This is a genomic window from Massilia rubra (assembly GCF_011682065.1).
Lineage (GTDB): Bacteria > Pseudomonadota > Gammaproteobacteria > Burkholderiales > Burkholderiaceae_D > Telluria_A > Telluria_A rubra.
In genome coordinates this window covers 1-57177 of the sequence record NZ_VUYU01000023.1, presented here as the reverse complement: position 1 = coordinate 57177, position 57177 = coordinate 1, and the positions used below count along the sequence as shown (strand labels likewise).

The 57177-nt window shown below is 64.9% G+C and carries 52 protein-coding genes (1 of these 52 only partly in view); 17 read left to right on the top strand and 35 right to left on the bottom strand.

Annotated elements, in window-relative coordinates; all coding sequences use genetic code 11:
• The 10 genes from F0185_RS26035 to F0185_RS25990 all read right to left on the bottom strand — a co-directional run.
• A protein-coding gene (locus F0185_RS26035; RefSeq protein ID WP_229477191.1) for a Crp/Fnr family transcriptional regulator crosses the window boundary here: on the bottom strand, window positions 1–300 show its beginning. Its footprint begins 519 nt before the window's first position; 300 of the gene's 819 nt are visible here — the first part of the coding sequence; the start codon lies at window positions 298–300; its stop codon lies off the left edge, out of view.
• Window positions 301–491: 191 nt separating this feature from the next.
• Entirely contained in the window at window positions 492–1103 is a 612-nt protein-coding gene (locus tag F0185_RS26030) for a hypothetical protein (RefSeq protein WP_167229429.1), read from the bottom strand.
• A gap of 92 nt (window positions 1104–1195) precedes the next feature.
• Complete coding sequence (locus F0185_RS26025) at window positions 1196–1660, bottom strand: hemerythrin domain-containing protein (protein ID WP_167229426.1); 465 nt, start codon at window positions 1658–1660, stop codon at window positions 1196–1198.
• A gap of 125 nt (window positions 1661–1785) precedes the next feature.
• On the bottom strand, window positions 1786–2805 hold the full coding sequence (locus F0185_RS26020; protein ID WP_167229424.1) for an AAA family ATPase: 1020 nt from the start codon (window positions 2803–2805) through the stop codon (window positions 1786–1788).
• Complete coding sequence (gene pnuC, locus F0185_RS26015; protein WP_167229422.1) at window positions 2802–3365, bottom strand: nicotinamide riboside transporter PnuC; 564 nt, start codon at window positions 3363–3365, stop codon at window positions 2802–2804. Before pnuC ends, F0185_RS26020 begins: the two co-directional genes overlap by 4 nt.
• Window positions 3362–4288 carry an ADP-ribosylglycohydrolase family protein gene (locus F0185_RS26010; protein ID WP_167229420.1) on the bottom strand — a complete coding sequence of 309 codons (927 nt, stop codon included), beginning with the start codon at window positions 4286–4288 and terminating at the stop codon, window positions 3362–3364. The genes pnuC and F0185_RS26010 overlap by 4 nt, the downstream gene beginning before the upstream one ends.
• Window positions 4285–5343, bottom strand: a complete 1059-nt coding sequence (locus F0185_RS26005) for a bifunctional nicotinamide-nucleotide adenylyltransferase/Nudix hydroxylase (RefSeq protein ID WP_167229418.1) — start codon at window positions 5341–5343, stop codon at window positions 4285–4287. The genes F0185_RS26010 and F0185_RS26005 overlap by 4 nt, the downstream gene beginning before the upstream one ends.
• 5 nt (window positions 5344–5348) lie before the next feature.
• On the bottom strand, window positions 5349–7046 hold the full coding sequence (locus F0185_RS26000; protein ID WP_167229416.1) for an NAD+ synthase: 1698 nt from the start codon (window positions 7044–7046) through the stop codon (window positions 5349–5351).
• Window positions 7047–7070: 24 nt separating this feature from the next.
• Window positions 7071–8261 (bottom strand): nicotinate phosphoribosyltransferase, encoded by a 1191-nt coding sequence (pncB, locus tag F0185_RS25995; protein ID WP_167229414.1) that lies wholly within the window; start codon window positions 8259–8261, stop codon window positions 7071–7073.
• Between the two features lie 43 nt (window positions 8262–8304).
• The gene (locus F0185_RS25990; protein WP_167229412.1) at window positions 8305–9195 is read right to left on the bottom strand and encodes a cysteine hydrolase family protein; all 891 of its coding nucleotides are present in this window, start codon (window positions 9193–9195) and stop codon (window positions 8305–8307) included.
• 164 nt (window positions 9196–9359) lie between these two features.
• Between F0185_RS25990 and F0185_RS25985 the strand changes: the two genes are divergently transcribed.
• The 3 genes from F0185_RS25985 to F0185_RS25975 all read left to right on the top strand — a co-directional run bounded on the left by F0185_RS25985 (window position 9360) and on the right by F0185_RS25975 (window position 12626).
• Window positions 9360–10025 (top strand): NUDIX hydrolase, encoded by a 666-nt coding sequence (locus tag F0185_RS25985; protein WP_167229410.1) that lies wholly within the window; start codon window positions 9360–9362, stop codon window positions 10023–10025.
• 135 nt (window positions 10026–10160) lie between these two features.
• Complete coding sequence (locus tag F0185_RS25980; protein ID WP_167229408.1) at window positions 10161–10712, top strand: RNA 2'-phosphotransferase; 552 nt, start codon at window positions 10161–10163, stop codon at window positions 10710–10712.
• Window positions 10713–11033: 321 nt separating this feature from the next.
• On the top strand, window positions 11034–12626 hold the full coding sequence (locus F0185_RS25975) for a GGDEF domain-containing protein (protein ID WP_167229406.1): 1593 nt from the start codon (window positions 11034–11036) through the stop codon (window positions 12624–12626).
• A gap of 70 nt (window positions 12627–12696) precedes the next feature.
• On the opposite strand, the gene ribB is transcribed toward F0185_RS25975, so the two are convergent.
• Both ribB and F0185_RS25965 read right to left on the bottom strand, forming a co-directional pair.
• Window positions 12697–13341: a 3,4-dihydroxy-2-butanone-4-phosphate synthase gene (gene ribB, locus F0185_RS25970; RefSeq protein WP_167229404.1), complete on the bottom strand. Its 645-nt coding sequence runs from the start codon at window positions 13339–13341 to the stop codon at window positions 12697–12699.
• Window positions 13342–13377: 36 nt separating this feature from the next.
• A complete protein-coding gene (locus F0185_RS25965; RefSeq protein WP_229477190.1) occupies window positions 13378–14565 on the bottom strand; it encodes an arabinose transporter in 1188 nt (395 codons plus the stop codon).
• Between the two features lie 93 nt (window positions 14566–14658).
• Between F0185_RS25965 and F0185_RS25960 the strand changes: the two genes are divergently transcribed.
• Together F0185_RS25960 and F0185_RS25955 are read left to right on the top strand one after the other, a co-directional pair.
• On the top strand, window positions 14659–15300 hold the full coding sequence (locus F0185_RS25960) for a TetR/AcrR family transcriptional regulator (RefSeq protein ID WP_167229400.1): 642 nt from the start codon (window positions 14659–14661) through the stop codon (window positions 15298–15300).
• The gene (locus F0185_RS25955) at window positions 15297–15824 is read left to right on the top strand and encodes a hypothetical protein (RefSeq protein WP_167229398.1); all 528 of its coding nucleotides are present in this window, start codon (window positions 15297–15299) and stop codon (window positions 15822–15824) included. Before F0185_RS25960 ends, F0185_RS25955 begins: the two co-directional genes overlap by 4 nt.
• A 7-nt stretch (window positions 15825–15831) precedes the next feature.
• On the opposite strand, the gene F0185_RS25950 is transcribed toward F0185_RS25955, so the two are convergent.
• Complete coding sequence (locus F0185_RS25950) at window positions 15832–17091, bottom strand: DUF2268 domain-containing protein (RefSeq protein ID WP_167229396.1); 1260 nt, start codon at window positions 17089–17091, stop codon at window positions 15832–15834.
• Window positions 17092–17212: 121 nt separating this feature from the next.
• Entirely contained in the window at window positions 17213–17743 is a 531-nt protein-coding gene (locus F0185_RS25945; RefSeq protein ID WP_167229394.1) for a hypothetical protein, read from the bottom strand.
• A 341-nt stretch (window positions 17744–18084) separates the two neighbouring features.
• Between F0185_RS25945 and F0185_RS25940 the strand changes: the two genes are divergently transcribed.
• From F0185_RS25940 to cphA, 4 genes are read left to right on the top strand one after another with little or no spacing between them, the layout of a single operon-like run.
• A complete protein-coding gene (locus F0185_RS25940) occupies window positions 18085–19563 on the top strand; it encodes an iron-containing redox enzyme family protein (RefSeq protein ID WP_229477189.1) in 1479 nt (492 codons plus the stop codon).
• A 23-nt stretch (window positions 19564–19586) separates the two neighbouring features.
• Window positions 19587–20597: a methyltransferase gene (locus F0185_RS25935; protein WP_167229392.1), complete on the top strand. Its 1011-nt coding sequence runs from the start codon at window positions 19587–19589 to the stop codon at window positions 20595–20597.
• Entirely contained in the window at window positions 20594–21448 is an 855-nt protein-coding gene (locus F0185_RS25930; RefSeq protein WP_167229390.1) for a cyanophycinase, read from the top strand. Before F0185_RS25935 ends, F0185_RS25930 begins: the two co-directional genes overlap by 4 nt.
• Window positions 21449–21452: 4 nt before the next feature.
• On the top strand, window positions 21453–24050 hold the full coding sequence (gene cphA / locus F0185_RS25925) for a cyanophycin synthetase (RefSeq protein WP_167229388.1): 2598 nt from the start codon (window positions 21453–21455) through the stop codon (window positions 24048–24050).
• On the opposite strand, the gene F0185_RS25920 is transcribed toward cphA, so the two are convergent.
• Complete coding sequence (locus F0185_RS25920) at window positions 24018–25130, bottom strand: ABC transporter substrate-binding protein (RefSeq protein ID WP_370664067.1); 1113 nt, start codon at window positions 25128–25130, stop codon at window positions 24018–24020. The two genes, cphA and F0185_RS25920, sit on opposite strands and share 33 nt — an antisense overlap.
• Before the next feature lie 221 nt (window positions 25131–25351).
• Between F0185_RS25920 and F0185_RS25915 the strand changes: the two genes are divergently transcribed.
• Both F0185_RS25915 and F0185_RS25910 read left to right on the top strand, forming a co-directional pair.
• On the top strand, window positions 25352–26779 hold the full coding sequence (locus tag F0185_RS25915) for an RtcB family protein (RefSeq protein WP_167229386.1): 1428 nt from the start codon (window positions 25352–25354) through the stop codon (window positions 26777–26779).
• Window positions 26780–26897: 118 nt separating this feature from the next.
• Window positions 26898–27215, top strand: a complete 318-nt coding sequence (locus F0185_RS25910) for a hypothetical protein (protein ID WP_167229384.1) — start codon at window positions 26898–26900, stop codon at window positions 27213–27215.
• Between the two features lie 33 nt (window positions 27216–27248).
• Here F0185_RS25910 and F0185_RS25905 read toward each other — a convergent pair whose 3' ends face one another.
• The 6 genes from F0185_RS25905 to F0185_RS25880 all read right to left on the bottom strand — a co-directional run bounded on the left by F0185_RS25905 (window position 27249) and on the right by F0185_RS25880 (window position 33088).
• On the bottom strand, window positions 27249–27692 hold the full coding sequence (locus F0185_RS25905; protein WP_167229382.1) for an Hsp20/alpha crystallin family protein: 444 nt from the start codon (window positions 27690–27692) through the stop codon (window positions 27249–27251).
• Between the two features lie 196 nt (window positions 27693–27888).
• Window positions 27889–28734 (bottom strand): universal stress protein, encoded by an 846-nt coding sequence (locus F0185_RS25900; protein ID WP_167229380.1) that lies wholly within the window; start codon window positions 28732–28734, stop codon window positions 27889–27891.
• A gap of 121 nt (window positions 28735–28855) precedes the next feature.
• The gene (locus F0185_RS25895; RefSeq protein WP_370664066.1) at window positions 28856–31150 is read right to left on the bottom strand and encodes a xanthine dehydrogenase family protein molybdopterin-binding subunit; all 2295 of its coding nucleotides are present in this window, start codon (window positions 31148–31150) and stop codon (window positions 28856–28858) included.
• Window positions 31147–32175, bottom strand: a complete 1029-nt coding sequence (locus F0185_RS25890) for an FAD binding domain-containing protein (protein ID WP_167229378.1) — start codon at window positions 32173–32175, stop codon at window positions 31147–31149. Before F0185_RS25890 ends, F0185_RS25895 begins: the two co-directional genes overlap by 4 nt.
• Window positions 32172–32726 (bottom strand): (2Fe-2S)-binding protein, encoded by a 555-nt coding sequence (locus tag F0185_RS25885; protein ID WP_167229376.1) that lies wholly within the window; start codon window positions 32724–32726, stop codon window positions 32172–32174. The genes F0185_RS25890 and F0185_RS25885 overlap by 4 nt, the downstream gene beginning before the upstream one ends.
• Window positions 32727–32857: 131 nt before the next feature.
• Entirely contained in the window at window positions 32858–33088 is a 231-nt protein-coding gene (locus tag F0185_RS25880; RefSeq protein ID WP_167229374.1) for a hypothetical protein, read from the bottom strand.
• 247 nt (window positions 33089–33335) lie between these two features.
• Here F0185_RS25880 and F0185_RS25875 point away from each other — a divergent pair, with 247 nt between their 5' ends.
• A complete protein-coding gene (locus tag F0185_RS25875; protein WP_167229372.1) occupies window positions 33336–33677 on the top strand; it encodes a hypothetical protein in 342 nt (113 codons plus the stop codon).
• Window positions 33678–33700: 23 nt separating this feature from the next.
• Here F0185_RS25875 and F0185_RS25870 read toward each other — a convergent pair whose 3' ends face one another.
• The 7 genes from F0185_RS25870 to F0185_RS25840 all read right to left on the bottom strand — a co-directional run bounded on the left by F0185_RS25870 (window position 33701) and on the right by F0185_RS25840 (window position 42721).
• Window positions 33701–36988: an amidohydrolase family protein gene (locus tag F0185_RS25870; RefSeq protein WP_167229370.1), complete on the bottom strand. Its 3288-nt coding sequence runs from the start codon at window positions 36986–36988 to the stop codon at window positions 33701–33703.
• 205 nt (window positions 36989–37193) lie between these two features.
• The gene (locus F0185_RS25865; RefSeq protein ID WP_167229368.1) at window positions 37194–37625 is read right to left on the bottom strand and encodes a hypothetical protein; all 432 of its coding nucleotides are present in this window, start codon (window positions 37623–37625) and stop codon (window positions 37194–37196) included.
• Between the two features lie 228 nt (window positions 37626–37853).
• On the bottom strand, window positions 37854–38309 hold the full coding sequence (locus F0185_RS25860) for an SMI1/KNR4 family protein (protein ID WP_167229366.1): 456 nt from the start codon (window positions 38307–38309) through the stop codon (window positions 37854–37856).
• Window positions 38310–38369: 60 nt separating this feature from the next.
• Window positions 38370–40508, bottom strand: a complete 2139-nt coding sequence (locus F0185_RS25855; protein WP_167229364.1) for a TonB-dependent receptor — start codon at window positions 40506–40508, stop codon at window positions 38370–38372.
• Entirely contained in the window at window positions 40508–42160 is a 1653-nt protein-coding gene (locus tag F0185_RS25850; RefSeq protein WP_167229362.1) for a PepSY-associated TM helix domain-containing protein, read from the bottom strand. The genes F0185_RS25855 and F0185_RS25850 overlap by 1 nt, the downstream gene beginning before the upstream one ends.
• Window positions 42157–42462, bottom strand: a complete 306-nt coding sequence (locus F0185_RS25845; protein ID WP_167229360.1) for a hypothetical protein — start codon at window positions 42460–42462, stop codon at window positions 42157–42159. The genes F0185_RS25850 and F0185_RS25845 overlap by 4 nt, the downstream gene beginning before the upstream one ends.
• Window positions 42455–42721, bottom strand: coding sequence for a hypothetical protein (locus tag F0185_RS25840; RefSeq protein WP_167229358.1), 267 nt, complete (start codon window positions 42719–42721; stop codon window positions 42455–42457). Before F0185_RS25840 ends, F0185_RS25845 begins: the two co-directional genes overlap by 8 nt.
• A gap of 281 nt (window positions 42722–43002) precedes the next feature.
• Here F0185_RS25840 and F0185_RS25835 point away from each other — a divergent pair, with 281 nt between their 5' ends.
• Window positions 43003–45675: a sensor domain-containing diguanylate cyclase gene (locus tag F0185_RS25835; RefSeq protein ID WP_167229356.1), complete on the top strand. Its 2673-nt coding sequence runs from the start codon at window positions 43003–43005 to the stop codon at window positions 45673–45675.
• On the opposite strand, the gene F0185_RS25830 is transcribed toward F0185_RS25835, so the two are convergent.
• From F0185_RS25830 to F0185_RS25810, 5 genes are all read right to left on the bottom strand, one after another.
• Window positions 45645–46019 (bottom strand): hypothetical protein, encoded by a 375-nt coding sequence (locus F0185_RS25830; RefSeq protein WP_167229354.1) that lies wholly within the window; start codon window positions 46017–46019, stop codon window positions 45645–45647. The two genes, F0185_RS25835 and F0185_RS25830, sit on opposite strands and share 31 nt — an antisense overlap.
• A 34-nt stretch (window positions 46020–46053) precedes the next feature.
• Window positions 46054–46425 (bottom strand): hypothetical protein, encoded by a 372-nt coding sequence (locus F0185_RS25825; protein WP_167229352.1) that lies wholly within the window; start codon window positions 46423–46425, stop codon window positions 46054–46056.
• Between the two features lie 204 nt (window positions 46426–46629).
• Entirely contained in the window at window positions 46630–48090 is a 1461-nt protein-coding gene (gene adeC / locus F0185_RS25820; RefSeq protein ID WP_370664065.1) for an AdeC/AdeK/OprM family multidrug efflux complex outer membrane factor, read from the bottom strand.
• Window position 48091: 1 nt separating this feature from the next.
• Entirely contained in the window at window positions 48092–51238 is a 3147-nt protein-coding gene (locus tag F0185_RS25815; RefSeq protein ID WP_167229350.1) for an efflux RND transporter permease subunit, read from the bottom strand.
• A 2-nt stretch (window positions 51239–51240) separates the two neighbouring features.
• Window positions 51241–52458, bottom strand: a complete 1218-nt coding sequence (locus F0185_RS25810) for an efflux RND transporter periplasmic adaptor subunit (RefSeq protein ID WP_167229348.1) — start codon at window positions 52456–52458, stop codon at window positions 51241–51243.
• Window positions 52459–52724: 266 nt separating this feature from the next.
• Between F0185_RS25810 and F0185_RS35220 the strand changes: the two genes are divergently transcribed.
• Window positions 52725–53366 carry a CerR family C-terminal domain-containing protein gene (locus F0185_RS35220; protein WP_267876026.1) on the top strand — a complete coding sequence of 214 codons (642 nt, stop codon included), beginning with the start codon at window positions 52725–52727 and terminating at the stop codon, window positions 53364–53366.
• Window positions 53367–53388: 22 nt separating this feature from the next.
• Complete coding sequence (locus F0185_RS25800) at window positions 53389–53868, top strand: TetR family transcriptional regulator (protein ID WP_167229344.1); 480 nt, start codon at window positions 53389–53391, stop codon at window positions 53866–53868.
• A gap of 223 nt (window positions 53869–54091) precedes the next feature.
• Here the strand turns inward: F0185_RS25800 and F0185_RS25795 are convergent, their stop codons facing one another.
• Window positions 54092–55300, bottom strand: coding sequence for a hypothetical protein (locus F0185_RS25795; RefSeq protein ID WP_167229342.1), 1209 nt, complete (start codon window positions 55298–55300; stop codon window positions 54092–54094).
• A gap of 158 nt (window positions 55301–55458) precedes the next feature.
• A complete protein-coding gene (locus tag F0185_RS25790) occupies window positions 55459–55737 on the bottom strand; it encodes a hypothetical protein (protein WP_167229340.1) in 279 nt (92 codons plus the stop codon).
• Between the two features lie 84 nt (window positions 55738–55821).
• On the opposite strand from F0185_RS25790, the gene istA reads away from it, so the two are divergent.
• Window positions 55822–56907, top strand: coding sequence for an IS21 family transposase (istA, locus tag F0185_RS25785; RefSeq protein WP_167229338.1), 1086 nt, complete (start codon window positions 55822–55824; stop codon window positions 56905–56907).
• On the top strand, window positions 56904–57177 hold a 274-nt coding region (locus F0185_RS25780; RefSeq protein WP_223164580.1), incomplete at its 3' end, for an ATP-binding protein. The genes istA and F0185_RS25780, both read left to right, overlap by 4 nt.

The following is a 57177-nucleotide window of genomic DNA, read 5'->3' as shown; positions in this document are numbered from 1 at the left end:
GGCGCCGTCTTCCATGACGTACAGCAGCGAGACGATGGCGTTGGTCGGAAAGTAAGCGTAGTCGAACTTGCTGCCGAAGTCATACAGATGCTTGCCTGCTACCATGGGTACCAGTTCCAGGTGCGGGAACAGGGCTTCCAGGTCGGTGCGGGACAAGGCACGCAGCAATTCGTTTTGCTGTGCGCCGGCGACGCTGATCATCGGCTTGACGGCGGCCGGCTTGGCGGCGCCCCCCAGGGCGATGGTGCGGATAGCGTTGCTGGCGTTGCTGTTCAAGTCGATATTTTGCGTGCGGTACATGGTAGGCCTCGGTGTTTGTCAGGTTCAACTCATCAATGACTCTACTGTAATGGTCGGTCACAAAAGCAACCATCGGACCAGTGGATGACACTCTGTAGGTATGAACAATGACGCTTTGTCATCTAAGTCCTACGCGACGTCAGACAGATACGCGGCCCGGGCCAGCATCCGGCACCGGCGCCATGTATTGCTCACAACGCGGCGGCAGGGCTGGCAAGCGGCGCGGCGGGAGCACGCCGCACGGCGTCGATGCGGATCATCAGCGGGTGAAAATACCCGCGCACGATCATCGGCTCGCGCTCGCGCAAGGGCGGCTGTACTTCATCGACGCAGAGCGATGTCGTGCTCGTTTCAAAGCGCAGGATCGTCTTCGCCTCGCGCTTGCACATGTGGCATTTCGGCCCTGTGCATTCACGGATCGCCTGCGCCTGGAACGTGCGCTCTTCCACGGGCGGCGCGCCCAGCATCGCGCACAGCCATAGCGCGCTCATCATCCAGCCAAAAAATACCAGCCCCACCAACACGTGCAAGGTCAGGCGCTCGTGCCACGGAAAACGCCCACCCGGCCTGACGGTGCCGTGCATGCCCCTGTCGATATCTCGTTGCGCCCTGCGCGTGAGCCCCGGTCCCAGCATGATGTTGGCGACAAAGGCCGCGCCCAGTCCCGCCCATAGCGACACCGGCATGAAAAAGACCCGCCAGAAACCGACGATGTAAATCAGTCCCGGCAAGATCGCCAGAACGATGACGATGCCGCCAAAGGGCGTATCCGGAGTCGCGGTGAGTCTTGCTGGCTTGTACATGGAGAGATGATTGTTGTAAAAACTACATTCTACCGTGCGCCGACCGATGCCCTTCCATGTCCGGGGTGTGAGGATGGCAGTGCGGGTGACTGTTAACCTGTCGTGCCGGAGGCATCCAACGTCTGGCGGTACGCCGTCATGCGCGCGCCGAGCGCCACCAGGTCCAGCTTGCTCTTGCGCAGGCGCGGGAACATCTTCTCTTCTTCTTCGCGCGCGTGGCGCGTCACCTGGTCCCACAGCACTTTAACCGTGGCGTCGTACAGTTCGTTCTCCGGCTCCATGGCGCGGATGCGGTCGATCAGTTCGCGCGCGCTGGAATGCTCGACGATGGCCTGGGCGATCATTTCCCCATCCTTGAGCACGCTCATTGCCGCCGGGTACAAGATCTCCTGCTCCAGCAGCGCATGCACGGTCAGGGCGTCGCAGATGTCGGTCGCGATGCGTTTCTTGCTCTCCGTCGAGCGCGAACTCAGGCCGCGAAACTGTTCGAACAGCGCGGTAACCTCTTCGTGCTCGACGATGAGTATCTCGATGGCGTCGTCTTGCATGCTTTCCATGTTGGTTCCAGTAACACTGAGTAGTTAAAAAATGATACCAAAAGTATGAGCGCGTGCCGAGCGGAATCCGCCAGGCCGTGGCGCAATCGCCAAAAAGAAATGAAAAGGCAGCCCAGCGGGACGATTTATGCGGTAGCGAGCACGTCCAGCGCCTGGCGCACGCGTTGCGCGAGCGGGCCGTGCACGATGGTGAAAGGCAGCGCGCGCCGCGTCAGTTCGGCGACGTACCACGCGTGCTGGCGCTGGCGAAAGAGCGCGTCCTGGCGCGTGCCGTCCTGGACGAAATCGAAGTCGGGTGCGCACAGCAGCGTCACGTCGTACCCTTGCGTGGCCAGCGTGGCCAGGGCCGGATCGGCCCGGCCGAACATCGCCCCACTATAGAACAGGGTGGTCAGCGGGCTGGTATCGCACACCAGCCAGCGCGTGGCGCGCGCCAGCAAGGCCTGCTCGCGCGCCAACTGGGCCTGCCCGATCGCCAGCATGTCGTCGAACACCAGCGCGCCATCCTTCCCGATCCACAGTTCACGGCCGAATTCCGGCGCCCAGACGCTGCCCAAGGCCTGCGCCAGCGCGGCGGCAAGCGTGGTCTTGCCGCTCGACTCGCCGCCGAGCAGGCACACCTTGCGCACAAAACTGGCGTACACCAGCGGATGCAAAAACGCGCGCATGGCGTGCGGATCGGCGCGGATCGCCGTCCCGGACACCGGAACCAGCGCGCGCGCACGGTCCACCGAGACATGTGCTACCTGTGCGCCAGGCCCGCGCCGCGCATCGAAAAAGGCGCTCAGCGAGCGGGCGAAGCCGTCGCCGTAGTCTTCGCTGGTAAAGACGGCATCGACCGTTACGCCCAGCACGTCCAGGCACAGCGAGGCGCAGAAATCGCGCTGCACCGCGTCGGGCGCGTCGTTGTCGGGCACGCGGTCGTCGCCTAACACCAGCAAGCGCACCTGCGGGTACAGCGCGCGCAGCCACGCCTCGCGCAGCGCCGCGCCGCAACCGGCGAATTCCGGCTTGGTGTAGCTGATCACGACCACCTCGTCGCAGGCGGCCAGCGCGCTGTCGATCACCAGCATGTGGCCACGGTGCAGCGGGCAGAATTTGCCGACCACGAGGCCGCGCCGCCACTGCCCGGCAGGCCCGCTCATGGCGCCTTGCGCGCCAGGCGGCGCCACCACAGCCACGACACGATCGCGTTGACCCAATAGCAGGCGTACAGGAACGCGGTCAGGTACAGGCCACGACTGGCGTACAAGGGTACGGCGACCGTGTTCACCAGAATCCAGAACGCCCAGTTCTCCACCTTGCGCCGCATCAGCAGCAACTGCGCCACGACGCTGAACACCAGCACCGCCGAATCGATGAACGGCGCGTAGGCATTGGTAAAGTAGTGCAGCAGCGCCCCGTAGGCGGCGGTCGCGCCCACGCCGGCCGGAACGAGCCAGGCCAGCGACCTGACGCTGGCGTGGGTGATCGGCAGTTCACTGCCCTGCTCCCCGCGCCGCCACTGCATCCATCCGACGATGCTCGATACGATGAAGAAGCCTTGCAGCGCCACGTCGGCATACAAATTGGACTGGTAGAACAAGACGCCGAACAAGGCGCAGCCGATGATGCCGGTCCACCAGGTGTGCACGCTGTTGCGCCCGGCCAGCAGGATGGCGGCGCTGGCCCCCACGTTGGCCGCGATTTCAAGCGCGCCGATCACGCCATGCTTTCGCAATTCACAGGGTGAAAACGGTCGAACAGGCGGCAGGCCATGTCGTCGATCTCGGCGCGCATGCTGATCTGGTCGAGCCAGCGCGCCGGGATGCCCTGCACGCCGTAGAAGGCGCCTGCAAGCTGGCCGCTGATGGCGGCCGTGGTGTCAGCGTCGTCGCCCAGGTTGGTCGCACGCAGGACCGCGGCTTCGTAACTGTCGGTATGGAAGAAGCACCACAGCGCCGCTTCCAGCGAATCGACCGCATAGCCGGTGCCCTGGATATCGCTGTCGGCCTTGTCGAGAAAGGCGCCCGTCGCCATGGCCGCCAGTGTCGGCTCGGTCGGCGCAAAGCCGGCGTTGGCCAGCAGCGCTTCCTTGGGCTGGCCGTCCAGCGCCGCGCTCAGGATGCCGGCGAACAGCTGGCAGGCCTGTACCGCTTCCGGCGCGCCGTGCGTGGTGCGCGAACTGTCGGCGGCATGCTGCGACACGCGCGCGCGGTCGGGATACGCGAACAGCACCGCGGGAACGAGCCGCATCAGCGAGCCGTTGCCGGCGCTGCGCGGATTGGTCGAGCCGCTGTACGGATTGCCGCTGACCGAAAAACGCGACAAGGCATCCTGCACCGTCATGCCGATGTCGAAACAGGTCCCGGTCGAGCTCAGGTAACCCCACTGGCACCAGTTGCGGTAGCGGTTGATCTGGTCCAGCGGGTCGAATTCGCCCTTGGTCAGGAAGCTCTCGGCCAGGCACAGCGCCATCGACGTATCGTCGGTCCACTGGCCCGCCTTGAGCCTGAACGGTCCGCCGCCCGTCATGTCGGTCACCGGGGCGAACGAGCCGCGCGGCGAAAACTCCACGGTGGTGCCGACGGCGTCGCCGCAGGCCAGTCCCAGCAAGCTGCCCCGATAGCGGTCGCGCGTACTGCTCATGCCAGTTCCTCGCTCAGCGACAGGAACGAGTCGAGAATGTGGAAGTGGTCCTCGAAGAACTGGTCTTCCATGCCGGCCAGCTCCACGATGGGAATCCAGGCCGCGTGCGAGGCGTCGTCCGACGCTTCCACCGGCGGCAGGTTCTCGGTTTGCAGGTCGAAAAAATGGGCGTGGGTGATGGTGCGGCCACGCTGGCTGCGGTCGGGATGGTCGAACACCTTGACGTCGACCAGCATGCCTTCCAATGTGGTGCCGAGCAGCGCCAGCTTGGTTTCCTCGGCCAGTTCGCGAATGGCGGCGTGCAGCAGGCGTTCGCGCTGTTCCACAAAGCCGCCGGGAACGGCCCACTGCCCTTTTCCCGGAAAACCGCCACGGCGGATCAGGAGCACATTGCCGCCACTGACCACCACCGCGTCGGCGGTGGTGAAGATGGGCGGGTACGGCGCGCTTTTCCAGGCCGTTTTGTAGGCCACGATGCGGCGGTGTTCTTCCACCAGCGCCGGGTAATGCGGCAGCAGCGCCCAGGCTTTCAGGTACTGGCGCACCGCGTGCGGCACCATGTCGTCGAGCACGCTGAGCGAGATGTCGAGGTCTTCGGCTTCGAAGAACACGCGTCGTACGCAGGTGGCGTCGATGGCGCGTTCCGATTCGACGACGATGTTTTCCCATTTCGGGAAGTGATTCAGGTAGTAGCTCGACGCATCCTTGAAGTGGCCCACCAGGGCCACGTGCGCGGCACTTGGTGCACTTTGGGCGACCGCCTTGCGCACCGCCGCCGACCACAGGGAATCGTCGTAGTAGTCGCGCACGGCCACGAAACTGACGCGCGCCCGGTCTTGCTCGGTCAGGGTGGCGCCGATCATCGCGGCGCGCTCCTCCCACGTAAACGGATTTTTCGCATTGCGCGCCTGGAACGAGGAGCCCAGCACCAGCACCACATGCGGCGCGCTCACCAGCGCGCGCTGGAGCAGGACGACGTGCCCTCGGTGGAAAGGCTGGAAGCGGCCGATCAGGACGGCGACGTCGGTGGAGGTTTGGTTGGTTTGTGTGTTCATGGGGTTCAATAGTAAGCGGCAATCGGCAATTGACGGCCGCTGCCAAAGGCGCGCGAACGCACCCGGATAATCGGAGGCGCCTGGCGCCGTTTGTATTCGTTACGCGCGACCATGCCGTGGATGCGCCTGACCAGCGCCGCGCCGGTGGCGCCGGCCACAAGACCGGCGACAAACTGCTCGGCCAGCGCCGCTTCGGCCACCGGCAGGCGGCGTCCTTCGATGTGCCACTTGAGGATCTCGTCGAGCACCTCGTACTCGGGCAGGCTGTCGGTATCCTGCTGGCCGGGCGCCAGTTCGGCCGACGGCGGCTTGCTCAGCACCGCCTCGGGAATGAGCTCGCGCCCGGCGCGCTGGTTCACATGGCGCGACAAGGCGTACACCTCGGTTTTGTACAGGTCGCCGATCAGGCCGAGGCCGCCGTTGGTGTCGCCATACAAGGTGCAGTAGCCGACCGAGATTTCGCTCTTGTTGCCGGTCGTGAGCAGCAAGGCGCCGGACGCATTCGAGTACGCCATCAGGATGGTGCCGCGCACGCGCGCCTGCAGGTTTTCGAGCGGCAGGCCTTGCAAGGGCTGGTCGAAGGCACGGTCGAAACCGGCGCCGTACTGCTCGACCAGGTCCAGGATCGGGTGCGTGTACAAGGTAATGCCAAGGTTGGCGCACAGCGCCACCGAGTCGCTGACCGAGCCTTCGCTCGAAAACGCCGACGGCATGGTCACCGCGATCACGTTTTCCGGCCCCAGCGCATCGACCGCCAGCGCCAGGGTCAGGGCCGAGTCGATGCCGCCCGACGAGCCCACCACCACCTTGGCAAAGCCGCAGCGGCGCGCATAATCCTGCAAGCCGAGCACGATCTGGCGGCGCGCGAATTCGGCCACCGGCAAGCCCCCGGCACTTGGCGCGGCCAGCGCAAAGCCGTCAAATGCGCTGAAGCGGCCCTGCGCGAAGCCGATCACCTGGAAGTCTTCGCAAAAGCGCTGCGCTTCGAACACGATGCCCTGCGAGGGCGATACCGCGAACGAGGCGCCGTCGTACACCAGCTGGTCCTGCCCGCCGACCTGGTTCACATACAAAATCGGCAGTTCGTTGTGGACCGAGGCCGTGCGAAACAGCGCGTGGCGCAGTTCGCGCTTGCCGATATCGGACGGGCTGGCGTTGATGCTCACCACCAGGTCGGGCCGCGCCTCGCGCAGCGCGGTGAAGGGATTGACCTTGTAATCGCGCCCTTCGTGGTTCCAGCCGTCTTCGCAGATCAAGAAGCCGACGCGGTGCGCGCCGACCTGCAGCACGCAGGCGCCTTCCGGCCCCGGTTCGAAGTGGCGGCGGTCGTCGAACACGCCGTATGTCGGCAATAGCTGCTTGTAGTATTCGGCGACGATGACGCCGTCGCGGATGGCCAGCAAGGCGTTAAACAGCGGTTTGCCGGGGCCGTCGTTGGCGCGCACGGCGCCGACCACCGAGACCAGTCCGGGCAAGGCGCGCGATGCGTCCAGCACGCGCTCCAGGCCAGCGGCCATGCGGGCCAGGAAGGCCGGTTCTTCCAGCAGGTCGCCCGGATAGTAGCCGCACAGGACCAGCTCGGTGAAAACGGCCAGGTCGGCGCCCTGCCCCGCCGCGCGCCGCATGGCCGCGATGATGGCGCCGCTGTTGCCGTCGATATCCCCGACGGTCGGGTTCAATTGGGCGATGGCGATTTTGAGCATCGGGTACTTTCGATTGCCCGCTTGTCAGGCGGAAGGGTGATTGAACACCTGGCGCAGGTAAGCCAGGAAGGTCTCGTCCTTGCACAGCGTTTTGCCCTTGGAGTCGGACAGCTTGGCCACCGGCTGGCCGTTGCAGCTCATGAGCTTCATGACGATATTGAGCGGCGTGATGCCGACGTCGTTCGACAGGTTGGTGCCGATGCCGAAGCCGGTCATGGTGCGGTCGGCGAAGTGGCGGTACAGCGAAAACGCGGTCGGCAGGTCGAGACCGTCGGAGAACACCAAGCGCCGCGTATGCGCGTCCAGGCGCAGCTTGGCGTAATGCGCCAGCGCTTTTTCGCCCCACACCACCGGATCGCCCGAATCGTGGCGCAAGCCGTCGAAGAGCTTGGCGAAATACAGGTCGAAGTCGCCCAAGAACGCATCCATGCCCACCACGTCGGTCAGCGCGGTACCGAGGTCGCCGCGATACTCCTGCACCCAGTCTTCCAGCGCGGCCTTCTGGAAGTCGCGCAGGCGCACGCCGAACGACTGGAAGCTTTGCAGGTATTCGTGCGCCATGGTCCCGATCGGCACCAGCTTGTACTTCATCGCAAAATACACGTTCGAGGTGCCCTTGAAGTAGACCGGCACTTCGCGCGCCAGGGTGGCGACGACTTCCTCATGCCAGGCGCCGGAAAAACGGCGGCGCACGCCGAAGTCGAAAAACTCGAACGGATGGCGCCTGGCCGGCTCGCTGGCCAGGCCGCGCAGCAGGGCGATCTTCGCTTGCAGGCGCTTGCGCCCTTCGGCCAGCGCCGCCTCCTGGTCGAAACGGCGGAAATACAGCTCGTTGACGATGTACAGGACATAGATTTCGAAGCCCATCACGTGCACCTGCGGCCCGGTGGCGCGAATCTGCAGTTCCTCGCCATCGGTTTCCACGCTCAGGAAATGGCGCTGGAAGCGGAACACGGTGAGGAAATCGGCAAAGTCGCTCTTGATGAAGCGCAGGCCGCGCAGGTAGGCGATTTCTTCCGGCTTGAACGAGAGCGAACACAGATGATCGAGTTCGCGCTCGACGTCGGCCTTCAGTTCGGCCAGCGGATAGGCCGGCACGTTGCGGCAGGTGAAGGCATATTCGGCCTGGGCGGCCGGGTGGCGGTGCAACAGGGCCTGCCACATCGTGAATTTATACAGGTCGGTTTCGAGCAGGCTATGGACAATCGGGGTCATATGGTTCGCGTCGGCGCGCGTCAGAAGAAAAAGGGATAAGAGCTTAGCGGCGCGCGTTGGCAAGCAGCTCGGGCACGATATCGGCGGCCTGCGCAATCCGCAGGCCGCGCGCACGCATGTCGCGCACAAAGTCGTCGTACTGCGCGTCGAAGCCGGTCACGGGGCTCATGCAGTCGGTCAGCAGCACCAGTTGCGACAACTGGCGCGGGTCCCAGTTGGCGACGATATGCTCGGTGGTGGCGCGCACGCAGTGGCTGCCCGCTTCACCGGTGATATATACCTGGTCGGACCCGCGCAGCAGCGCCAGGAAGGCCTGGTTGACCTGGGTGCTGTCGTCGTCGGCGTCGGGCACTTCGGCCTGCACCGCCGAATAGTGCTCGGTCCAGGGATTGCTGCCCTTGCTGATCTTGTTCACCATGCCCAGCGTGCGCTCTTCCCACGCGTTATAGGCCGCGCGCACGTCGGCATGCACGTTGTGGCCCCAGGAGCCGATCTCGCAGTGCACCGGCCAGGCCATCAGGGTGTAGCGCCCGGCCGCCTCCAGCGCGTCAAGATAAGCCAGCACGCGCGGCAGGGCACTGGCTTTGCGCGGCAGGTACTTGCCCTGGCGCACGTCCGCCGCCGTGATCTGCGTGAACGGGGTGACCGCGCCCTGCCCCGCATCCATCCAGAACGAACTGTGGGCGATGTCGAAGCGGTGGTGCGAATCGAGCGTGATGCTGATCGCGGACAGCCCATCCCGACCCTGGCGAATCAGCTCGGCCACGCGCAGCATGTCGGCATGCGCGCCGGAGACCGGCAGTGCAGGCAGCACCGGCAGCGCTGGCACTGCCGGCGCTGCCTTGACGCCCACCGGCGACGGCAGATAGTCAGCCGGCAAATCGCAGAAATCGTTTTGCGGATCGATCACGAGCAGGTGCAGCTTGCGTTTCATTTGCTTGTCCTTGTGAGTACAGTACGACAAGCATAAGCTACTTAATTTACTTTTGCAACTAACTATGCAATAATTTGTTCAGCCGCCAGCCGGCTTGACCAGATGAAGGAGAAAGCCATGTCGGCGATGTTAATTTTGAGCAACTCCCAGTTGACGCGGTCAGCATGAGCGCGGTCATCTGCACCGTCGATGTCGTGCTGCTCACGCTGCTGGGCGAGGAACTGGCGGCGGTGCTGTTGCGGCGCGAGCATGAGCCATTCCAGGGTGCGCTGGCCATTCCCGGCGGCTATGTGCATCCGCAAGACGACCTGTGCGCCCACGACGCGGCCATGCGTGTCATCAAGAACAAAACCGGCATCGTCGCACCCTACCTGGAGCAACTGGCCACGTTCTCGGGCGCGACGCGCGATCCGCGCGGCTGGTCCTTGTCGGTGGCGCACTACGCACTGGTGCCGTACCCGCTGCTGGCGGCGCGCAAGGACGCGGCGGTGCATGTGGTGCCCGTGTCGCAGCTGGGCACGCTGCCGTTCGACCACAGGGCGATGATCGACACCGCGCTCGAACGCCTGCGCAACAAAAGCCAGTATTCCTCGCTGCCCTGCTTCCTGGCCGGCGACACCTTCACCCTGCCGCAATTGCAGCGGCTCTATGAGCTGCTGCTCGGAGAAACCCTGAACAAGGTCAGTTTTCGACGTAAAATGAGCGAGATGGACATACTCGACCCGGTCGACGGCCAGTTCGAAGCGGCCGGCGCCCACCGCCCGGCCCAGCTGTACCGCTTGAAAGCGGCAGTCAGGAAAACCCTCACCGTGCTCGAACGCGGCCTGTGAACCCCGTCCACGCAGTCCAATTTGCGTTTCATGCAACACGCATGCGCTTATTATCTTGCTATCCTTGCATTGCCGTCACGTATAATGACGGCGCATGAACAACCATAAAAACAGAAAAGATCCATCGATAAATTGATGATAGATTCCAACCAAACTGTCAAAGTCAGTAAATTCCTGTCCCTGATCCTGCGCCACAGCCCTGCCACCATCAAGCTCAAGCTCGATGAAAACGGTTGGGCCGACATCGACGAACTGCTCGCCGGCGCCGCCAAGCATGGCACCAAAATCAACCGCAAACTGCTCGAAGCAGTCGTTGCCGACAACGATAAAAAGCGCTTCACCATCAGCGACGACGGCAAGCGCATCCGCGCCAACCAAGGCCATTCGGTCAAAGGCGTCGACCTCGAACTGGCGCCCGTCACGCCGCCGGACGTGCTGTACCATGGCACCGCCTCGCGCTTTACCGCCTCGATCCGCGACCAAGGCCTCATTCCCGGCACCCGTCACCATGTGCACCTGTCGGCCGATACCGCCACCGCCGTCAGCGTCGGCCGGCGCCACGGCGTGCCGGTGGTGCTGACGATCAACGCCCTTGCCCTGCATGAGCAAGGCCAGCTGTTTTTTCTTTCGGCCAACGGTGTGTGGCTGACCGGGCCGGTGGACAAGCGCTTTATCGCCTTCCCTTGATTTTCCTCTGAGGAAACTTACCGCGCAGCCCTGAGAATGGGCAAGGCATCCCTGGGATTCGCTTTGTGAAACAACAGACAAGCATTCTTCTAATAAATATTTGATTCCAGTTCGCATGGGCTAAGGTAGAATGGCCGCTCTATTATTCAATCACCGCATGCATCCGGCCACCCAAGGCCACCTTGCCTTGCGCAGGCAACGACGATGTGAGTACAGGCGCCATGTTGCGATTCAATCCACCCGTACCACCTTCGTGCGGATCCCTGCACTAACCCGGGCCAGCGCGCCCCCAGATTCTTTTCGAACGCGACCTCCACCGCCATGAAAGCTGAAAAGCAGTTATCGCCCGTTGCAGAACTTGATGGCAAAAAGCGGCCGCTGATCGCCATTGCCGCCTCGTTCCTGTTCGTCGTCTGCATTTCGCTGGTGGCGGTGCAAGGCTGGAGCATTTACAGCGCGCGCGAAACCCAGCTGGCGCAGAGCGCCGCGGCCACGGCCAACACGGCGCGCGCCCTGGCCGATCACGCCGACAGCACCATCGAGCTGGTCGACACCATCCTGGCCGGCGTAGTCGAAAGCGTGCAGCATGACGGCATCACCCACTACGGCGAGCGGCTGCACCTGCAACTGATCGACCATGCCAGCCGCACGCCTTCGCTGCAGGGCATGTATATTTACAACGCCAAGGGCGACTGGGCGCTGCACTCGCTGCGCGCCCCGGTACCGGCGCTCAACAACGCCGACCGCGAATACTTCATCTATCACCAGACGCACAAGGACAAGCTGGCGCACGTCGGCCCGCCCGTGCGCAGCCGTTCCACCGATACCTGGGTGCTGCCGGTGTCGCGCCGCCTGGAAAACCCGGACGGCAGTTTTGCCGGCGTGGCCCTGGCCACGGTTCAACTGGGTTTTTTCCGCACGTTTTACGACAGTTTCGACATTGGCGCGCATGGCAACATCACCCTCGCCACCGACCAGGGCGCGCTGGTCATGCGCCGCCCCTACCTGCAAGAGCAGATCGGCGGCTCGATCGCGAGCGAACCCTTGTTCAAGCAGTGGCGCGAGCGCCGCACGATCGGAGCGGTCGCCATCCCGGTCGACATGGACGCGGCCGACCGCATGTACAGCTTGCGCCAGCTGCGGCGCTATCCGCTGTTCGTGGCGGTGGGCCTGTCGACCGACGAAACGCTGTCGAACTGGTGGGCCAACGCCTACCTCTCGACGGCGTGGGTGGTGATCCTGCTGCTGATCCTGTGCTGGATGGGCGTGCGCCTGTTCCGCCAAGTGACCTTGCGCGACGAGCTCGAAGAACAACTGCGCAACGCCCAGCTGGCGCTGGTGACCAAGAACCGCTCGCTCAAGCTGCTGGCGCGTAACGATGGCCTGACCGGGATCGCCAACCGGCGCCTGTTCGACGCCCGCCTCGACGCCGAATTCAACCGCGCCGTGCGCGACGGCACCTCGCTGGCGCTGGTGCTGCTCGATGTCGATTTCTTCAAGAAGTACAACGATCACTACGGCCACCCGGCCGGCGACGCCTGCCTGCAGTTCATCGGCCAGTGCATCCGTACCGGACGGCGCCGCGCCGGCAACCTGGCGGCGCGCGTGGGCGGCGAAGAGTTTGCGATCCTGCTGCCCAATACCGACTTGTACGGCGCCATCGTGGTGGCCGAAGCGGTGCGCCGCTCGATCGCGACGGCCGGGCGCGAGCACGCGGCCAATCCGGCCGGCATCGTCACCATCAGCTGCGGCGTGCACGCGCTGGTGCCGACCAAGGACATGGACAGCAAGCAGTTGGTCGAAGCGGCCGACAAAGCCCTGTACCTGGCCAAGTCGACCGGGCGCAACCGGGTCTGCCCGGACGCGCCGGCGGCGTCGTCGCGGCGCGAACGCGCGTCCGTGCTGGGCGACTGAGACAGGCCGGAGCGAGCGGCGGCAGTAGCCCGATCCGATTGACCGCCCTCGCTGGCAGGCGGGAAAACCCTTACGCCACGCCGCCGCGCCACGCCGCGATATCGGCCACCGACAACACCGGCATCCCCCGGTCCGCCGCGAAGCGTTCGATCTGCGCGCCGCGCATCATGCTGCCATCGGCATTCATCAACTCGCACAGCACGGCGGCCGGGCGCAGGCCCGCCAGCACCGCCAGGTCGACCGAGCCTTCGGTGTGGCCGCGCCGCGCCAGCACCCCGCCGGCCCGCGCCGCCAGCGGGAACACATGGCCCGGACTGACGATGTCGCCGGCCCGCGCGCCCGGCGCAATCGCCGCCCGGATCGTCGCCACCCGATCAAACGCCGACACGCCCGTCGTCACGCCCTCCTTCGCTTCGATCGACACGGTGAAGGCCGTGCCGTGGCGGCTGCCGTTGCGCGCGCTCATGGGCGCCAGCGCCAGCGCGCTCACCGTTTCCGGCGGCAGGCACAGGCAAACGATGCCGCTGCATTCGCGGATCATCAGCGCCATGGTCTCCACCGTCAGGCGCTCGGCGGCGACGATCAGGTCGGCCTCGTTTTCGCGGTCGTGATCGTCCATCAAAATCACGGGCACGCCGGCGCGCATGGCCTCGAGTGCGGCGTGGATGCGGTTGGCCAGGGCGCTGGCGGGCAAGTTATCGATATGGTCCAACATAAGTCATGGCTCCGTTACAGTGAAAAAAATGAATAGTCAGGCGGGACGGGTCAGCATCAGGCGCAGCGCCACCAGGGCCGATGACGCCACCACCAGCGCGCCGGCCAGGTACACGCTGCCCACGTCCCAGCGCATGGCAAGCAGGCCGGCCAGCGGCCCGCAGACGGCCAGCGAGATATCGAGGAAGGCGACGTAAGCTCCCATGGCCGAGGCGCGGCTTTGCGGCGGCGCGCGGCGCACCGCTTCCACGCCGAAGCCGGGAAACGCGAGCGAATAGCCAAATCCGGTAATGGCCGCGCCAAGGCAGGCCAGCAAGGCCGTCGGCGCACTCCACATCAGCAACTGGCCGGCCGCTTCGATCAGCACGCACACCAGCGCCACCCTGGCGCCGCCAAGCGTATCGGGCAGGTGCCCGAACAGCAGGCGCGCACCGATGAAGGCGACGCCGAAGGAGGTGAACGCCAGCGCCGCGTCGCCCCATCCGCGGCTGGAGAACAGCAGCGCCACGAAGGCGGTGATGGCGCAAAAGCCCATGCTCGAGAGCGCCAGCCCGAGGCCCGGCAGCCACACCGCGCGCAGCACTTTATAGAACGGCACCCGCGCCTTGTGCGACGGCGCCAGCGCGGGCACGCGCGCCACGATGGCCAGCGCCAGCAAGGGAATGATCACGCTGGCCAGCGCAATGCCGGCAAAGCCGAAACGGCCGTACACGAACACGCCCAGCGGTGCGCCGGCGGCATACGCGCCATAAATGGCGATGCCGACCCAGGCCATGACCTTGCCGGCATTGTTCGGTCCGGCCAGGCCCACGCCCCAACCGAGCGCGCCGGTGACCACCAGGCTTTCGGCGCAGCCGAGCAGCAGGCGCGCGCCGATCAGGACGGCCACCGCGCCATAGCCGGCCGGCGCGCCCAGCGACGCGAGGTAGGCCAGGCCGGAACAGGCGCCCAGGGCCAGGCCGATGACCACGGCGCGCTTGGCGCCGCGCGTGTCGACCATGCTGCCGGCCCAGGCGCGCGTAAGGAGCGCGGCGGCAAACTGGCTGGCGATGACGGTCCCGATGACCAGCGGGCTCATTTTTAACGCGGACTGCAGGTGCAGCGGCAGCACCGGCAGCGCCAGCCCCAGCGTGAGGAAACCGACGAACACCGTCAGGGTTATCGGGAGTAATTCAAGAAACAGGCTGCGCGGCGAAGCGGCCGCGACATTCGAAGGGGATTGCATGGAGATGCCTCGCATAAAAGACGAGCAAATGCTCGCGATGTGAGAGAATACGAGCAATTACTCATATTGAAAACTCGCATTCCAAGGAACCGCATGCGCCCTCTTCCCACGCCCCGCAAAGCGCCGCGCCAGGCACGTTCCCAGCACATGGTCGAGCAAATTTTGCAGGCCACGGCTCGCATTCTGGAAGAACGCGGTTACGCCGGCATGAACACCAACGCGGTGGCCGCGCGCGCCGGCGTGAGCGTGGGCTCGGTGTACCAGTATTTTCCGAACAAGGATTCACTGATCACGGCGCTGCACGAGCGCCATGGCGCGCAGATGTACGCGGCCATCGATGCGGAGCTGGCCAACGCCGGTGCGCGCACCCTGCGCGAACATCTGGCGGCCATGGTGCACGCCTGGCTGGTGGCGCACCAGGTCGAGCCGGAGTTGCACAAGGTGCTGGAAAAGGAATTTCCGTTTTTCGACACCCCGGCCCAGGACAGCGCGGCCGACAACAACTCGTTCCAGCGCATCCTGGACATGCTCGGCAGGCACCGCGACGAGATCGGCCAGCCCGACCTCGACCTGGCCACCTGGGTCCTGCTGCGCATGATGGAGTCGCTGGTGCACGCGGCCGTGATGGACGCGCCGGTGCGCTTCGCGCCAGCCGACATCGAACGCTGCATCGTCGATGCCCTGGACGGCTACCTGCGTGCCGGGCCGGGTCATGCGATGGGACCGAACAAATGAATAACAAAAATCTGCTGATAAAAATCGTCCAGAATGCCCAGCGCCGGCATGTCAAGCAGTTGCTTGCGCAAGAGAGCGGCGGCGCGCCAGGAGCATCGATCGTCAAGGCGATCTATTTTCCGGACTCAAGTGACATTCTTCAAAAAATCATTGCCATGCTCGGCGATGAAAGAATGAAAAAAGAGACTTTTTACGCGCAGAGTGACCATTTGATCGACGAGAAAGCGCTGTCGGCAATCGCCAGCCTTCCCGACCTGCCTGCGTTACATTGTTTCTTTCCGAATTACCACGCCAACCAGGAGTACATCAGTTCCGATCTACCCGTCATGGAAATACAGCGGGCCAGCGCCGCGCAATGGTATCGATTCAACGCACTGAGCAGGGAGCGGATCAGCTTTTTCTTTTGCGCCGCACCTGACTTCTCTTGCGGCATGGTGATGGATGTCTGCGCGGGAGATCCAGCGATTTCGGGCTCCGACGACCCGATTTATGATCTGTACAGCTGGGATTTCGGCCAACCCTGATTGCGCCTCAAGGCTGGCCGGCATACCCGCTCTCAAGCAGGAAGCGCTTGAAATCGGTGATGTGCAACATGTCGACGATGGCCTGGCGCTTGTCCCTGGCCTGCTTGTAATACGCCTCGGTGATCCGGAACCCCATGAAGTAGCCCAGGTCGGCCGGGCGATCGCCTTCCGGCGCGCCGCTGTACAGCCAGCGCTTGAGGTCGGCGCCATCCATGGCCGCCAGGAACTCCTTTTTCAGCTGCGCCTCGTTGGCATAGCCATAGCGGTAAATCGCTTCGTTGAACTTGCCCTTGGTCACCAACGAAGCGAGGAAATCGCACGACCCTTCCTTGATCGCATGGCCGAGCAGGGTTTGCGGATCGAGCCGCTGCTGGAAATGCATCAGCTCGTGCGTGACGATCGCCGGCAAGGTGTCGATAGTCGACGTGCCCGCCTGCAACCAGGCGTCCAGCTCGCCCGTCGGCACGTCCGGGCCGCGTCCGTACATCTCGGTGCCGATCAACAGGCCGTCGGTGGAGGCGGTGCCGCCGGCGCTCAGGCGTCCGATCACAAAGTAAATATCCGGGAACATCGCCTGCGGATACAGCGCCTTGAAGCGCCGCATGTCCGCGCGGATCAGCGGTTCGAACGAGGCTGCGCGCAAGGTATTGGCGCGGATGGCGCGGTAATATTGCGCGTGCTTGCTGATGCGGCGGTACAGGCTGGCGCCATTGTTGATGCGCATGTGGACAAAACCGTGCAAGCCGACGCTGCCGCCGTCCAGGTATTCGCGCTCGAGCAAGGCGCCCGGATCGGCAGCGCCGTCCAGCTTGTCATACACGGTCCAGAACCGCGCGATATCGCTGCTAATGACGCGGAACTCTTCCGGGCTGGCATGGGCGGCGCGGTAGGCGCGCTCGTTCGCGCTGGCGCTCGCGACAATGCTGGCCCAGCGCGGATCGACGCGCAGCGCGGCAAAATCGTCCTCCTGCGCCAACTCGTCGAGCAAGCGGAACTGGCGACTGGCGACGGCCTGCCCGAGGATGCCGAGCGCCTGCTCCGTGCGCCCGAGCCGGGCGGCGGTGGCCGCATATTTATAGTCCATCACCATGCTGGCGTAACCGCTTTGCGCCGCCTTCCGGTAAGCCTCGAGCGCGGCCTGCGGCTTGTTCTCGTCGCGCGCCACCTCGGCCGCGCTGGCCCAGGCGCGCCCCGAACCCTGGCCGTGCGCAGGGCCGGCCAGCGCCGAGGCAAGCACGATGGCATGAAGGAGCGCGATTTTTTTCATGAAGGAGCCTTGATGTAAAAAGGCGTCCAGTATGACAGCGCCGCGCGCGCGCCGGGAGGGCCGTGCGACAGGCTGCGGGAAGGAAGGAGCGGCTTGCTTAAACGATGCGTTAGACGACGCGTTAGACGACGCGCCCGTCCCGGTCGGGACCGATATCGTTAAGGCGGATGGTGCTGGCCAATCCACGACTCAGGTCGGCGAGGGTATCGGCGTCGTCGCGGTTGAAGTGGATATCCATATCGTCATGGCTCATCACCCAGATGGTGCCGTAGAACGCGCCGAACTGGCCGATCAGGGGCGTCACCAGCGCTTCGTTGATGTGGACGTTGTTCTCGGCCATCCAATGGAAATACTGATGCGGCCGGACAAACAACTGAGTACTCCGGTACGAAAAGCACAGCCCGCACGGACTGTTCGAGCGCGGAAAGCGGCGCCCTTCGTACGGCGCCAGCGCGCCGGCGGTGGCGGCCCAGGTCAGTTCGTCGAGGTCGTTGTTATCGAAAATACTGATGCCCGCCGACTGGGCCGAACAGCGCAACAGCGCTTCCTCGCAACGTGCGCGCAAAGCGTCGCGCAAGGTCACGCCATCCTGAGGAACCACGCGCGGCATGCTGCGGATGGCGGGATTGCCGGCATGTTTTCGTGGGCGCAACTCAAGTTGATGAGTCGCAATAATTTCGGACACTGACATTGAGCACTCCGGTAAGAGGCCGCAAAGCGGCCATGTGAAACAGTCTACGCCGAGTCTGGTGCGTTGTCTGTTCGCAAGGATACACAAGAGGTCGAATTCGACGACTAACCAACAGTGTAAGTGGGGCGCGCAATGCGGGCTGGATGCGGCGCCGCACAGCAGCCGCGCGTGCCATGATTTTCCAGGCCGGGGCCGGCCCCGCGTAATCGTTGTCCTACCCAAGCACAGCTTGGTCACCGATACGAGGCGCGCCGGGCCACGGCGATAATGAGGCCTCTCTCGAAAACTGATCGCCCGCACCCATGACCAGCATGCAAAGCACCGTGTTCGTCCCGCCGCACTTCGACGCCCCGCGCCCCGGCGCGCCCGCCGCCGCCAGCTGCCGCGCACTGTACGATACGCTCTCCCAGGCCGACCTGCCCGCCGGCGCCGAGGCCGACGCCCAGGCTTACCTGGTCGGCCAACTGGCGCGCGCCGCCGCGCACCCGTGCGACCTGCCCGACACCCCGGCCGGCCTGGATGGCTGGATCGCGCCGCGCGGCGCGGCCATCGGGGCCGAGTACCAGCACTACCTGGCCGGCCGCCGCGACGGCGCTCCGCGCCGCTTCTTCACCAACAAGTCGCACGCGCTGTACTTCCTGCGCTGCGTGGCCCCGACCAAACTGGTGGACGGCGCCTGGCTGTACGGCACCCTGCAACGCTGGCAAGAGAACGACTTCCGCCCGCTGGTCAAGACCTATGTCGAAGAACTCGGGGACGGCCTGCCGGACAAGAACCACGTCACGCTGTACCAGCGCCTGCTCGACAACCATGGTTGCGCCGAGTGGGATGACCTTGACGGCGCCCACTTCACCCAGGGCGCGCTGCAACTGGCGCTGGCCTATGCGGGCGACGCCTTCTTGCCCGAGATGATCGGCTATAACCTCGGCTACGAACAGCTGCCGCTGCACCTGCTCATCACCGCCTACGAATTGAACGAACTGGGCATCGACCCCTACTACTTCACCCTGCATATCACGGTCGACAATGGCTCGACCGGGCACGCGCGCGACGCCGTCGAGGCATTGCAACGCGTGATCGCGCGCGCCGCCAACCCGGCCGAATTCTATCGCCGCGTGCGCGAAGGCTACAAGCTCAATGAACTGGGCGAACATACCGCTTCCGTGATCGCCTCCTTCGACCTGGAAGAAGAACTGGTGCGCATCCTCGCGGCCAAGGCCGTGGTCGGACAAAACATGCACAGCGATTACTGCCGCGTGGCCGGCAAGACCATCAACGCCTGGCTGGCCGATCCGCAGCAAATCCCCACCTTGCTGCGCGCGTTTCAAACCACCGGCTGGATCAAGCGCGGCGCCGCCCCGAACGAAAGCCGTTTCTGGGGCCTGCTGCAAGGCGACCATGCCGAGATGTTCGGCGTGTTCTCGAGCTACGAATTGCAGGTGCTGGCCGACTGGATCGCCAGCCCCGCGCAGGACGGCGACAGCGCCAGCCCCGCGCCGCGCGTGGCCTCGTTCCGCGCGCGCCAGCGCGCCCAGGCCCCGGCCCGCAACGCGGCGCCCAAGGTCCATGGCGCGCGTGCCCTGATCCGCTACCCGTACGCCGGCCAGGCCGGCGAGCACGAAGCCGAAAACGACCAGTTGCGCAAGCTCGAACAAGCCGTCGCGCTGGCGCCGTCGACCAGCGCCGCCATGAAGCTGTTGACCGCGCATATGTCGCCGGCCCGCCACCACACTCCCACCGGCCTGATGGCAACGCGCATGTTCGTGCGCTTGCTCGGATGACCGGCTTGACCGACAGGACCCGTATGAGCGCCTCCATTATCTCCATCGACGGCCACCGGCTCGACCAGGCGCCGCCGATCGGCATCGCCGGCGACGAGCGCCGCGCCGCGCTGTATGCGCTCGGCTGCGGCCTGAAGCAGCACGGCTACGTATTTACCACCGTCACCCCGCTCACCCACAGCCGCGTCAACGCGCGCCTGGCTAATGGCTGGGCGCACGACCTGGCCGGCATTTTCGGCTGGAGCCGCCCCTTCAAGCCGGCCGTGGTCAACCCCACCCTGATGGAACTGCTGCACCAGGGCGAGGTACTCAACCACGATAACGGCATGCTGCGCAGCGTGCTGCGCGCCTCGACGCTGGACGGCCAGTTGTACCTGCACTCGGCCTACCCCACCAGCGCGGCCGACGCCGTCTTCTTCGGCCCCGACACCTACCGCTTCGTGCGCGCGCTGCGCGCTTCGCTGGCGGCGCGCAGCCTGCCCGTGCGGCGCGCGGCGGACATCGGCTGCGGCGCCGGGCCTGGCGCGATCACGATCGCGCTGGCCCATCCCGACGCCAGCGTGTTCGCGGTCGACATCAACCCGGCCGCGCTGGTGCTGGCCGACGTCAACGCCCGCATCGCCGGCGTGACCAACCTGGTGCCGACGAACAGCAACCTGCTATCGCAGGTCGACGGCCAGTTCGACCTGATCGTCGCCAACCCGCCCTACCTGATCGACCGCGAACAGCGCGCCTACCGCCACGGCGGCGGCGACCTGGGCGCGGCGCTGTCGGTGGCGATCGTGGACGAAGCGATCAAGCGCCTCGCGCCCGGCGGCGCCTTGATGCTGTACACGGGCGCGGCTATCGTGGCCAGCGCCGACCCGTTCCGCCAGGCGGTCGAACCGCGCCTGCGCGCGGCCGGTTTCCACTGGACTTACGACGAAATCGACCCCGACGTCTTTGGCGAAGAACTCGACGAAACCCCGTATGCCTACGCGGACCGGATCGCGGCGGTGTGGCTGTGCGCCACGCGCCCGCTTGGCGCCGCATGAGCGAGCCGGCATCCGGCACCCGGCGCGGCAGCCTGTTGATCATCGGCGGCGGCGAAGACCGCGAAGACGACATGCAGGTACTGGAACGCTTCGTCGCCCTGTGCGGCGGGCCGGACAAGCGCATCGTGGTGCTCACGGCCGCCAGCCGCGTGCCCGAAAAAATGTGGGCCATCTACGATTGCGCGTTCGGCGGCATGGGCGTAGCGCGCCGCAGCGAGCTGCGCGTGGCCAGCCGCCTTGAAGCGAACGACGCCGCCATGGCGGCCGACCTGGCGCAGGCGGACGGCGTCTTCATCACCGGCGGCGACCAGAAACGCCTGCTGGCGCTGATCGGAGGGACCCGGCTGGACGAGGCACTGCACGCGGCGCTCGCGCGGGGCGCCTGCATCGCCGGCACCAGCGCGGGCGCGTCGGCCATGTCCGCGCACATGCTGGCCGACGGCAAAGCCGAGCTGCATCCGGAAAAAGGCGCGGTCAGCCTGGGCGCCGGCATCGGCTTCGTGCAGCGCGTGGTGATCGACCAGCACTTTTCGCAGCGCCAGCGCCTTGCGCGCCTGTTGACGGTGGTGGCGCAGAACCCCTACCTGCTGGGCGTGGGCATCGACGAAGACACGGCGCTGTTGATCGAAGCCGGCGGCGGCATCGAAATCCTGGGCGCCGGCGCGGTCACCGTGATCGACGGGCGCCACATGGTCTCGAACGTGGCTGACATCCGCAACCGCAGCGTGCCCGAAATGGTGGATGTGCGCCTGCACCTGCTGCCATCAGGTTCGCGTTATGGCGCGCGCGGCGACGGCGCCACGCCGGCCGCGCTGGCCGACTTTATCCATATCGTTACCAACATCAACTAGATATATGAACATCATCGAACAGCGCGTGCTGCGCGGCCCCAATCGCTGGTCCCGGCTGACCTGCCTGCAAACCGTGATCGACACCGGCGATTCGTGCGCCATCGGTCCCGGCTTCGCCGACGCCTTGCTGGCGCAGTTGCCCGGCCTGGCCGGCCGGCGCAGCTTCACCACGCCCGCGCACGCGGCCGAGCAAGCGGCCGTGGAGCTGCAAAGTGTGGCCGGCACGCCGGTCAGCTTCTCCCTGACCGGCCAGGTCGACGACACCCGCTGGCGCATTGTCGTCGCTTACCAGCGCGAGCAGGTCGGCGTCGAGGCGATGACGCTGGCGCTCGACATGGTGCGGGCGGCGGCGCGCGGCGAAGCGCCCGACTGGAGCGAACGGCTCGACGCGCTGCGCGACGTGGCCGAACGCGGCGCCATGGGCACCAGCACGGCGGCCGTGGTGAGCGCGGCGCAGGCGCGCGGCATTCCCACGCTGCGCCTGACCGACGAAGCCAATCTGTTCCAGCTGGGCTGGGGCAGCCGCCAGAAGCGCCTGCAGGCGACCGTCACCGGCGCCACCTCCACCATCGCGGTCGGCATCGCCAGCAACAAGCAGTTGACCAAGACCTTGCTGGACCAAGGCGGCATCCCGGTACCGAAAGGCGGCGTGGCCGCCAGCGCCGATGAAGCGGTGGCGCTGGCGGTGCGCCTGCGCTTTCCGGTCACCGTCAAGCCGCTCGACGGCAACCAGGGCAAGGGCGTCACCACCGAATGCGGCGACGCCGACAGCGTGCGCGTCGCCTTCGATTTCGCGCGCCAGTACGCTCGCCGCGTCATCGTCGAGCGCTTCATCGCGGGGCGCGACTACCGCCTGCTGGTCACCGGCGGCAAACTCGCCGCCGCCTCGCTGCGCCGCCCGCCCGCCATCAGCGGCGATGGCGCGGCCACCGTCCAGGAACTGGTCGATCTCGAAAACCGCAATCCGGCCCGTGGCGAGGGGCACGCCAACATCCTCACGCGCCTGCGCCTCGACGAACTGGCGCTCGCGCTGCTGGCGGAACAGGGGTTCACGCCAGACTCCGTGGTGCCCGCCGGCGTCGAGGTGCGACTGCGCGGGAACGCCAACCTGTCCACTGGCGGCACCGCCGAAGACGTGACCGACCTGGTGCACCCGTCCACGCGCGAGATGTGCATCCGCGCGGCGCGGATCATCGGCCTGGATGTGGCGGGCATCGATGTCATCTGCGGCGATATTTCGCTGTGCCTGCGCGAGCAGCGCGGCGCCCTGATCGAAGTCAATGCGGCGCCCGGCATCCGCATGCACGAGTATCCGAGCCGGGGCCAGGCCCGCAACGCCGGCGAGGCCATCGTGGAGGCTATGTTCGGCCAGGGCGACGGGCGCATTCCCGTCATTGCGGTTACCGGCACCAACGGCAAGACCACAACGTCGCTGATGATCGCGCACGCGGCGCGCCTGGCGGGCCTCTGCACGGGCGTGACCACCACCGAAGGCGTTTTCATCGACGGCCACCGGATCATCGAGGGCGACTGCGCCGGCTACCATTCGGCGCGCACCCTCTTGACCACGCCGACGGTCGATCTGGCGGTGCTGGAAACGGCGCGTGGCGGCATCCTCAAGCGCGGCCTGGCGTTCGATCGCTGCGCGGTGGCGGTGGTGCTGAACGTGTCGGCCGACCACCTGGGGCTGGACGGCGTGGACACCGTGGCCGAACTGGCAAGCGTGAAGGCGGTGGTGGCCAACGCCGCCTCGCGTGCGGTAGTGCTCAATGCCGACGACCGCCTGTGCGTGGCGATGAGCGCGCAGGTGCCGACCGACGTGGAGCGCATCTTCTTTTCGATGGAGCCGGAAAACCCGGTCCTGCTGCGCCACCTCGATAACGGCGGGCGCGCCGCCTACTACCAGGACAATGCGCTGATCCTGGCCGACGGCTCGCGCAGGGCCGGGTTGCTGCACGCCGAGCGCATGCCGTCGAGCATGCAGGGCCACGCGCGCTACAACATCGCCAACGCCCTGGCTGCGGCGGCCGCGCTGATGGGGGCCGATTTTACCCATGCGCAGATCGCGCTGGCCTTGTCGACCTTTGTATCGGACCGCGACAACAACCCGCTGCGCTCGAACATCTACAGCGCGCAAGGCGTCACCATCGTGGTCGACTACGCGCACAACCCGGCCGCTTACGCGGCCATGGCGTCGATGGCGCAGTCGCTCTCGGGCGGACGGCGTATCGCGCTGCTCACCTGCCCCGGCGACCGGCGCGAAGCCGACCTGCTCGACATCGGGCAGACCTGCGCCGAAGGTTTCGATGAACTGTTCGTGTACGAAGCCGACCCGCGCGGACGCGCCAGCGGCGAGACGGCGCAAACAATCCTCGACGGCGCACGCCGCGCCGGCAAGGAAGAACATCTGCTGCACGCGATCGTGCCGGTCAGCGACGCCTTTACGGCGGCGATGGCATGCTGCCGGCCGGGCGACGTGCTGGTGTTTGCCTGCGGATCCGCCGCCACCGCCCTGCGCGAAACGGCGCGCTACGTCGACCCGGTACAAGCCGCGCCGGCGCTGGCGGCATCAGTACATCAGGCGACCGTCCCGCTTGAATAAGGCGATATCGACGAATTCGGACATGGTGCTCTTGCGGTCGGATGACTGGATCGTCATGCCGCCGATATCGATCGGGGTGCGGCTGGCGGCGACGGTTTGCAAGCCGCCTTTTCCGGCCGCCTCCATCTGGATCACCTTGACCAGCGTCTTGGCGACCGCGAACCCTTCGAGCGTAATGGCCGATACCGGCTCGTCGCGGAATTTCTTCATCATGTCGATATGCTCGGACTGCAGTACCGAGGCGGTGCTGCCGGGATTGGGCACGACCTGCGAAAACACGGTCCACTCGGTGGCGCGCGCGCCGGCGATTTCGCTCAGCGTCGCCAGGTTGATCAGCGAGGTGCCGGCCACGAAGGTGCTGGCGTCATGCTTGCGAAAGGCCTTGAGGAACTGCGAGGCGCCGATGGTATCGGCGATCATCAGCACCACCTTGGCGCCCGAGGCGCTTAACTGCCTGGCGTCGGCGTCGATATTGGGCGACACGCGCACCGTGCCGGCCAGGGTCATGCCGCGCTTGCGCAATTCGTCGGTCACCATCTTGTACGTCTTCTGGTTCTGCGGCGTGTCCTGCAACACGATACCGACTTTTTTCAGTCCCAGCTTGTCGAAGTAAGCGAGGATGAACTGGCACTCGTGCTCCATGCTCGGTCGCCAGAAAATCACGCGCCCGCGCGGCGCCGCGAAGGCGTCCGTCAGCGGCGCAAACAGCACGTGGCGCGAGTCGGCGAAGGCCGGCGCCGCCAAAATGGCCTGGGTCGACTCCGGGCCGATGGCGCCCAGCAGGTAGCCGACCCGGTCCTGCTGGATCAGGGACGTGGCCAGCCGGGCCGAATCGGCCGCCACGCCGCGGTCGTCGCGCACGGTGTAGACGATCTTCTTGCCATTGATGCCGCCCTTGACGTTGACGCTGTCGAAATAGGTGGTGATGCCGGCCACGTAATCGCGGCCGATGGCGCCGTTGGGACCGGACAGGTCGATGGCATGGCCGACCACGATTTGCGCGTAGGCGGTCGCGCTGGTGGCCAGCAAGGTGACACAAATGCGCATTGCCAGCCACAGGGCACGGATACAGGACTTCACGGTCAACTCTCGGGGATGAAAACCGCGATGGTACGCAACAGGTATGACAGGGTGATGACGCGGTGCAACATTGATTCCATTTTCATCTCAACAATATCGAAAATGCCACATCGCCGTGTTTGGCTGATATAATCCGCGTTCTTCGTTGTATTGGCTGCTGCCTCTGAAGAAACCGCCTTTTCGAAGGTGCGTTTTTCTTCGTCTACAGAAAGCAGCCAAAAATGAGCACTACCGTATCGGCCAAACGACTGGCCAAAGCCCTCGCCTCCCACAACATCTTCGCCGAACGCGAAGGCAATATCCTGCGCGTGCAATCGACCTTGCGCGCCGATGTGCGCGCCGAAATCCTGCTGCCCGAGAGCCTGCCGCTCGAAGCGAAAGCGGTCAGCCAGTTGCTGGCGTTCGCCGGCATGCGCCACCCGCTCGGCGGGCACGTGTGCCGCGCCTGCGCCACGCCCGACTTCCATCCCGGCGCGCCGGTACCGGTCGGCAGCATCCTGGTCACCAACCACGACTTCGTGGTGCCCGAATCGATCGGGCGCGACATCAACTGCGGCATGCGCCTGCATGTGATCGACGTGCCGCTCGAGCGCTTTTTGGCGCACAAGGAACGCCTGGTGGCGCTGCTCAAGGGCGACCTGCTGGAGGCCGCCCGCAATGTGCCGACCACGCCAGGCGCCATGACGGCGCTGTTTGCCGACGGCCTGGGCGCCTTCTGGCGCGCCATGCGCAACACGCGCGAAGGCTTGTTCGAGAAAATCGACTTCGCCCAGGTCGAAGCGGAAACGGCGCGCCTGTTTTACGCCTCACACGTCAAGGGCAATCCCGCCTACGCGCCGGAAGCGCTGCAAGATACCCGGCGCGGCCTGCTGCGCGATCCGGGCCTGGCCACCCTCGGCGCGGGCAACCACTTCTGCGAGTTCCAGTACGTGGCGCAGGTGCTGGACCGCCACCGCGCTTTTGAGCTGGGCGTGCGCCCGGGCCAACTGGCGCTGATGGTGCATACCGGCTCGCGCGATGTGGGCTCGTACATCGGCACGCGCTGGATGGACCGCGCAAAAGCCGAATGGCCGGCCGGCGTCAAGCATCCAGAGTCCGGCCTGTATGGCCTGTGCGGGCCGCTGGCCGCCGAGTACCTGACGGCGATGCACGCCGCCGCCCACTACGCCGACGCCAACCGGGCGCTGATCGTGGAACTGGTGCGCCAGCGCATTCGCCAGGTATTCGGCGACCAGGCGATGCCGCTGGTGTGCGACGTGCCGCACAATATCGTGCTCAGTGAAGCGGGCGGCAATGTGCACCGCAAGGGCGCCACGCCGGCGCACGCCGGGCAAGCCCTGCTCATTCCCGGCTCGATGGGCGACGACTCCTACCTGCTCGATGGACTCGGGCACGAACGCTGGGCCAGTTCGGCCAGCCACGGCGCCGGACGGGCCGTCTCGCGCATGGAGATGGCCTGGAAGTCGAAGCACGACGGCCAGGCCGGCGGGCAGCGGCCGTTCGAATGCATCACCTTGCGCGAAGAGCGTCGCATCGAAGAGGCGCCCGGCGCGTACAAGCCGATCGGGCCGGTCATCACCTCCCAGGTCGAGGAAGGCCTGGCGCGCCCGATCGCGCGCTTTTCACCACTGCTGACGTTCAAGGCGTGAGGGCACTGTCGGCAGCTGGAGCGGCATGCGGGCGCGCGGATTTCCGCGGCCCGTCATGAGAGTGAAGGCAGATTTGCTAAACTAGCATGTTCTGTCTTCATCCCGACAATACCGGTTCATGAAAAAAGCGCTTTTGTTAGTCCTCGTCGCCGTGATCGTCGGCGGCGTGCTGTTCGCCAGGGTGTACAAGGAGAACCGCCGCAGTATCGATTGTGGCATGCAGGCCAATACCGTCGCCGGCATTGCGCTTCGTCGCGACAAGGGCGCCACGCGCGACGAGGTTCGTGCAGCGATGAGCGGGACGGATCTGAAAACCCGTTCCGCCGCGCAGGTCGAATCCATGCTCGATGCCGTCTACGTACACGGCACCGGCAAATCGTTCGAAGAAATACGCAACATCGCCTGGGAGCAGTGCGACAAGAATCCGGAGCGTTGACAGCGCGCCGGCGCCTGTGCGCCCTGCCGTCCGTTACTGGACGGTCAGGCGTTTGGCGCCGCCACCCGGCTTCTTGGGCAAGGTCAGCTCGAGCACGCCGTCACGGCAGCTTGCCGTCGCCTTCTCGTCGTCCACCTGCTGGGGCAAGGTAAAGGTACGGAACTGCTGGCCGTGGAAGCGCTCGCGCCACATGCTGCTGCCTTCCTTGTGCTCCTGCTCCTCGGTGACATCGGCGCTGATGGTGACTTCATTGCCGTCAATCGAGACCTTGAGGTCTTCCTTTTTTACGCCCGGCATGTCGGCCCGGACCACGAAAGCCTGGTCGGTTTCGCTGACATCCATGCGGATCGCTTCGCTGTCGAAGGCGCGCCATGGGCGCATCAGGTCGAAGGCGTTGAACAGGCTGTCGACATTGCGGAACGGGTCCAGCCGGCTGATCTGGGTGCCGGGGTCGAAACGGGTAAGATGATTGGCCATCGCGTTCTCCTTCAATTGGATTACTCGGATTGCGGACCGGCGCCCGCGGTGACGGGCCGCCTTGCCGCGTCGGATTTGCGATCATAAGCGTTCAATCGACGCGGTATCTGAGGCAGGTCAAAAGCGCGCCACTTGCTCGTGCGCCGGATTGATGGCGGCACAAGACGCCGGCGCGGCGCATATGCATTGTGCGGCGTCACGCCGCCATGAACACCGGCAGCGTCATCGACTTGAGCACCGTGCGGGTGGCGCCGCCGAGCAGCAGTTCGCGCAGGCGCGAGTGCCCGTAGCACCCCATGACCAGCAAGTCCGCCCCGCGTTCGGCGGCCAGCGCCAGCAAGGCCGCGCCGGCGTCGCCCGCGTCGTCGCGCAGCACCATGTCGGCCCGTACACCGTGGCGCGCCAGGGCCTGGCCGATGGCCGTTACCGGGCGAAGACTGGCCCCGCCCCCACTCTGGAGCGAGCCGGCATCGAGGATCGCCACATCGACCGCACTGGCGCGCTGCAACAGCGGCAAGGCGAAGCGCATGGCGCGCCCCGCTTCGCGGCTGCCGTTCCAGCCGAGCAGGATGCGCCGGATCGGCCAGGCCGGCGCCTGCGCATGCGGCACCAGCAACACCGGCGTCCCGCTGGCTTTGGCCACGTCGGCCGCCAGCCCCCCTGACGGCAGCGATACGCCACGCACCGCATCGGCCTGGCCCAGGACGCACAAGTCGCAGTAGCGCGCCAGTGCGCTCAGGCTCAAGCGCGGCTCGTCGTCGACCGCGCGCCGCTCGAAGCCGGCCAGCGCGAAGCTGGCCGCGACGCGTTCGAACTGGTCGAGCGCGGATGCGGTGCGTTCGCGCAGCGTCTCGAGCACGGGCGCGATGGACGGGTTCAAATTATTGGTGACGACCGTCTCGCGCAGGAAGCGCGACACGTCACTGCTGGCCAGCCCGATAAGGTGGGCCTGGTCCATCTGCGCCAGCTCGGCCGCGTAGGCGTAGCATGCGCCGGCGTTTGGTTCGTCGCCCACATGCACGACGATCGTCTTGTAGCTCATGATGACCGCCCTCCCCTGATCCGCCTTTACTGTATGACGCCGCTCAGGTCGGGGCTTGAGATCAATCATGGTGCGCGTGCGAACCAATCGGCGCGCCTGCGGTCGCGCGCTGACGCGTTGCTTACGGCGCCATTACCTTATCGGGCGTCATCGGCGTGCTGCGCACGCGGCGGCCGGTGGCGTGGTAAATCGCGTTGCAGACCGCCGCTGCCACGCCCACCTGGCCGATTTCGCCCACGCCCTTGGCGCCGAGGCGGCTGACGATGCGGTCATCCTCCTCCACGAACAGCACATCGATATCGTGGATGTCGGCGTTGACCGACACGTGATATTCGCCCAGGTTGTGGTTCATGAAGCGGCCCAGCCGGTCGTCGGACTGGGTTTCTTCGTGCAGCGCCTGGCCGATGCCCCAGACCACGCCACCGACGATCTGGCTGCGCGCCGCCTTGGCGTTGATGATGCGCCCGGCCGCAATGGCGCTGACCACGCGCGTCACGCGCACAGTCCCGAACGCTTCATCGACGCGCACCTCCACGAACACCGCCGAGTGGGTGGCGCGCAGGTACTTCTGCTGCTTGAGCATATTCGGCAGCATCATGTATTTTTCTTCCAGCCGCTCGGCGCCGTCGGACGCCAGGATCGCTTGCAAGGGCACGATGTGCACCGGTTGCGCGCGCAGGCGCAGGCCGCCGGCGACAAAGTCGACGTCCTCGATACGGACCTTGGCGAACGGCGAATCGGGCATCTTGCGGGCCAGCTTGAACAAACTCTTTTTCAGCTTGTCGCACACGCCCTGCACCGCCGAACCGACCGTGGCCACGTGCGACGAACCGCCTTCGACCGGCGCGACCGGCAAGGTCGAGTCGCCGAGCTGGAAGCGCACCCGTTCGAGCGGCATGCCCATGGCGTCGGCGGCGATGATGCACATCGCCGTGTAGGTGCCGGTGCCGATGTCGGTGGCCGCACTCGAGACAACCAGGTTGCCGTTGGCATGCAACACGGCGCTGGCGCGCGCAAACATTTGCATCGCGTCCCACATGCCGGTGGCCATGCCCCAGCCGATCAATTCGTGGCCTTCGCGCATGGCGCGCGCCTCGAGCGGACGCTGGCGCCAGCCGAAGCGCTGCGCGCCCTGCTCGTAGCAGGCGCGCAGCTCCTTGGTCGAATACGGCAGGCCGTCGGTGGGGTCGATGTCGGCGTAGTTTTTCAGGCGCAGCGCCAGCGGGTCCATTTTCAGTTCGTACGACAGTTCATCCATCGCCACTTCGAGCGCGTGCACGCCGTGCGCGGCGCCAGGGGCGCGCATGTCCATGGGACTGAAGCGGTCCAGGGCGACGAGCTTGTAGCCGAGGCGGATATGCTCGCAGGCGTACAGCTGGCCCGACCAGTTGACCACCACTTCGACGTAGTCCTCGTTGCGCGAGGTTTCGGCCAGCGCTTCGTGGATGATGGAAGTGAGGGTGCCGTCCGGACGCGCCCCCAGGCGCACGCGCTGGATGGTTTCGGGACGGTGCCCGAAGCTGAACATCTGCTGGCGCGTGAGCACCACGCGCACCGAGCGTTCCAGCTTGAGCGCGGCCATCACGGCCAGCGCCAGCTGGTATTGCGGGCGCAGGCCGGAACCGAAGGCGCCGCCCACGTACGGGTTGCGCACGGTGACCTTGTCCTTGGACAGGCCGAATACATGCGACACATACCAGCGGCTGTTTTGCGAGCTCTGGGTCTTGTCGTAGATGGTCAGGTGGCCGTCGTCGCCGCGCACCACGGTCGAGGCGAACATTTCGAGCGGGTTGTGGTGCTCCACGCCGCTGTAATACTCGCCTTCGATGCGCACCACGGCCTTGTCCCACATCTCGTCGGCAAAGCCTTTCGGTTCGGGCGGCGGCGTGTAGCCGGCCTTCAGGCGGCTCGGCTTGTGGCTGTGCTCCATGTTCTGCAGCAGGCTCGTTTGGTGTTCTTCGACTTCGTAGGCAATATGCACCAGCGAGGCGCCATGGCGCGCCGCTTCGAACGTGTCGGCCACCACCAGCGCGACCGGCTGGCCGCTGCTGTGGATCTTGTCGTCGTAGAGCGGGCGGAATGGCGAGCCGCCGGGGGCCGTCATGTCCTTGTAAAACAGGTCGAAGGAGCGCAGGCGCGGACGGTTTTCGTGGGTGATCACATCGACCACGCCGGGCACGGCGAGCGCGCTGGCGGCGTCGATGGAGGCGATGCGTCCCTTGGTGACGGCGCCGCTGACGACGACGCCGTATAACAGCGGATCGGCTGGATGCGCGGCCGGGTGTTCGGCGGCGTAGCGCGCCTGGCCGGTGACCTTGTCGCGGCCATCGACGCGCGAGACGGCCATGCCGATGGTGACGGGGCCGGTGCCTTCGTCGGCGACGGGCGTGCGCAGTGCTTCAATCAGGTCGGTCACAGTGACTCCTTGGTGTCCGGTGCGTGCATGTTGTCGATGGTGCCGGCGGCGGCTTGTTCGAGCGCGCGCACGACCGCGCGGCGCGCCATCGGAATCTTGAAATCGTTTTGTCCCTGGCCGCGCGCGCCGGCCAGCAGGAGCGCGGCGCAGGCGTCAAACAGCGCGCTGTCGGGGCGTTGGCCGACCAAGAGCGTCTCGGCGGCCGGCACGCGCCATGGTTTGTGGGCCACGCTGCCCAGTGCCACGCGGGCGGCGCGCACGACGCCGTCCGGCCCGATGTCGAGCGCGGCGGCGACCGATACCAGCGCAAAGGCATACGAAGCGCGGTCGCGGAACTTGAGGTAGGCCGAGTGGGCGGCATACTGCGCGCCGGGCGGCAGTTCGATGGCGGTGATCAGCTCACCGGGCAGCAAGGTGTTGTCGCGCTCCGGACTGGCGCCCGGCAGGCGGTGGAAGTCGGCAAAGTCGATGCGCCGTTCGCCCTGCGCGGAGCTGGCATGGACCACCGCGCCAAGCGCCGCCAGCGCCACGCACATGTCGGACGGGTGGGTGGCGATGCAATGCTCGCTGGCGCCGAGAATGGCGTGCTGGCGCGTCAGGCCGCCGATGGCCGAACACCCGCTGCCCGGCTCGCGCTTGTTGCAGGGGACGGCGGTGTCGTAGAAATAGTGGCAGCGCGTGCGCTGCAGCAGGTTGCCGCCGTCGGTGGCCATGTTGCGGATCTGGGGCGAGGCGCCGGCCAGGATCGCCGCCGACAGCAGCGGGTAGCGCGTGCGCACCAGCGGGTGGTAGGCGGTATCGGCATTGCGCGCGGTGGCGCCGAGCAGCAGGCCGCCTTGCGCCGTGGGCGCGATGGCGTCCAGCGGCAGGCTGTTGATGTCGACCAGGGTCGTGGGGCGCATGACGCCCTCTTTCATCAGGTCGACCAGGTTGGTGCCGCCGGCAATGACGGCGGCGCTGGCGTTGCCGAGGTGGCGCAGCGCGTCGGCAGTCGCTTGCGGCGCGTGGAAGGTCATCGGGTTCATGCGGGCACCGTGCCGGGAATGTAAGGGCGGTCGGGATTGTCCTTGTGTTCGGCCAGGCCCATCACCTCGGTAACGGCGGCGACAATCTGCGGATAGGCGCCGCAGCGGCAGACGTTGCCGCTCATCAGCTCGCGCACCTCGGCCACCGTGCGCGCTTCGCCTTCGCGCATCAGGCCGATGGCCGAACACAGCTGGCCGGGCGTGCAGTAGCCGCACTGGAAGGCGTCGTGGTCGATGAAGGCTTGCTGGAGCGGATGCAGCTTGGCGCCATCGGCCAGGCCTTCCACCGTGACGACCTCCTTACCGTTCTGCATCACCGCCAGGGTCAGGCAGGAATTGATGCGCTTGCCGCCGACCAGCACCGTGCAAGCGCCGCACTGGCCATGATCGCAGCCCTTCTTGGTGCCGGTCAGCCCGGCGCGCTCGCGCAGCAGGTCGAGCAGGGTGACCCAGGCTTCGACCTCGACCTGGTGCTGTTGGCCGTTGATGCGCAGGTTGATGGGATACGTAGGGGCGGCCGGCGCGTGCGCGGCCTTGATATGGGCGTCCATGGAGTGTCGACTCGGCTTGTGTGGGAGCTAACTTTATCCAGAATGCACGTTTTAATCTGTTAGCGAACGAACGTTCGTAACCATTGGTAATGTATTTGTGTGTCGCGCAAGTCACAAGCCAGAAAGACCGCTCAGCCGCAGCTTCCCTTGACGTTGTTGTTTAGATGGAACTGCTCCCAATCGGTCAGGCGCCGGGTCGACGCGCCCTGCAGCACGCGCTCGACCACGGCGGGCGGAATGTCGGACGCGCGGAAGTACGCCAGCGCCACCTGGCGGCTCAGGGTACGGTCGTAGGTGACACCAAGATCGACCAGGAGGGACAAGCCGCTGTTGTCGCATTGGCGACGATCGGGAGCATTCAATTGGTGAGCCTTTCTGGTCGGATCCATCTACCCCTTTTTACAATAGCCGAGATTAATCAAGTCCACCAATAGCGCTTCGCTATGGATGATTTCCCATCGGAGAATTTACACCCCTTTTCATGACACCACGCGTTTTCTTGCTCACACAACGGTTGCGGAACGGTGTTGGCGGAGTTCATGCAGCAGTGATAAATTGGCGACTTTTGGTAACTGAGGAGGCGGGATGGAACGCTATGAACGCCACTTCGTGTCCCAGCGAATTGGCAGGGCCATTGGCGCGGTGGAGTTTGACGGGGATGGGATGGGCGTGGTGGAAATCACGGCGCCGGACGGGCCGGCACGCATGGTGTTTTCGTTCACGCTAAGCGGCGGGCCGGGCGAGCATGCGCCGACACCGGCCCTGGCTGAAGTGCTGCTGCGAACGGCGATCTCGCAGGTACACAAGGAAATACTCAAGCCACCGCTGGGGGGAACCGACGACAGCCGCTGCCTGTCGAACGCGTGCCCGCCCTGGATTGGCGACCTGGACGTGACGCCGTATGGCGGCGCCACCTCCGGCTACGCATCCCAGGCGAACCGGGAGCCGTAGCCGGCAAGACGGCCGCACAGGCCTCAGTGGCTACCGTCGCCGTGGCTGTGGCTGACCGTTTCCACCGGCGCGCTGGCTCCGTTCACGCCTTCGAAGAAGAACGGCTTGCGCGCTTTCGGCGTGGCGCCGACCTCGTTCATGGTCGCCGTCTCGTACACGCGCCCGCCGATCATCACATGCGTCAGGCGGTCCGAGGTGCGGATATCCTTGAGCACGTCGCCGTCGATGATCGACAGGTCGGCCAGCTTGCCCACTTCGAGCGAGCCGACATCCTTGTCCAGGCCCAGATAGCGCGCGCCGTTGAGCGTGGCCGAACGGATCGCTTCGAGCGGCGTCATGCCGCCCTGGACCAGCGACCACATCTCCCAATGCGCGCCCAGCCCTTCGCGCTGGCCGTGCGCGCCGATATTGACCGGCACGCCCACCCGCTGCAAGGCCGTGGCGGTGCGCGCCACCCGGTGCACGTTGAAGTCTTCTTCCGGCGCGGTCTCGCGGCGGATCGAGCGCGACTCGAGCACCGCGCGCGGCACATAGCGCGACAGGATCGGATGGCGCCAGACATCGGTGCGCGCGTACCAGTAATGCTCGCCATCGAGGCCGCCGTACGACACCACCAGGGTCGGGGTGTAGCCGACCCTGGTCTGCGACCAGAGCTGCTTGACGTCGTCGTAGGCGTCTTCCACCGGAATCGAATGCTCGACGCCGGTGTGACCATCGACCACCATCGTCATATTGTGCTGGAACAGCGAGCCGCCTTCGGGCACCACCATCATGCCGCTCTGACGCGCCGCCTCCAGGATTTGCTGGCGCTGCTCGCGGCGCGGCTGGTTATAGCTCTTGACGCTGATCGCCCCGCCCTCTTTCAGGCGCCGCACGTGCGTGAGCGCGTCGTCCAGGCTCTCGACAGGGGCGGCGAAGTTGCCCTTGGCGCCGTACAGGATGGTGCCGGTCGAATAGATGCGCGGCCCGACCACCTGGCCGGTGCGCTGCAGCTCGCTATGGGTGAAGATGGTGCCGGTATCGTTGGACGGATCGTGCACCGTGGTCACGCCGAAGGCCAGGCCGGCGTAATCGACCCAGCTTTGCTGCGGCACGATGCCGTCTTCGCCCATCGTGCCGTGCCAGTGCGCGTCGACCAGCCCCGGGATGATGCTCTTGCCAGTGGCGTCGATGCGCGTTGCGCCGGCCGGCACGGCAACGTCGGCCGCCGTGCCGATGGCGGCGATGCGCTTGTCCCGAATGACGATGCGCCCGTTCTCGATCACTTCATCGCCTTTCATGGTCACGATGCGCGCGCCGTCGATCACCACCGTGGCGCGCGGCGAGCCCGACTGGGCGCGAAAACCGATTTTCACGCCCGGCTGGGCCGCCAGCGCGCTCAATCGCAGCTTTTCCTTTTTGGGATCCGGGTCGCCCGGTGCGAAGGCGTTTTTAAGCTCGCGCGTGAACAGCTGGTCGCCCAGCGAATAGTGCAGCGCGCTGCTGTCGCCCGACCAGTGCAGGTAGTCGCCGGCATCAAGGTCGAGCTGGCGCACCGGCAAGGCTTCGGTCTTTTCGCCGATGGTGATGACCTTGCCGGCCATCGGCAGCGGCGCCACCCAGGTATGGAAGCGCTCGCCGTAGGCCAGCCAGGCGCCGTCCGGCGAGAGGCTGAAATTGGTGACGAACTCGCCTTTTACGATCGCGTGCTCCTCGTTCTTGTCGAGGCGGATGCGCACCAGCGAGGTGGTCGTATCGACTTCATTGGCGGTCACCGAGCGCGTAACGTACACATGGTTGCTGTCGGCGGCGTACTGCGGCGCGCGGCCATCGTCGGTGACCAGCACCGGCTTGCCCTTGCCATCGCTGGCGACCTTGTAGACGCCGGTGTCGAGCCCGTGCCATGGGCTGAGCAGGAAGCGCCCCTGCCCTTTGACGTAGACCACGTCCTTGCCGTCGGGCGAGAAGGCCGGCTCGGTGTATTTTCCGGGCGTGCTAGTGAGGGTGGTTTCCTTGCCGCTTTTCAGGTCGATGGTGCGGATCGAACCGAGTTTTTCGTCATCCCAGGTGGCGAACACGATGCGCTCGCCGTCGCGCGAGAATTTGGGAAAGTACTCGAAATGGTCGCCCTGGCGCGTCAAACGCCGAGGCTCGCCGTTGGGCAAGTCGCGCAGGTACAGGTGGCCGAGCGCCGAGTAGACCACCTTGTTGCCTTGCGGCGCCACGTTGACCCAGCGCAACTGGCGCACGTCGAACTGGTCGGGTGCGACCGCGTGCGGGAAGCGCAGCGCTTCGCGCACCTCGCGCGTATCCTTGACGTGGAAGGGGATCTCCCTGGCCGATTTGGCGAAGGGATCGACGCGCCAGATCTTGCCCTTGGCCCAGACCACGATTTCTTTGCTGCCCGGCATCCAGCTGAACGCGGGATATACGCCGTGGATGGCCCAGGCTTCCTGCAGGTCGCGTTCCAGCCCGCTCCAGGCCGGCGTTTCGATGCCGGTGGACAGGTCTTTGAGGAACAGGGTCGACTGGTTGCGCACGCGCCGCACGAAGGCCAGGTACTTTCCGTCCGGCGACGGGGTCGGCCGCACCGCGCCGCCCGGGCCGCTCACGAAGGGCTTGGTCTTTTCTTCTTTCAGGTCGCGCCGGAAGATCTGGTAAATCTGCGCATTCGAATTCTTGTTGTACTCGAATACCGTGCCGCCGGTGGTGTCCTGCGAGTAGTAGACGTAGCGTCCGTCCGGCGAAAACGCCGGCTCGCCCAGGTCCTTCTGCCAGTTCGGCTTTTCGTTGAGCTGCACCCCGCCGCCCTGGGTGTGGAACATCCAGATTTCGCCGGAACCGAGCGAGCGGGTGCCGGAATAATGCTTGCGCGCGGCGATGAACTTGCCGTTCGGATGCCATACCGGGTTGTTCAACAGGCGGAACTTTTCCTTGCTTACTTCGCGCGCGCCGCTGCCATCCACATTCATGATCCAGATATTGTCGCCGCCGGCCGCGTCCGACATATAGGCCAGTTGCTTGCCGTCGGGCGAAAAGCGCGCCTGCATTTCCCAGGCCATCGAGTGGGTCAGCGGCCTGGCTTCACCGCCGGCGATGGGCAGCAGATACAGGTCGCCCAGCAGGTCGAACACAATCTGCTTGCCGTCCGGGCTGACGTCGACGCTCATCCAGGTGCCGGTGGCGGTGTCGATCTTGACGGTGCCGGCCGGGCCGGGGGGATGGTTGACATCCCACTTTTTCTTGTCGGTGCTGGTGTCGTCGGCGGCAATAGCGCCGGACGCGGATGAGGCCAGGATGGCGGCCAGGACGGTGGCGCGAAGTGGGTGCATGAGTCTCTGTAGAGAATGGGTTGACAGTTCCGGCGGCGCGGGTAGCGCTGCCGATGAGCAACCGATTCTACGATGGGGATGGTGCTGCGGGCAAACGGCGGCGCTGTCGTAAAGACGCATGGATGAGACACGGTCTTACCAGGGTTTTCTTTCCATCGGATTCATAGACCAGTCGCATGACGTTCCCTTGATGCCGAATGCGGAGTTACAACGACGTCCAGACAAACATCGCCAGCTCATTCTTCCTGGCCTGGCACGCAAGATCGACGAGGCCGACGATCACAGCGCTGGCGTCCTCGACCGACCAGTCCCCCATCTGCAAGCCTTCGGAGGCGGCCCAGGCCGCCGCTACCTGTTCGATCGCGCCTGGGGCAATAGCAGCGATCGCGCCCAGTATGTCATCGTTAAACCGGAACACCCACGGACCGTCGTCCTTGTCGCCGGCGACGAAAGGCAGGAACTGCTCAAGATCGCCATCGCATGCTGTGCCGGTAATGACGGCGTACAGCGTCCCGAAGTCCTCATAGAGAATGCCTTTCATGTCGAGTGTCGTCCATGACTCGGCCGGATAATCCGACAGGCCGATCGCTTCCGCTTCATCCGGCCGCGCGATGACGACGTCGGTCAATATTCCCATACATTTCCTTTTCTCAGATAATCAACATGCGCCCGGCAGCAGCCGAAGGGGCGGTCACCGGGCGCCAGCTTAAGTAAGTGCGCATAAATTCTTGTCATTTCTAGCTTCCATAAGCGGTGCCTTGCTGCGTTGCCCACCGCTAGCAGTGCTCGCACTGCGTCGCGGCGTGCGCCTTGCCAGGCATCCGCTTCTGTTCGCTACAAATGACAATAATTTCTGCACACTTACTTAGCCGTAGCGATGCAGATCGTCGCTGTCTTGCGCCACGCACGCCACGAAGTCGTTGAAGTTGCTTGCCACCATACCCAAGCGCGTGGCGCCAACCGCATCGACACGACCGTAATGCGCCGATGCCGGATCGAGGTCGATCACGTAATGCACGCATTCCATCAGATGATCGGCGCAGATGAACAGATCCCCGGAAAAGCAATCGGCAACGTCGCAGCCGCGATATTGCTCGCTGGCGCGACGCCATTCGTCGAGCGCCCAGAACCGGATGCGCGACGGCCACCCGTCCGCACATTCGGGGGCGCCATTCATGATCGCATAGTTCAGCCTGACCTGAAGCGGAAGGCGCACCCGATGCGCCGATTCGAAAGCGTCGAACTGCGCCGTCGAGGCGGGCTTGCCCACCGCTTTGCCTTCCTTGACAAGTTGACTGCGTACCGCCTGAAAATCGTGCATCGCACCGGTCCACCTATAAAAAAGGCCCGCTGAAAAGCGGGCCCGGTCAACCATCAGCGCTTAGAAATCAAACGCCGCCGACAGCCTGATCGCGCGCGGCGCGCCCAGGTTCAAACGCCCTGCGCCCCACGCGCTCTCGAAATACTCCTTGTCGGCCACGTTGGTCACGAACGCGCGCAGCACCACCGGCATGGCGCCGAAACGGGTCGCGTATTTCGCGCCCAGGTCGAGCGTGGTCCACGAGTCCAGCTTCAGGCTGTTATCCGACGCCAGCCACTGCGAACCAGTGTAATTGATGCGCGAGCTCAGTTCCAGCCCCGGCACCGCCGCCAGTGCGTAGTCAACGCCGATATTGGCCGTCAGGCGCGGCACGCCGAACTGCGCCTTGCCCTGGTTGAGGCCCTTGTTGGTCTTGGTCTGCTCGGCCTTGGTGTACGCCACGCCGCCCAGCAGGGAGATGTCCTTGCCGGCCTTGCCGAACACATTCCATTCCACGCCGCGGTTGCGCTGCTCGCCATCAAGGCTCATGCGGTTGTTCGCTTCGATCAGCGCCGGTTTGCTGATCTGGAACACGCTCAGGGTTTGCGTCAGCGTATTCATATTCCACTTCACGCCGGCTTCGAGCTGCTTCGACTTGTACGGCTTGAAGGTTTCGCCTTCGTTCGCATACGGCGCCTTGACCGTGGTGCCGGCGCTCAGGCCCTCGACGTAGTTGGCGTACAGCGACACGTTCTCGCCCCATGGCTTATAGACCACGCCGGCCAGCGGGGTGACCGCCGTTTCTTCGTAGTTGCTCAGCTTCTGATTGACTTTCTGGGCGCGCAGGCCGAGCGTCAATTGCAGCTTGCCGTCGGCGAACCAGATCGAATCGACCGCGCTCAGTGCCGTCATCACATCGTCGTTGACCGGGTTGTAGGTCGAGGCATCTTTCCCGGCCGGCATGGTGATCGGGGTCGGGTTGTAGATGTTGCTGACGATCGGCGCCGTGCCGTTGCCGCGTCCGCCGCCTTCGTAATTCATCACGTTCGCCGCCACGGTCACCTTGTGGGCGATGGCGCCGGTGTTGAACTGGCCGCGCACGCCCATTTCGGCGGTGGTGGTTTCGTACTCGCCCCACGAATTGTAGGCGGTGCCGGTGGCCTTGCCGCTGTCGCCGCCCGAAACCGGCAACACGGGACGGGTGCCGAAGATGAAGCCGTCGTACGAGTGCTTGGCCGTGCCGGCCGAGGCAAACGCGCTCCAGCCGGTGCCCAGTTCAACTTGGCCGCGCACGATCAGGCCCTGGGTTTCGGTGTTGCTGTACACATCGTCGCCGTAGAAGAAGTTGGTCGAGCCGTGCGGCGCTTTCGGCACGTGGGTCCAGCCGGTGATGATCGGCTGCATCGGCGCGCCCTTGCGCACCTTGTTGGTCAGCGAGTAAGCGTCCATTTCCACGTTCCATCCCTTGCCCTGGTAGTCCATGGCCACGTGGCCGATTTCGCGGCGTTTGGTCTGGTGGTCCAGCCAGGTTTTGCCGCCGGACAGCACGCCGTTGACGCGCACGCCCAGCGCCTGGTCGTCGCCGAAGCGGCGCGCCACGTCGGCATGCACGCCCACGTTCGACTTGCTCGATACCGAGGTCGTCACGCGGGTCAGCGGGATGGCGCCGGCGCGCTTGGGCACCAGGTTGATGGCGCCGCCCACGTCGCCCGCCGGCGGCAGGCCCATCATCATCGCGCCGGGACCCTTGAGCACTTCGACGCGCTCGAATATTTCGGTCGGGGTGTTTTGTTCCGGGGCCAGGCCGTAGGCGCCATTGATCGCCATCGAGCCGGAGCTGACGCCGAAGCCGCGAATATTGAAGTTCTCGACGATGTGGCCTTCGTTGGTCGTGGTGCGCACCGACGGATCGTTCTTGAGCACGGCGCCGATGGTCTGGGCTTGCTGGTCGGCGATGGTTTGCGCGGTGTAGCCAGTGATGTTGAACGGCGTATCCATCACGCTCACGTTGCCGAGCACGCCCAGGCGGGCGCCCTTGGCCACTTTGCCGCCGGGCGCGGCCGCAGGCAGGCTGTCGGCCGTTTCGGCGGCGGCCTTGACGGTGATTTCTTTCATCGTCTCGACAGGCGCCTGGGCCATGGCCGGCAGGGCCAGGGTGGCGATCATGGTCATGCAGGCCAGGGGAATGGTACGGAAAGCACACACAGGGACGACTCGCATTACATTTGCTCCATTTGGTTAGATGATATTTGATGAGAAGATTGTTGATCCGAATTCGTTGGCGGGGACGGCATGGCCGCGCCCAACTCGCGCCAGACGCTTTGCTGTTCGCCCGAGCGCGCGCGCCGGCGCACCCGCGCCGCCATCCACAGCAGCAGCGCGCCGCCGAGCAGCGACAGGCCGTCGATCCACAGGTAATCGCCCGCATACGGTTTGCCGACCGGCAGGGCGGGGAATACACCGGCGAGCACGCTGGTGGCCGGCACCAGCAGGGTCGCCAGGGCGGCGGCGGCGGTCAGCCGGTAACCGGCCCAGGCTGCGCCCTTCACCAGCGCCGCCAGCAGCCCGATGGCGAGCGCGGCGTTGAAGATGGCCAGGCCGATGCCCGGCATGGCCAGCCCCAGCGCCGCCTGCCAGCGCAGCGCCACCAGGCCCAGGGGCAGGCCGATGACGGCGCCCAGGCACAGGCCGACCGTCAGGGCCGCCACCGCCCGCACATGGCGCGGCTGCGGCAGCGGCGCGGCCAGCTGGCGGTTCTTGCGCAGGCGCGATTCGATCCACAGCAGGTTGCCGGTGTAGAACAAGATCGCGCCCAGCAAACCCATCACCACGTAGGCCAGGCGCACCGGCACGCCGCCGAAGCTGCCGAAGTGCAGCGCGAAAATGGCGGACAGGCTCGCTTCCCAATTGTTTTGCTGGTGCGGCAGCAGGCTGATGCCTTTGTTGAGCTGGCCGCTGACGGGATTGAAGTTCATGAAGCCGGCGCGCGGGGCGCGCATGTGGCCGCTCCAGTCTTCGCCGCCCATGTTCACTTGCGGTTTGGGGCTGTTCAGGCCACGGTAAGTCAGTTCGGTGGGCGTAAAGGTGCCCGACTGCGCGCGCGCGCTGGCCAGCAGGCGCGACGGCGCAACCCAGTTCGCGCTGGTATCCGGCCCGGCCTTGCCCTTGGCGCGCGGTTCCGCCGCGGCCGGCTTGCCAATGGCGTGGATGGTGGCGTCCTGCGTGTCGTAGACCCAGTCGTGCAGGCAGAACCCGGCCGTGGTCAGGGCAATGGCCAGGTGGAACGGCAGGCTGGTGATGCCGATCAGGTTGTGGGCGTCGAGCCAGAAGCGCTTGACGTTGGCGCCGATGCGCAGCACCAGTAGGTCCTTGATCAGCGAGGGCAGCAAGATCACCACGCCGGAAATGAGCGCCAGCGCATACAGCAGCGCCACAAAGCCGATGATCGGCTCGGCCACGGCGCCGGCCAGCGGCAAGCCGCCGTTGCGGTGCACCTCGTCGACAAAGTGGCCGGCCGGGCCGGTCTGCGCGGCCGTTGTTTGCAGGCGGCCGGCCGCGTCCAGCGTGACCTGCCAGGTCGCGCCCTGCTTATCAAAGTAGCGCATGCGGCCGTATCCGGGCCGTTCACCGTCGAGCACCAGCACGGCGCTGCCGATGGCCGGGTCGCGCGCGGCGAAAAAGGCGCTGGCCAGCGGGTCGAGCGGCGAACTGGCGCCCTGCTGCGCATTCGGCTGCGCTTCGGCCCAGCGCCCGATTTCGGGCTTGAACATGGTAAAAGCGCCAGCGTAAAACGCGATGAACAGCATCACGCCGCTGAGGATGCCGACCCAGGTATGCACCACTTTGTAGGTGCGCACGATGTCGGCCTTCATGCGGCGCTCCCGCCGGCTTGCATCAGGAGGTAGCAGGCGATCGCGGCAAGCGCGTTGGCCAGCGCCAGCCAGATCCAGCAGGCGCGCTTGCTGGGCAACAGGAACACCAGCGCGATGACCGCGATCCAGAGCGGATACACCACCCACATCGTCAATTGCCCGACCACCGGGCCGGCGCCGAGAAAGCGCATCAACTGGTGCAGCGCGCCGCTGGCGGCGATCGCCAGCGGATAGCCGAGCACCAGGGCCAGCAGGCCGTTGTGCAGCAAAGTGCGGTCGCGCCGCGTGCTGTCCTTAGCCATGCGCGCTCCCCGCACGCGCTTTGCGCAGGGCGCGCAGCACGCCGACCAGCGGCAAGGCGATCATCCATACCGTCAGCACGGTCAGGAGGGAGGTAAACGTGCTCATGCGGGCGGCCAGCGCCAGCACGGCCAGCACCAGCGGCGCCACGCACAGCACCGAGCCAGCCAAGGCCGGCAGGCGTGGCTCGGCCCTGGCCGTGCTGAAATTGCAGCACGCGGCGGACAGCAGCGTCAGGATCAAGGCTAGGGCAAGCAACATACTGGCTTTCAACTCGCCCGTGGGACTGGGGAGACGGCCGCATCTTACTCCAAATGGAAATGATTCTCAATACGACGGTTGAGTAAAATATATCTTTTGGAAGAAAATAGATTCTGCATAGAAATTTTGGTATAGTCATCGCAGCCGATGTTGCGGCAGGAACAGGCCCCAAGCGCGCCTTTGCGTCCACTTCGTACCAGAATTTTCCCCGGCCACGCTCCCGCCGGTCCTTTGCACTGTTGCAAAATACCGACGCCCGGCGTCGGCGACCGGGAAGCCGCATGACCATCGCAACACCTCATTTCGACGATACCAATCGTGTGCGCGCGCTGTGCGCCCTGCGCGTGCTCGACACGCCGCAGGAAGAACGCTTCGACCGCCTCACCCGCCTGGCGGCCGCCACGCTGGCGGTGCCGATCGTGCTGGTCTCGCTGGTCGATGCGCAGCGCCAGTGGTTCAAATCGCGGGTTGGCCTGGCGGCGAGCGAAACATCGCGCGCAATCTCGTTTTGCACTCACACGGTGGCGCGGCGCGACATGCTGGTGGTCGAAGACGCGCTGCAAGATCCCCGCTTTGCCGCCAATCCGCTGGTCACCGGCGCCCCGGATATCCGCTTCTACGCCGGCCAGCCGGTGTTCTCGCATGATGGCGAGGCGGTCGGCACCCTGTGCGTGATCGATACCGTGCCGCGCGCGTTCGACGAGGCGGCGCGCCAGGTCCTGCGCGATTTCGCCGCCCTGGTCGAGGATGAGCTGAACAAGGGAGCGCTGGTGGCCGCACGGATGCGCGCCGAACAGGCCGTGCATGCGCTCAATGGCGAGCTGGAACAGCGCATCGAACAGCGCACCCGCTCCCTGCGCGAGGCCAACGACACGCTCAAGCGCGAAATCGGCCAGCGCCTGGCCGCCGAAGAAACCCTGCGCACCAGCGAGGAGCGCATCCGCACCATCGTCAGTTCCTCGTTCAGCGCGTTTGTCAGCACCGATGCGAGCGGCGTGGTGGTGGACTGGAACGCATCGGCCGAACGCACCTTCGGCTGGAGCCGCGAGCAAGCGCTGGGCCAGGATCTGGCGACCCTGATCATCCCCGAAGCTTACCGCGAGGCGCACCGCGCAGGCATGCAACGCTACGCCCGCCACGGGGTGGGTAAGGTGATCAACACGCGCATCGAAATGCCAGCGCGCACGCGCGAGCACGGCGACATCACGGTCGAGATGACGATCAACGCCTTCCAGGCCGGCGGTGAACTGTTTTTCGGCGCTTTTTTGCACGATGTGTCCGAGCGCATCCGCGCCAAGCTGGCCTTGCAGCAGAAGCAACAATTACTCGACACCGTGTTGGAGACGCTCGATGTCGGCGTCGTCGCCTGCTCGGCCGACGGCGAACTGACCCTGTTCAACCGCGCCGCGCGCGAGTTCCATGGCCTGCCGCCGCAGGCGCTGCCGAGCGGCGACTGGGCCGCGCATTACAGCCTGTTCTCGGGCGACGGCGCCCATCTGCTGGAAGAGCGCGAGGTGCCCCTGCTGCGCGCCCTGCAAGGCGAGACGATCAAGGACTGCGCCATGGTCATCGCACCCAGGGACCGCGCGCGGCGCTACGTGCTGGCCAGCGGACGGCGCATGAGCGGCCCGAACGGGGAAGCCTTGGGCGCGGTGGTGGCGATGAAGGACATCACGGAGCTGAACGACTCGCAACGCAAGCTCACGATCAACGAGCAGCGCCTGCGGGCGATTACCGAAAACCTGCCGGCGCTGATCGGCCAGGTCGACAAGGCCGGCAACTTCACCTACCTCAATACCCTGGCGCTGCGCTTTTACGGACGCGAAAAAGCCCAATTGATCGGCCAGCCGGTGCGCCAGGCCTACAGCGCGCCGGAGTTCGAGAAAGTCGAGCAGTTCATGAAGCTGGCGCTGCAGGGCAAGCGCGTCTCGTTCGAAGATGAACTCACGGTCGAGGGGCGCAGCTCGCATTATCACGCCTCGTACATTCCCGACATCGACGCGGCCGGCTCGGTGAACGGGTTTTATGCGATGGCCTTCGATATCACCGCCAGGAAGCGCAGCGAAATCCGCCAGCGCGACAGCGAAGAGCGCCTGCGCACCGTCACCGACAACCTGCCGGCCCTCATTTCCTATCTCGACGCCGACCTGCGCTACCGCTTCGCCAACGCCATGTACAAGCAGTGGTACGGCGTCGATCCGGCCGCGATGGTCGGCAAGAGCGTCAGCGAGGTCTTCCCCGCGCACTTCTGCGGCCAGCGCGAACAACAGCTGCGGCGCTGCCTGGAAGGGCATACCGTGCAACTCGAACTCGAAGTCGCGCACGGCGGGGACACCCGCATCCTGCACTCGGTGTACATTCCGCACCTGCGCGACGGCGTGGTGCTGGGCGCCTACCTGCTCTCGACCGACGTGACGGCGGCGCGCCGGCACGAGGCCAACCTGAAGGCGCTGGCCCACACCGACACCCTGACCGGCCTGCCGAACCGGCGCAGCTACGAAGCCGAACTGGAAGCGGCCCTGGGCCGCAGCGTGCGCAACCGCAGCGGCATGGCCCTGATGTTCCTCGATATCGACCGCTTCAAGCAGATCAACGACACGCTCGGCCACGCCGGCGGCGACGAGGTGCTGCGCGAGTTCGGCCAGCGCCTGCTGCGCGCGGTGCGCAAGACCGACACGGTATCGCGCCTGGCGGGCGACGAATTCACCGTCATCCTGGAAGGCGTGCGCTCGCCCGAGGAGTGCGCCAGCGTCGGCGCCAAGATCGTCGAGGCCATGCGGCCGCTGTTTTCGGTGGGGGAGATGGCGCGCCAGGTCTCGACCAGCATCGGCATCGCCTGGACCAACAGCGCAGCGTCGGATGCGCGCGCCTTGTCGACCCAGGCCGACGCGGCCCTGTATCAGGCCAAGGCGGCCGGACGCAATCAGTTCTGCGTGGGGGCGGGGACGAAGTAAATGCCGATGGCGCGGCCCTTGCGGCCCGGCTTGTGCGGCTCGCATTCGATGAATTCGGGCGTCGAACAAAAACCCTGCGCGATGAACTCGGCCAGCTTGAATGCGGCCAGGTCGATGCTCTCGTCGTCGAGAAGCAAGTCGAGCGCGTTCTTGCGCAGCGCCAGCCGGTCGGTATCGCTTCTGGCGAGCGAGATGGCGATGGCCTCGCCGCTGCCGCCATCGCGCGCGGTAAAGTCGCTGCGTCCATGCTGGCGCAGGTGGGCCACATGCCCGAGCAGCGTGCGCGCGCTATGCGCATTGAGCCCGACATGCAGCGCGCATGCGCTTGTCCTGACGAGGATCACGGTGTTCCAGCAGCCGGTGACAGCCTTGGCGGCACTACAAACGCCATTGATCGGCATCCGGCCTGGAGGTAATCCTGCGCCACGCCTTATCGAGCAGGATAAGCCCGCACATCAAACAAGCGGGATACACGACAAATAGATGAAAAATACCCCGACCCATTGCCGAGTTGTCGCGCGCACCGCCCGGCATGATGATGCAGGCCAGGATCGACAGCAGTGTCAGCGCCAGGTGCATCCTGTCGGACGCGTAAAACACCAGCACGGCAATGGACGGTGCGAAGAAGGAGAGTACGTAAAGTAACTCCCACGCATCGGACAACGGTTGTATGCCGCCAGCCGGCACCGTCATGGCCACCGCCAGCATATTGAGCCCGACGACGGCAAACCGCGGATACGTTACGTTCATGTCATACCAGTGTTGTTGAATGGGCCGGCCGGTCCGGCAACCGGAGAATGCGCCAGTCTAACGTAGTATTTACTTGAAAGAAACTGCTTGTGGCTACCTGCGCGGCAATGTGCCATGTGCGTTTGCAGGCGACAAAAAAATCCCGCTGCCGGTCATGCGCCGGAGCGGGATTGTCGAGGGTCAAAGCGGTTTCTTAAAACCGCATCATCCCTGCGTCGGCACTGGCGCGCCATCGCCCGCGCGCCAGCCGCCGCCAAGCACCTTGTACAAGGTCACCCGGCTGGTCTGCTCGGCCAGCCGCACCGAAATGAGGCCCTGCTGCGCCGCGTACAGCGCGCGCTGGGCGATCAGTGCATTCTGGAACGTATCGGCGCCATTCTTGTAGCGCGCCTCGTAGATGCGGTAGCTCTTGTCGGACGCCGCCACCAGTTGCTGCTGGGCGGCCAGGCGCTCGTCCACCGTGCCGCGCTGGGCCAGGGCGTCGGCCACTTCGCGAAACGCCACCTGGATGGTTTTCTCGTACTGCGCCACGCCGATGTCGCGGCTGACCTTGGCCACTTCCAGGTTGGCGCGGTTGGCGCCGCCATTGAAGATCGGCAGGCTGATCGAGGGCGCAAAACTCCAGGCGCCCGAGCCGCTGTCGAACAGGCCCGACAGGCTGGAACTGGCCGTGCCGGCCTGCCCGGTCAGGGTGATGCGCGGGAAAAACGCCGCGCGCGCCGCGCCGATATTGGCGTTGCTCGCTTGCAGGGTGCGTTCGGCGGCAAGCACGTCCGGCCGGCGGTACAGCAAGTCCGACGGCAAGCCGGCCCCGACATCAAGTAGCGCGGTCACGCCCGCCAGGCCGGCCGGCGGCAGCAAGTCGATCGGGACGGCGGCCCCGGCCAGCAGGGTCAGCGCGTTCTGGTCTTGCGCCACCTGGGCCGTGTAGGCGGCGGCGTCGGCGCGCGCCGTTTCCACGGTGGTGCGCGCCTGGTACAGGTCCAGCCCGGCAGCGGCGCCGGCCTTGACCCGGCTTTCGCTCAGTTCGAGCGAACGCTGCTGGCTGGACAGGGTCTGGCGCGCCAGGGCCAGCCGTTCCTGGTCGGCCATCAGGGTCAGGTAAGCGTTGGCCACTTCGGCCACCAGCGAGATCTGCACGCTGGCGCGCGTTTCCTCGATGCCCAAATAGGTTTGCAGCGCCACTTCCGACAGGCTGCGCACGCGGCCGAACAGGTCGACTTCCCACGCCGCCACGCCGAGGTTCACGCCATATTGCCGGCTCACGCCGCCCTGCCCGCCCACGCTCAGATTGTCGGCGGTGCGCTGGGCGTTCTGGCTGGCGCCCGCCGCCACCGACGGCAGCAGCGCCGCGCGTTCGATGCGGTACTGGGCGCGCGCCTTGTCGATATTGAGCGCCGCGACGCGCAGATCGCGGTTGTTGTCCAGCGCCAGGGCGATCAGTTGCTTCAGGCGCTCGTCGGCGAAGTAATCGCGCCAGGCGACGTCAGCCGCTGGCCTGCCCTGGGCGTCCTGCGCCGGGTAAGCCGTGCCGGTAGGCCAAGCCGCAGCGACCGGGCTGACCGGCTGCTGGTACTTGGGCATCATTGTGCAGCCGCTGATCACGGCTGCGAGTAAGGTCAGTTTCAGGGCCGAACCCATCACGTTCATCATGTGCTTGTTCATCTCAATGGCCTTCCACGGTAGCGATGGCAGGCGCGCCCGCCCCCTTGTTTTTGCGGACCACGAATGCGCGGACCACCACGAAGAACACCGGCACGAAGAAAATGCCCAGGAAGGTCGCGCTCAGCATCCCGCCCAGCACGCCGATACCGATGGCGTTCTGGCTGGCCGAGCCGGCCCCGCTGCTGATCGCCAGCGGCAACACGCCGAGGCCGAAGGCAATCGAGGTCATCAGGATCGGACGCAGGCGCAGGTGCACCGCTTCCAGGGTCGCTTTCTTCACGTCCATGCCGCCGTCTTCCAGTTCCTTGGCAAACTCGACAATCAAAATCGCGTTCTTGGCAGCCAGGCCCACCACCGTCAGCAGCGCCACCTGGAAATACACATCGTTCGACAGGCCGAACACCATGGTGCCGAGCACGGTACCGAGCACGCCCAGCGGCACCACCAGCAGCACCGAGAACGGAATCGACCAGCTTTCATACAGCGCGGCCAGGCACAGGAACACGATCAGCAGCGACATGGCGTACAGCATGGTGGTTTGCGAACCGGCGGCGCGCTCCTCGATCGAGACACCGTTCCACTCGTAGCCGACGCCCGGCGGCAGCTTGGCGACCAGGGCTTCCATTTCCAGCATGGCGTCGCCCGAACTGAAGCCGGGCGACGCCTCGCCCTGGATGTTGAGCGACGGCGTACCGTTGTAGCGTTCCAGGCGCGGCGATGCGCTGATCCATTTGCCGCTGGCAAAGGTCGAGAACGACACCATCTCGCCCTTGGCGTTGCGGGCATACCACTTGCCAATGTCTTCCGGCGCCATGCGCGCATCCGAGGCGCCCTGCATGTACACCTTCTTGACGCGGCCACGGTCGATGAAGTCGTTCACGTAGGCGCCACCCCAGGAGGTCGACAGCACGCTGTTGATGTCGGCGATCGACAAACCGAGCGCGCTGGCCTTTTCCTGGTCGACTTCCAGCTTGTACTGGGGTGAATCTTCCAGGCCGTTGGGACGGACCTGCGTGACGATCTTGCTTTGCGCAGCCATGCCAAGCAACTGGTTACGCGCTCCCATCAGGGCGTCGTGGCCGAGGCCGCCTTCGTCCTTGAGCATCAGGTCGAAGCCATTCGCGTTGCCCAGTTCCATCACCGCCGGCGGGGCGATGGCGAACACCATCGCATCCTTGATCTGCGAGAAGCGGCCCATGGCCTTGCCGACCACGGCGGGCGCGCGCAGGCTGTCCTTGCCGCGCTCGTCGAAATCCTTGAGCTTGACGAACGCCATGGCCGCGTTCTGGCCGTTACCGGCGAAGCTGAAGCCAGCCACCGAAAACACCGATTCCACCGCGTCTTTCTGCTCGTTCAAGTAATGCTGCTCGACTTGCTCGACCACCTTGAGCGTGCGCTCCTGGGTGGCGCCGACCGGCAACTGCACCAGGGTGTACAGGATGCCCTGGTCTTCCGCCGGCAGGAACGAGGTTGGCAGACGCAGGAAGGCAAGGGCCATTACCAGCGCCAGGATGGCGTACACGACCAGGGTACGGCCGGTGCGCGCGATCAGGGTACCGACCCAGCCCTGGTAACGGCGGCTGCCCTTGTCGAAACCGCGGTTGAACCAGCCGAAGAAGCCGGTGGAGGCCGCCTTGTGGCCTTTTTCGACGGGCTGCAACAAGGTGGCGCACAGCGCCGGGGTGAACACCATGGCCACCAGCACCGACAGCACCATGGCCGAGACGATCGTGATCGAGAACTGGCGATAGATCACGCCGGTCGAACCGCTGAAAAACGCCATCGGCACGAACACGGCCGACAGCACCAGCGCGATACCGACCAGTGCGCCGGTAATCTGGGTCATCGATTTCTTGGTCGCTTCGACCGGCGACAAGCCTTCTTCACTCATGATGCGCTCGACGTTCTCGACCACGACGATGGCGTCATCGACCAGCAAGCCGATCGCCAGCACCATGGCGAACATGGTGAGGGTGTTGATCGAGTAGCCGAGCATGCTCAGCACGCCGAAGGTACCGAGCAGCACGACCGGCACGGCCATGGTCGGAATCAGGGTGGCGCGGAAATTTTGCAGGAACAGGTACATCACCAGGAACACCAGCACGATCGCTTCGACCAGGGTCTTGACCACTTCCTCGATCGACAGCTTGACGAACGGCGAGGTATCGAACGCCACCACGGCCTTCATCCCGGCCGGGAAAGTCTTTTCCATCTCCGCGATCTTGGCCTTGACCTTGGTCGCGGTATCGAGCGCATTGCCGCCGGTGGCGAGCTTGATCGCCACGCCGGCCGCCGACTTGCCGTTGAAACGGGCCACGATGTTGTAGCTCTCGCTACCGAGTTCCATGCTGGCCACGTCGCGCAGGCGGACCACGGCGCCGTCGGCGCGGGTCTTGACCAGGATCGCACCGAACTGCTCCTTGGTTTGCAGGCGGCTTTGCGCCGTCACGGTCGCGTTCAGTTGCTGGCCGCGCCGCGCTGGTGCACCGCCCAGTTCGCCGGCCGACACTTCCGCGTTCTGGGCGCGGATGGCATTGGCGATGTCGTCAGGAATGAGCTGGTAGCTGAGCAGCTTGGCGGGATCGAGCCAGATCCGCATCGCGTACTGCGAGCCGAACTGGGTCACTTCGCCCACACCGTCGACGCGGCTGAGCGAGTCGACCACGCTCGACGCCACATAGTCGCCCAGGTCGGCCTCTTCCATCTTGCCGTTTTCCGACACAAAACCGAGCACCATCAGGAAATTCATGGTGGCCTTGCTCACCACCAGGCCCTGCTGGGTGACGGCGGCCGGCAGCAAGGGCGTGGCCAGTTGCAGCTTGTTCTGCACCTGCACCTGGGCGATGTCCGGATCGGTACCGTTCTTGAAGGTCAGGGTAATGCCGATGGAGCCGCTCGAATCGCTGCTCGACGACATGTATTGCAAGCCGTCGATGCCCTTCATCTTTTGCTCGATGATCTGGGTTACGGCGTCTTCCACCGTCTTGGCGGACGCGCCCGGATAATTGCCGCTGATCGAAATCGACGGCGGCGCAATGCTCGGATACTGCGAAATCGGCAAGCCCATGATGGCCAGCACGCCGCCCAGCATGATCACCAGCGCGATCACCCACGCGAAGATCGGTCGGTCGATAAAGAAACGGGCCATGATTATGCTCCTGCCGGGGTGGCGCGCGAAGCGGCGGACGCGCCTGCCGCCGCCGCTGCGGGTGCGGCGGCCGGCACGGCCACGGCGGGCGCACCTGGCTGCACTTGCTGCAAGCCTTCGACGATCACGCGATCGCCCGGCGCCAGGCCGGCGTTGACCACCCATTTGTCGCCCACGGCCGCGCCGGTGCTCAGCACGCGCTGCTCGACCTTGTTTTCCTTGTTTAACACCAGCGCGGTCGCTTCGCCGCGCTGGTTGCGCGTCACGCCGACCTGCGGCACGGTGATGGCCTTGTCGTCCAGACCGCTGTCGAGCACGGCGCGCACATACATGCCGGGCATCAGTTCGCCTTTCGGATTCGGGAACAGCGCGCGCAGGGTCACGTTGCCGGTGCCGGCATCGACGCTGACGTCGGCAAATTGCAGCTTGCCCTGCGCCGCGTACTGGCTGCCGTCGGCCAGCAACAGGCTGACCGAGGCCTGGCCGCCGTCGGCCCGCTTCAGCTTGCCGGATTCGAAACGGCGGCGCAGCGCCAGCAGTTCGGTGCTGGACTGGGTCACGTCCACATAGATCGGGTCGAGCTGCTGCACGGTGGTCAGCGCATCGGCCTGGCCGGCGGTCACCAAGGCCCCGGCGGTCACGTTCGAGCGGCTGATGTGGCCGCTGATCGGCGCATACACATTGGTGTACTTCAAATTGATGTTCGCCACGTCGAGCGCGGCCTGGGCCGAGTCGACTTCGGCGCGCGCCTGGGCGGCGGCGGCCAGCGCATCTTCAAGATCTTGCTTGCTGACGCCTTCGATGGCCAGCAATTCCTTGTAGCGCTTCGCCTTCGGCTCGGCCGCCAGCGCGCGGGCTTTGGCGCTGGCCAGCGTCGCCTTGGCCGAATTGACGGCCGCGACAAAGCTGGCCGGATCGATCTGGTACAGCGGCGTGCCGGCCTTGACGGTGGAGCCTTCCACGAACAGGCGCTTCAAAATCAGGCCGCCGACCTGGGGCCGCACGTCGGCCACCTGGAACGCCGAGGTGCGTCCGGCCAGTTCGGTGGTGACCGTCATTGGCTGGGCCGCGACGGTGTGCACCACGACTTGGGCGGGACCGGACGGTGGCGCCGCGGCTGGGGCTTTGTTGCCGCAAGCGGCGACCAGCACGGCGACGCCCAGGGCGAGAGCGAGGCCGGCGGCCGGCTTGGCGGTGCGGATAAAGTGGTTCGATTGCATGGTGACCTTCCTTCGTTGAACGGTGGGCGCCTGTCGCGGCAAGCCTGGACTTGCCTTCGATGGCGCCAAACAAGTGTTTCAAACAAGCGTTTAATACAACTGTATCAAACACATGTTTAGTTGTCAACCAGAAATTGCGAGTTGATAATGCGGCATTGCCGGCACCCTGGCGGAAACGCATGGACAAGCCTCGACCTGCTATGTACAATTCAAAAATCAGAGATTAAACACATGTTTAATTCGCATAAAACAGGAGTATCTTGAAGATGAAGGCTGACGACAACGACGTGCGCAATCGCATCATCAGCGCGGCCACCGAGTGCTTTGCCGAAAAGGGCTTCCGGGGCACGTCGGTGCGCAAGATCTGCGAACGCGCCGGGGTCAACCTGGCGATGGTCAACTATTACTTTGGAAGCAAGGATGGGCTGTACGTGGCGGTCATCGACCGCGAGGGTGGCGCCGAGGAGATGGACGAGCTGACCGTGCCGGCGCGCGACCAGTCGGTTCCGGCCGCCCGCCGCCTCGGCGACCTGATCGAGCGCCTGATGGTCGACATGATGACCGCCGGCCCCCACTCGCTCATCTCCAGGCTGATCAGCTGGGAACTGGTGGAGCCGACCGCCGCCCTGGGCCACATCGTCGACACCCTGATCCTGCCGCTCCAGGTGGTGATGCTCGAACTGGTGCGCGAGATCGCACCGGCAGGCACGAGCGACATCGAGATTCGCAACAACCTGTTCAGCATCCTGGGCCAGTTACTGTATTACGACCACTCGCGGCCGGTCAATGAGCTGCTGGCGCCCGACATGGTGTACGACGAAGCCGGCATCCGCGCCATTGCGCGCCATGTGACCGCGTTTTCGCTGCGCGCCCTGGGCATGGCCGATGGGGATCAGGGAAGGCGTTGACGCCGCGGGCGCCAGAGCGCGCATGCGGCGGGCGGGCCGACGCCCGCGACGCCGCCGGCACGCCACCGGTTCGCATACGCGCAAGCGCCTGCTGCTGGTCGCGCTCAAGCTGTTAGGCCAGCGCGGCTACGCCAACACCTCCACCCGCGCCATCGCGCAGGCGGCGCGCGTGAACATCGCCGCGATCAACTACTACTTCCACAGCAAGGAAGGGCTGTACTACGCCGCGCTCGACCAGTTGGTGTTTGCCTCAAAGCTGGACGTGGCGGCATTGAGCACGCCCGACCAGCCCATCGACACCCTGCTGCACGACCTGTTTCCCTCCCTCCTCGCCCCCTTGCGCAAGGGGCGCACGGCCGGCTTTGCCGTGCGCCTGTGCCTGCACGAACTGATCGCGCCAACGCCCATGTGCCGTGACAAGATCGCCCCGGTGATCCGCGCCAGCCACCAAGCGCTGGCAAGCGTGCTGTGCAGCCATCTCGGTGCCAGCGATGCGCACTAGGACGTATCACGCCTGGCGTTCACGATGTTGGGCATGGCGATGCAGCCCCTGATCATGCGCGACGTCATCGACGGCATTCATCCCGGCTTGTTGCGCTCTGCTACAGCACTTAATGCGTTGACTTTCTATATCACGCGCATATTGTAAACCGGCGGTGTAGAACCGGAAAACGTACCGATTGGGTTCGATGCGGATTCCACAGCGTCGAATTGGTAGTCAGTGTTCAAGCTAGGTCCGGTCTGGTTTGCATCAACTCCTCAGCAAGCTTAGGATGGCCGAGTTTCTGCAAGCCCTTGACGAAACACTTCAGAAAATTTGTCTTCTTGAGTAAATGCTGAACTTTATCTTGATGATCATCCCAATCGATGTACTCTTTTTTTGTATGTTCAAGCATCTCTTCGTAGAACTCTGGAAAAATACCATCGCGAGCGAGATAAAATATTGTGGCTATGTCTGCCAGTTCATCGACATCTATCACTTCGATTAACTGAAACGCGAGCGGCGCGCTCGACGGCTCCTCTCTGATCAGCGCAAAAATTTCGGAACTACGCACGATCCTAGCGCCCCGCTGTCCTTCCTCGCGCGGAGGGTGTAAGCTGGTCCACTTTGCGACAAATAGCCTCGCATTTTCATCCGATAAATACTTGAGCGTACATGTCCGATCAAGAAGAACTCCGAGCTCGCGGTTGGTTTCGATAGTAGCAATTGCGTCATCGAGGGTTTTGTTGCCAAGTCCAAAACGCGCTTTTAGTCTTTTTCTTACCGCCATGTATGACGGGCCACGACGATCTTGCAGTGCATGCAGTTCTTGAGCGATCTCCCCTAAATCACTACGAGAACATATTGATGTCAGAGTGCCGGTACTATTTTCTTCGCAGAAGTGCCGAACCCGCGCCTTCATCTGCTCAAGAATTATACCGAGATCAGCCAACGAGTCCCGTATGATTTTGAGATTGGCTAGGGGGCGATTGCCCAGACTCGCAGTCCCTTCTTGGTCGTAAGCGTAACGCAACTGTTGCCCGTCAATATCAATCGCTGCCAAACTACGTACGAAAGGCCCTAGCCGGTTAAAGTATCCACGCAACTGAAAATCTCCGACACGCGCATCCGTCAATTTTAATAGATGCGTCGCAATGTCATGGTTTCCTTTAGCTGGATCACGAAGCACACCTGCCGTGTGCAGCTCGCGAATAGTGAATTTCAGAGACAGTTCAATTGCATGTCGAGCGTTGTAGAGAATCGGCAGAACGAGAGTGTCGCGGGAGATATAGAGCTCACCCTCGATCACCAAATTGGCAAGCTTCGTAGCAGCCTCAATGTACCCATCAACGTAATTTTCTTCATTGCCCTGCGGTCCAATACAAGCATTCCATTTGGAGTCTTCAGAAAAGCGAAAAAACGGGTCGTCAGCAAGCTCTGGAAAAAGTTTCATATGATTGCATAAATAGGCTGGTTATCTATTCTACCCGACACGCGTTCTAGTAATTGAGCAAAGAGCATTTTTTCTGATATAGCCACTACCACAGGCGAACTCTCCGAACGTAAATCGGAGTTCTGATGCCTTTACACGCTCCCACAACAGGCACGCAGCTAGCTAATGTACCCGGTTTCTCGTAGGAATGCCGCTGACCCATCTACCAAACTCACTTCTCCCGGTTTTGGCGCCTGCACGTCGGGCATGGCGACAGACGGCAACATACCACCAACAAACATTGCTTCCAGATTGGTACCCTTTAGCTCTTCGTGATAGGCGGTCATCGGCCGTCGTCCCGACCATGAGAGTAAAGCATCTGCGGCGGCTCCCGCAATGATGTCTGCAACTTGGAGTTGCGCCAGCTCGCGGGAATCCGCGAAGGAGAATTCACTCATGTCAGCAGCGGTTGTAAACTGATACACGCAGCGATTGAAAACTGATACACCGATTTGAGAAGATGGCCGCTTTGCGGAGCGGCCTTGAAACCCAAAGAGGTGTACGTGGAAGTTCAACTACTGAAGAAGCATGGGTTAAGCCTGCGGCAGATCGCCGCCGAGGTAGGCTGCGCGGTGAACACGGTGCGTCGGCACCTGGCCCTGGAGGCGGTGCCCAAGTACGAGCGCAAGGTGAAACGCCAGACGAAGCTGGAACAGTTCGAGCAGTATCTGAGGGAGCGCCAGACGGCGGCACACCCGGATACGATTCCAGGGACCGTGTTGTACCGCGAGATCGCGGCACGCGGTTACCAGGGCGGGATGAGCCAGCTGCGCGCGTTCCTGCGGACGCTGCGTCCGGCACCGCCTGCGGATCCGGTGGTGCGTTTCGAGACGGTGATGGGCGAGCAGATGCAGGTCGACTGGGTCGAGTTCCGCAAGGGCAGCACTCCACTGCACGCTTTCTGCGCCACCCTGGGCTTTAGTCGGGCCAGCTATGTGGAGTTCGTCAGCAACATGAAGGTGGAAACCCTGATCGGTTGCCACGAGCGTGCCTTTGCCGCGTTCGGGGGCGTGACGCGCCGGGTCCTGTACGACAACATGAAGACGGTCGTACTTGAGCGCGATGCGTACGGCGACGGCGAACACCGTTTCCACGCTGGCTTCCTGGACTACGCCAGGCATAGCGGCTTCGTCATCAAGCTGTGCCAGCCATACCGGGCCAAGACCAAGGGCAAGGTCGAACGCTTCAACGGCTACCTGCGGCGTTCGTTCTACGTGCCGCTGGCGAGCCTCCTGGCGCAAAGCGGCCAGAAGCTCGACGTGGTCACGGCCAACGTGGAGGTAGCGCACTGGCTGGCCGAGGTCGCCAATGCTCGCGTCCATGGCACGACGAAAGAGCCACCGGCCAGCGCGCTCAAGCGCGAGGCGCAACATCTGCAAGCGCTGCCGGCACTGTGGCGGGGAGACATCGCCGCTGCCCGTCCGCTGCCGGCAACGGTGGCGCCGGCACCACCACGGCCGGCGGCGGTGATCAGCCGGATCGCACAGCCGTCGCCGGCGCAGCATCCGCTGCACGTGTACGACGCACTGCTGATGATGGAACGAACAGGCGAAGGAGTGGCGGCATGAACCTGCAGCATGAGCGTATCGCGGCGTTATGCGAGAGCCTGAACCTGCCGTTCGTGGCCCAGGGCTACGGCGCCGCTACCCAGAAGGCGGCCAGGCAGGAGATGGCCTACAGCGACTTCCTGGAGGGGCTGCTGAGGGAAGAAGCCGCCGGGCGCAATGTGAGGAAGCAAAGCACGATGACGCGCCTGGCAGGGTTCCCGGTGGTCAAGACGCTGGAGGAGTTCAACTATGACTTCGCCAAGGGCGTCAAGCGTAGCCAGGTCGAGGAGC

Excerpts from the sequence above, each read along its gene's own strand:
- F0185_RS25790 (WP_167229340.1), bottom strand. The coding sequence starts at position 55,737 with ATGAGTGAATTCTCCTTCGCGGATTCCCGCGAGCTGGCGCAACTCCAA.
- F0185_RS26025 (WP_167229426.1), bottom strand. The coding sequence starts at position 1,660 with ATGGAAAGCATGCAAGACGACGCCATCGAGATACTCATCGTCGAGCAC.
- F0185_RS25910 (WP_167229384.1), top strand. The coding sequence starts at position 26,898 with ATGAAAAAAGCGCTTTTGTTAGTCCTCGTCGCCGTGATCGTCGGCGGC.
- F0185_RS25795 (WP_167229342.1), bottom strand. The coding sequence starts at position 55,300 with ATGAAACTTTTTCCAGAGCTTGCTGACGACCCGTTTTTTCGCTTTTCT.
- F0185_RS25850 (WP_167229362.1), bottom strand. The coding sequence starts at position 42,160 with ATGAAGGCCGACATCGTGCGCACCTACAAAGTGGTGCATACCTGGGTC.
- F0185_RS25870 (WP_167229370.1), bottom strand. The coding sequence starts at position 36,988 with ATGCACCCACTTCGCGCCACCGTCCTGGCCGCCATCCTGGCCTCATCC.
- F0185_RS25985 (WP_167229410.1), top strand. The coding sequence starts at position 9,360 with ATGAGCGCGGTCATCTGCACCGTCGATGTCGTGCTGCTCACGCTGCTG.
- F0185_RS25960 (WP_167229400.1), top strand. The coding sequence starts at position 14,659 with ATGCGCCCTCTTCCCACGCCCCGCAAAGCGCCGCGCCAGGCACGTTCC.
- F0185_RS25855 (WP_167229364.1), bottom strand. The coding sequence starts at position 40,508 with ATGCGAGTCGTCCCTGTGTGTGCTTTCCGTACCATTCCCCTGGCCTGC.
- F0185_RS25990 (WP_167229412.1), bottom strand. The coding sequence starts at position 9,195 with ATGAAACGCAAGCTGCACCTGCTCGTGATCGATCCGCAAAACGATTTC.
- F0185_RS25975 (WP_167229406.1), top strand. The coding sequence starts at position 11,034 with ATGAAAGCTGAAAAGCAGTTATCGCCCGTTGCAGAACTTGATGGCAAA.
- adeC (WP_370664065.1), bottom strand. The coding sequence starts at position 48,090 with ATGAACAAGCACATGATGAACGTGATGGGTTCGGCCCTGAAACTGACC.
- F0185_RS26020 (WP_167229424.1), bottom strand. The coding sequence starts at position 2,805 with ATGAGCGGGCCTGCCGGGCAGTGGCGGCGCGGCCTCGTGGTCGGCAAA.
- cphA (WP_167229388.1), top strand. The coding sequence starts at position 21,453 with ATGAACATCATCGAACAGCGCGTGCTGCGCGGCCCCAATCGCTGGTCC.
- F0185_RS25810 (WP_167229348.1), bottom strand. The coding sequence starts at position 52,458 with ATGCAATCGAACCACTTTATCCGCACCGCCAAGCCGGCCGCCGGCCTC.
- F0185_RS35220 (WP_267876026.1), top strand. The coding sequence starts at position 52,725 with ATGAAGGCTGACGACAACGACGTGCGCAATCGCATCATCAGCGCGGCC.
- F0185_RS26005 (WP_167229418.1), bottom strand. The coding sequence starts at position 5,343 with ATGAACACACAAACCAACCAAACCTCCACCGACGTCGCCGTCCTGATC.
- F0185_RS25930 (WP_167229390.1), top strand. The coding sequence starts at position 20,594 with ATGAGCGAGCCGGCATCCGGCACCCGGCGCGGCAGCCTGTTGATCATC.
- F0185_RS25905 (WP_167229382.1), bottom strand. The coding sequence starts at position 27,692 with ATGGCCAATCATCTTACCCGTTTCGACCCCGGCACCCAGATCAGCCGG.
- F0185_RS25885 (WP_167229376.1), bottom strand. The coding sequence starts at position 32,726 with ATGGACGCCCATATCAAGGCCGCGCACGCGCCGGCCGCCCCTACGTAT.
- F0185_RS26030 (WP_167229429.1), bottom strand. The coding sequence starts at position 1,103 with ATGTACAAGCCAGCAAGACTCACCGCGACTCCGGATACGCCCTTTGGC.
- F0185_RS26000 (WP_167229416.1), bottom strand. The coding sequence starts at position 7,046 with ATGCTCAAAATCGCCATCGCCCAATTGAACCCGACCGTCGGGGATATC.
- ribB (WP_167229404.1), bottom strand. The coding sequence starts at position 13,341 with ATGTTGGACCATATCGATAACTTGCCCGCCAGCGCCCTGGCCAACCGC.
- F0185_RS25935 (WP_167229392.1), top strand. The coding sequence starts at position 19,587 with ATGAGCGCCTCCATTATCTCCATCGACGGCCACCGGCTCGACCAGGCG.
- F0185_RS25825 (WP_167229352.1), bottom strand. The coding sequence starts at position 46,425 with ATGAACGTAACGTATCCGCGGTTTGCCGTCGTCGGGCTCAATATGCTG.
- F0185_RS25815 (WP_167229350.1), bottom strand. The coding sequence starts at position 51,238 with ATGGCCCGTTTCTTTATCGACCGACCGATCTTCGCGTGGGTGATCGCG.
- F0185_RS25950 (WP_167229396.1), bottom strand. The coding sequence starts at position 17,091 with ATGAAAAAAATCGCGCTCCTTCATGCCATCGTGCTTGCCTCGGCGCTG.
- F0185_RS25900 (WP_167229380.1), bottom strand. The coding sequence starts at position 28,734 with ATGAGCTACAAGACGATCGTCGTGCATGTGGGCGACGAACCAAACGCC.
- F0185_RS25800 (WP_167229344.1), top strand. The coding sequence starts at position 53,389 with ATGCGGCGGGCGGGCCGACGCCCGCGACGCCGCCGGCACGCCACCGGT.
- F0185_RS25845 (WP_167229360.1), bottom strand. The coding sequence starts at position 42,462 with ATGGCTAAGGACAGCACGCGGCGCGACCGCACTTTGCTGCACAACGGC.
- F0185_RS25890 (WP_167229378.1), bottom strand. The coding sequence starts at position 32,175 with ATGAACCCGATGACCTTCCACGCGCCGCAAGCGACTGCCGACGCGCTG.
- F0185_RS26010 (WP_167229420.1), bottom strand. The coding sequence starts at position 4,288 with ATGAGCAGTACGCGCGACCGCTATCGGGGCAGCTTGCTGGGACTGGCC.
- F0185_RS25840 (WP_167229358.1), bottom strand. The coding sequence starts at position 42,721 with ATGTTGCTTGCCCTAGCCTTGATCCTGACGCTGCTGTCCGCCGCGTGC.
- F0185_RS25965 (WP_229477190.1), bottom strand. The coding sequence starts at position 14,565 with ATGCAATCCCCTTCGAATGTCGCGGCCGCTTCGCCGCGCAGCCTGTTT.
- F0185_RS25955 (WP_167229398.1), top strand. The coding sequence starts at position 15,297 with ATGAATAACAAAAATCTGCTGATAAAAATCGTCCAGAATGCCCAGCGC.
- pncB (WP_167229414.1), bottom strand. The coding sequence starts at position 8,261 with ATGACCCCGATTGTCCATAGCCTGCTCGAAACCGACCTGTATAAATTC.
- F0185_RS25860 (WP_167229366.1), bottom strand. The coding sequence starts at position 38,309 with ATGCACGATTTTCAGGCGGTACGCAGTCAACTTGTCAAGGAAGGCAAA.
- F0185_RS25865 (WP_167229368.1), bottom strand. The coding sequence starts at position 37,625 with ATGGGAATATTGACCGACGTCGTCATCGCGCGGCCGGATGAAGCGGAA.
- F0185_RS25940 (WP_229477189.1), top strand. The coding sequence starts at position 18,085 with ATGACCAGCATGCAAAGCACCGTGTTCGTCCCGCCGCACTTCGACGCC.
- F0185_RS25980 (WP_167229408.1), top strand. The coding sequence starts at position 10,161 with ATGATAGATTCCAACCAAACTGTCAAAGTCAGTAAATTCCTGTCCCTG.
- F0185_RS25915 (WP_167229386.1), top strand. The coding sequence starts at position 25,352 with ATGAGCACTACCGTATCGGCCAAACGACTGGCCAAAGCCCTCGCCTCC.
- F0185_RS25835 (WP_167229356.1), top strand. The coding sequence starts at position 43,003 with ATGACCATCGCAACACCTCATTTCGACGATACCAATCGTGTGCGCGCG.